Consider the following 57,671-nt stretch of genomic DNA (forward strand, 5'->3'; position numbering starts at 1 on the left):
AAGACAAAATAGGTGCGAAAAGCAGCACAGCAATTGCAAGCCGTGGAGACTGTACTTTCTTTGTCTCTGATGATGGTTTTTATCAAATCAACAGTGTGGGTGAAATGCTCCCTATTGGCTTTGGCAAGTACAATTGGAGATTATCTCTCGACAGCAATTCATATGGAACAACCGGATCTAGTATAGGATATGCTGGTGGAACAATTATAGGAGGGATAGCAGGAACTGCAGGAATAGGTGGAGTAGGTTTTTGGGGCGGGGGCGGATTAGGACAAACGATTGGTAGTACTGCTGGTTACGGTATAGGAGGAATTGCGGGGTTAGGTGCTCAGTATAACGTGTGCTATTATTAGTTTATAAATATATCTTTGATTTTATAATAATCTTATAGACGCATTTTTTATTAATGTGTCTATAAGTGTTGATAAAATTAACTCTTAGCTAATAATTATATATTTAATTTGGATTTTTTTATGAGTGATCTTATTCGTATTATTGCAGAATTATTATCTTCTACATCTGCTTTATTTATATTTTTCTATGCAGCGTTTTTACATTATAAATATAAAGGTTATAGTAACAAAGAAATTTGGAAAAAATTTTGTTAAGCACATTTTGGTTCATTATATTCGTTATATTATTATCTATTATAGTTTTTATTTGTATACGTTATTTATATGAACAATGATTATTTATTAATCTTTATATGATAATATTTTGATATGAGTTTTATAATAATTTTTGAAAAATAAGCTGTTTTCATGAAATAAAGTAGCTTATATCTTTTGGTTGTTATCCACCATTTTGTGAGAGAGGAAGTGAGGCGATTTCTGTATCCAGTGCATCCATGAAATCGATAATAAAAGCAGCATTGGATCCTAAATCTCTTGGCAAATAACGTGAAGCAGAACGCATATCAACAAAGGTGGTATCACCTTCATTAGTTAAGCGGATCATAATGTCTGAAATAAAGCCAAGGTAAAAAGTTTTTGCCATTGTTTCAATATACAGTTCATTCTCTTCACCTTTAAACGTTCTTTGGGCCATAATAGGCCAATCATAGGCTGCTAAAACATTGAGAACAGATTCGCGAATACGATGAGGTGGTTCGTCATAACGGCGCCCGGATATTTCTGGCCATTGTGACCTCTGTAATGTTGCTTGTTCAATCAATACACTTTTGAGGGGTAAAGCATCGCTAGGACGTATTGTGCGAAAAAAAACCGGTGGTCTTTGTGTATCGGTAGAAATATCGTAAAGAGCAGGTAAGGTAAACCAAAGTACAAAAAATAACATCAATGGTGTAGCAGTTATGAGTGAATAAATGATCCCTTTTAAAGCTTTCATTCCCCCTAGGGCTCCATAGACCCATAAGCTGTAAAGTGCTTTTAAAGCAAGAAAAAGAGAAATAATCACACAGCCAGTAGAGATACCTATCAAAATTATGAAGTCGGTTACGTTAATGACGGAAAAACGTTGTAAAATGACTGAAAATAATAAAATAAAGAACGCTAATCCACCAAATCGAGGAGACCATACTGCTGCTCTTGAAACGAACCGAACATATCTCTTCTTCATGAAGTTTTTTCCCCTCAATTGTAAACTATAAGCCAAGTTTTTTCAGAGTGTATATCTTACAAAAAGCTTATGCTTATAAGAGAAAAATAAAGCACTTATTTTTGAGGTCAAGGATGCGTAATGTCTTATAAGTTTCCAGCGCTTATTTTCGCACTTCATTGAAGGTAATCAGTATTTCTTCTATAGTTTATCATGTCATTGATGCGAATTTTATGGGAATGTTTGTAAATAAAAAGAAATAAACTCAAATAGCAAGCTTACAGTCGTTAGCAGCATATTTTTTAGAACTTTACTCCTGATTTTTCTTTGCTGATTACGGGGAGTTTTTTCTGTCAGATAATGCGTATCAAATATGATATGATTATGTGCAATAGAGATTTCATTCTACCTCAATAAAAAATTTAGGGATCTACAATCAGACAAATCTGAATTCGAATATTCGATTAATAGAGAAAAAAGATAACCATTTTGATAGGCTTCATTTATTTTGTATAGAAAGTAAGGTATTGTACAAATGAGAGGTTAGTCCATTTTTATTCATAAAATATGCGGCAGGTCGCAGATGCAAGAAAAGCTTCACTTTCTTTTTTTGCTAGTGAAGAAGGGAGAAAAATACGTAAAATGACAAAACCTTCATTTAAATTTTTAGCAACTAAAACTGAACTGGCATTTTTTTTAGGTTTTGATTTTTTGAGTTCTATTATTTGTATTGGTTTTCCAATAATAAGATCGAGTGTATTATCAGGGGCTGTTTGGTCATTTAGACTGTAAAAAATAATTCCGTCTTGTGTATAAGCTGCTAGTGACCAAAATTGTCGTGTTTTCAAAGCTCTTAAATGAACAGGGCCATTTTCGAGATCAAATCTGCAGACTTTAAGAAGAAAGAGTGGATCAGCAGATTGTTGAATAGGATTATCAGGAGTAAAAGCAACAAATTGATAAGGTGAACCGGATTTTTTAAGTGCTGTCCATATATTATTTTGTGCCCAATAGGGGATCAGAAAGAGAACGCAAATATGAACGATAATAGCGCCAATGATTGCAAGAAGTGCGGTGTGAATGAATCTAATCACAGTTCATTTGTCCTGATGGAATTTGTTCTACAGATGGCATTTTAAGCTTTTGTAATGCTGTTGCAGAGATGGTTGAGGTATCGTATAAGGTAAGAATAAGCCCAAATTCTTTTTGACCAACCGTTGCAAGCCAATTTCCGGTTTGGGGTGTTTGTGAGATATGGATGCGTAATGAACCATCACGTTCATAGGTAATATTGTTGGTATAGAGTTCGAAAGGTATATCCTTGGATGAAGTGTATGGTTTGAGTGATTTGTCAGCAGTATAAAGTGTAAAGAGGCGAGCGTCAGGGATATCGCCTTTAAGTAAGTAATGGCAGTAAGGGCGTAATGGACGCCCATAGTTATCTTTCCAAATTTGAAACACAAGTCCTTCTGTGCGTCCGAGTGAAACAATGCCTTGTTTAGCGGTGCGGGCGCGGGTATAAGGATCCATATTGGCGGTTCCCATTTGTGGATAAGCACTCCATTTTCCAATTCTAAAGAGTCCAAAATGATGAAAGGAATTGAGCACATAATCGACACTCAGCGTTCCACATAAAATGGCAAAAGCGAAGATAAAAAAGGAAATGGTGATATTAAAAAACATGATAGGATATCTTGAATTCAAAGTTTTGTAGCTCCGATAAATTTCCGTTTCAAAGAGATAGCAGGTGGCTTTTTCAGAGCATTGTTAATCAGACGTACAATATCCAATGTTTCAGAGGAGAGCATATAGGGTGTTGGGGGGACAAGTTCAGGCTCATTATTAGAAGGATGTGTTGATGGTTGATAAGGGAGGAGAGAGTGTTCAACACCATAGAGCTGTTTGAGCATGATATTTTGGTGTGCAGAAAGCATAATACGGTGCCATATCATGGCAGGAACACCGCCACCAAAAGCACGATTCATTGGTGAAAAATTATCATTGCCCATCCATACAGCTCCAGTATAATTACCGGTGAAGCCAACAAACCACGCGTCGCGATAGGATTGTGATGTTCCAGTTTTCCCAGCAACAAGCGTCATGGGGAGAGCAGCACGTTTACCTGATCCTCGTGTGGTAACACCAACCATCATTTGGTTCATATAAGCTGCTGATTGGCTAGTAAGGACTCGATGTGGTTTATTGCCGTTATGTTCAAAGTCCCATATCACCCGCCCATCTATTGTCCTGATTTGCGTGAAGCCGTGGCGATTTCCAGCCATTCCTCCATTAGCAAAGACATTAAAACCGGTAGCTTGATCCATGGGAGTCATATTGGATGTACCCAAAATCATTGTTTTATGGGATAAAATATGTGCCTCAATTCCCATATTTTTGATAAGTTCTATGATGGGTTTTGTATCGCGGTTAAGATATTGATAGGTAAGATAGACAGGAACTGTATTGATGGAAAAGGCTAAAGCCGTTGCCAAATCAATTTTACCAAGATAACGACCAGAGTTATTTTTAGGTGACCAGCCTCCCCAATTGATAGGAGCATCTAAGACGATTGTTGAGGGAGACAGACCATGTTCCATTGCGAGTGCATAAATATAAGGTTTGAATGAAGAGCCAGGTTGTCTGCCGCCTTGTGTTGCTCTGTTAAATTGGCTTTTATTATAATCTACTCCTCCAACCATTGCACGTACAGCGCCGTTATTGTCGAGTATGACAGTGGCGGCTTGTGTGACACGATATTGTTGACCATATTGCTGTAAATGATATGTGATTGATTCCTCTGCTGCTTTTTGAATATTCGGATCAAGAGTGGTTTGGATAATTAAATTGTGACTTGGCAGTTGATCACGCATTTTTTGGACTTCACCAAATACCCAATCAAGAAAATAATCAGGTTGAGTATTTTTTATTTTTGGAAGTGCCTTAGCAGGATGACGATGGGCGTTGATAATTTGGCTCTCAGTCATAAAACCACTATTCACAAGATTAGCGAGTACCACATTAGCACGTGTTTGGGCAGCAAAGAGGTGACTATGAGGAGCATATTTGGTCGGGGCTTTAAAAAGCCCAGCTAACATAGCGGATTCGCTAAGGGATATATTGCTGATGTTTTTTCCAAAATAAAATTTTGCAGCAGCAGCAATACCAAAATTATTTCCTCCCATATATGCGCGATCAAGATAAAATTGCAAAATCTGTTTTTTGCTAAAGTTTGCTTCTAGCCAAAGAGCAAGATAGGCTTCTTTGATTTTGCGTGTTATGGTTCGCTCATTGGTTAAGAACAAATTTTTAGCCAGTTGTTGTGTAAGAGTTGAGCCTCCCTGAACCACGCTTTTAGCTTGCATGTTTTGTAAGATTGCTCGCGTCAATCCTTGCAAGTCAATACCCCAGTGATCAAAAAAATGACGGTCTTCGGTTGCAAGAACAGCTTTAACAACATAATCAGGCATTTCTTCAACGGGGACAAACACAGTTGGTAAAGCACCACGCTGACCGATAGGGTTTCCATAACGATCTAGAAAAAGAATAGAAAAATTTTTCGGCAAAGACCAATCTTTTTTTGTTAATTCAAAAACGGAAATACCAACAGCAGTGAAAAGAGTAAAACCAATCAATCCCAATGTGAGTGTTTCATCAAGAATTTCTACTATAAAGCGTTTCCAGCCATGCATACGCAAAGATTGTGAGATGATTTTTGCCCTATTCCAGAAAAAACGATTAGCAGAGCGGAGTCGATAAAGGGTTGTATCAAAGAGTGCATCTAATTCAATGAGTGCAGGACTATGGAATGGTTTATGATGTTTTTTTTTCTTTTTTTTAAAAAAATAAAACATTTAAAAAGAGCCTATGGCAAAGCAATGCAACAAAATAAATTGAATAATAATTATATGGAGCAAAAGCCATTTTTTGCTATAGCGCTAATTAGAAAAGTATTTATTTTAGAATAATGATTATTTATTCTCTCGTAGAGAATGTATTAAGATTTTATGATTTGTTTAAAAGTTTTGTCTATTCACTATTTTACCATTATTTAAAAGATTTTAGTTTAAAATTTTTTAAATTGTGGATACCATAATCCTATATTCTGTTATACAGAGGATCAATCATGACTCCAGTGTAATTTTTTGAATACACAAAAAGCCATTATTCACCCTATATTCATCTAAAATAGATTATGAAATACTTATGATGAAAAAACATTTCTTATTCATGATCATAGCAATTTTTGGGGGGGCAGATTTTGTTCTGGCTTCTGAGTGTGCTGAGGTTGGCAAAAAGGTTTCCACCCAAGAAAAAGGGGTATTAGTACGTTCAAAACCGGTTGTTCAGGATGGAAAAGATATGTGTGACATTGTGGTTGTTGTACCTGCGCGAAATGGTGAAAAGTTGCGCCGTATTGAAGTTTTTGTTCCCGTCGATTAGTATTTTTTAGATGTTATCATGCGTATTTTAATTGCCGAAGATGATAAAAATCTTAACCATCAATTAGCAGAAGCGGTAAAAAATGCAGGATATGTTTCAGATAGTGCTTTTGATGGTGAAGAGGCTTATTTTTTAGGGAGCACAGAGTCTTATGATGCTGTAATACTTGATATAGGATTGCCCCATATAGATGGAATTCGTGTTGTTGAAAAGTGGCGCCACGAGGGATACGCCATGCCTATCTTAATACTAACGGCGCGAGATCGTTGGTCTGATAAGGTACGTGGCATTGATGCAGGCGCTGATGATTATGTTGTGAAGCCATTTCATTTGGAAGAGGTCATGGCACGGTTGCGGGCTTTAATTCGTCGTGCAACAGGGCATGCAACGAGCACGTTATGCTGTGGTAGTGTTGTGTTAGATACCAAGACTTCTCGTGTTTTTGTTGCTGGTCAATTGATGAAATTAACATCCTATGAATTCAGACTTCTTTCATATCTCATGCATCATGGTGATAGGGTGGTTTCAAGAACCGAGATTATCGAACATCTTTATGATCAGGATTTTGACAAGGATTCGAATACAATTGAAGTTTTTGTAGGCCGCTTACGTAAGAAGCTTGGAGTAGATTTGATTGAGACTATTCGAGGAATGGGCTATCGCGTGAGAACGCTAGGTGATCAATGAATGTGTTTAAAAAGAATAACCGGTTGAAAAGGCTCTTTTTTTTCATTAGTAGATCTCTCAGTTTACGCGTTATGGTCTTATCAACATTATGGGTTGTTATTTCACTTTCATCCATTTCTGCAGTGAGTATTTTATTTTATCAGCGTTCAAGTGAACAAAATCTAGAGCGTATTCTTTCTACTCAACTTTATAGCCTCATTGCAACGGTAACGGTTTCACCAGAGGGAAATTTGAGAGGCAGTGTTGGGATTGATGATATTCGTTATTCCGATCCAACAACAGGATGGTATTGGGAAGTTGTGGCGATATCAGATAATCTAAAAGGAAGATTGACATCTCCATCCTTAGGAACAGGGAGTATATTTTCACCAAGCGATATTGATATACCTTTTGACAATAAATTCTTTCGCTCTTATTGGATAAAAGGAGAGAGTGATCAGAATCTACAAGTCATTGAAAGCGATGTTGTTCTTGATGATCAAAATCATATTGCACGTTTTCGTCTCATAGGGAATATCGATGAAGCACATGCACAAGTACAAGAATTTAAACGGACTTTACAAATTTTTCTTTGGAGCTTTGGTATAGGAAGTGTTCTTATCAATATTGCTCTTATTTTCTTTAGTTTTCAACCGTTGAAGCTTATTCGACGCGCATTGAATAATATTCGCCAAGGTAGGGTTCATTATGTAAATACAGATTTAGTCAGTGAAGTGATGCCGTTAGCACAAGAGATGAATGCTCTCATCAATAATAATCAACGTATTATTGAACGGTTTCGCACACAGGTTGGAAATCTTGCACATTCATTAAAAACGCCATTATCAGTGATGATGAATGAAGTTGATAAGATGTGTGGAGAACAGGCTCTTTTATTGAGAGAACAAACGCAAATCATGCACTCCCAAATAAATCATTATCTTCAGCGCGCGCGGATTGCAGCACAACGCGATAGTATCATTTATCATACCTCTGTTCGCAGAGTGGTTGATCGTTTGGTACGGGTGATGGAAAAGCTTAATCCTGAAAAACAGTTTCAATTTATCATGGATGCTGCTGATATTATTTTTTCTGGTGAAAAAGAAGATTTAGAGGAAATTGTAGGGAATTTGATTGAGAATGCTGCGCAGTGGTCTCGTACAAAAGTTCTGGTTTCTTGTGGTTTAGAAGAAGATCTTGAAAAAACAGAATATTTTAATATCTTCGTAGAAGATGATGGCTCTGGTTTAACAGAAGATAAAATTGATGATGCTTTAAAAAGAGGGCACCGGTTTGATGAAAGTAAGCCAGGAACAGGACTAGGGTTAGCAATTGTTTCAGATATGGCCAATGAATATGGTGGAAAGCTTTTTTTATTGCGTTCTACCTTGGGAGGATTGTGTGCGAAAGTTGTATTACCAAGACGGAGATAAATATTTTTTGCTTAAGAGGCATGTATATTGGAGTTTATAAGTGTACAGCAGTGTTTTTATATAAAAGCAAAGAGTCTTTTCAGAATTTAAAGAGTATATCTGCTTATAATAGAAGAGCAAAAATAATTTTTTTTATGTTATTGATCTCTATGAGAAAAATGAATGATAAATTTGATAATATAGTTCATGGAAAAATGAGCTTTTATTATTTTACGTCAATGTCTTTGTGAATAAGAGGGAGAGTAAATTGGCTTGTTTTTTAATTTTTGTCTTGGGTGCACAATGATATGCTCTTCTTAATTTTGATAGCATTTTTTTTCATTTTTTTAGCGAGTATTCTTTTTCTTTCGCTCCCTTCCTATGGTGCAAAAAGAGGATTAAGCGTTCAAGGCAGTAAGAGTGAAAGAAACCGTATGTATTCGGTTAAGTCTGATAAAGCTTTCGCATATTATAAGAGTAAACATATTAAGGCCTTCAGTATTTTATTTGTCTTTCTTATCACTTGGAGTATTTATGGTCTTACAGGCAATCCAGAAGTTAAGAGTTATTTTTTTAGCGAACTCATGGATAAGGATCCCAAAACACTTAGCAAGCGTGAACAACTTGTTCGCCTACAAACCCTTTTTTTTCGTACACCTCATGATGGTAAGTTAGCAGATGCATTAGCAGTAGGGTATCTTGAGGAAGGTCAATTTCAGGATGCTGTGAATGCTTATTTAGATGCGCTGCACTTGAATGGAGAAACAGCTCCAAGACTAGTTGGGTATGGGGTGGCTTTGGTTGGTTATGAAGGTGGAATAATTACGCAAGAAGCACAAAATGCTTTTCAAAAAGCAGCAGATTTAGCACCAAAAGATTTTTATCCTCGTTTATTAATTGCTGAAGCGTTGCATCAGGCCGGTAAGTCTGTACAGGCAGTGCAATCTTTACAAAATTTTCTTGATACAATGCCTAAAGATTTTACAGGACGATCACGTGTTGAAGCCATGATTATGCAATTACGGAACGCATCCAATTAGAATCTTAAGAAAGGTAATTTGAGACAGTTTAGAGGATTAAATCAGAAGAGATATTTGAAAGTAGTAAAGATCTTGGATAAAAAGTTGCGCCCGTATACAAGATATGACAAGCTTATTTCGAAAGATAAGGCATGTTAATAATCAATGTTTATACACCGTATTTATAAAAGAATTTCCGTAGACAGTTTATGAACAGTTCTCCGTTCCATACTTCTTCATTAACAGTTATTTTAAAGCAGCGGAAAAAAAATCGATTGCTGATCATTTTATCATGTTGTTTGGTGATAACAATTGCAATAAGTTTTATTATTTATGCAATGCGTCATACGGTAAGTTTTTTTAGAACACCATCTGAAATTACAAGAGAAGATATTCTATCGGGACACCCTTTGCGTTTAGGCGGTTTTGTTGAAAAGGGGACTGTTCAATACGTTGGAGAGATGGGTGTTGTTTTTTTTGTAACGGATAACACAAAACATGAAAAAGTGATTTTTAATGGTATCTTGCCAGATCTTTTTCGTGAGGGGCAGGGGATTATTGTAGAAGGATATTTTGATAAACAGGGTGTTTTTATAGGCACGCGTATTTTAGCAAAACATGATGAGACTTATATGTCAAAAGAAACAGCTGATCGCTTGAACAAGCATCACAGTGTGGAGAAGTAATTCGATTGTGCTTGTCGAACTGGGTCATATTTTTTTATCTGCTGCCTTTGCAGTAAGTTTATTAGGGGCTTTTTTACCCGCTTTAGGTTTTTTGTGGAGGGAGCGTTCACTAATACAAGCAGCTGTTTCCCTAACATATATCACTTTTACATTATTATTCTTATCGTTTTTGATTATTGTTCATGCCTACATTGTCTCTGATTTTTCTGTTTTGAATGTGGTGGAGAATTCTCATTCAGAAAAACCAATACTATATAAAATTGCTGGTGTTTGGGGAAACCATGAAGGATCCATGTTGCTATGGGTTTTAAGTCTTTCTTTTTTTAGTACATTGGTGACATTGTTTAGCCAACATTTACCTGAGCATTTTAAGGCGCTTATTCTCATATGCCAAAGTTGGATTACAAGCGCTTTTCTTTTATTTATCCTTTTTATGTCCAACCCCTTTTTACGTGTTAATCCACCGGCATTACAGGGAAAAGATCTCAATCCTCTTTTACAGGATATCGCCTTAGCAATTCATCCACCACTTCTTTATTTAGGGTATGTTGGTTTTTCACTTTGTTTTTCTTTTGCAGTGGCTGCATTGATAATAGGATATGTTGATAGATTTTGGGCGCGTTGGCTTCGTCCTTGGCTTTTACTTTCTTGGTGTTTTTTGACATTGGGTATTATGGTTGGGTCCTATTGGGCGTATTATGAGTTAGGATGGGGTGGTTATTGGTTTTGGGATCCCGTTGAAAATGTTTCATTTATGCCTTGGCTTTCAGGAACGGCTCTTTTACATTCTGCTCTTGTTCTTGAAAAACGGGAAACATTGAAAAGTTGGACTTTATTTTTGGCTATTGTTACTTTTTCCCTTTCTCTTATAGGAATTTTTCTTGTTCGCTCTGGTCTTTTAACCTCTATTCATAGTTTTGCTGTCGATCCAGCACGAGGACGAGCAATTCTTGCACTTTTATTCTTCTTCACGGGAGGTGCTTTATTTCTTTTTGCTTTGCGCGTACCTGTTTTGACAGCAGGAAGATTCTTCCAACCAATTTCACGTGAAGGTTTTATTGTTTTAAATAATTTGTTGCTCACAACGATAACAGCGACAATATTGATTGGTACACTTTATCCTTATTTGATTGAAGCATTGACGGGACAAAGAATTTCTGTAGGAGCCGCTTTTTTCAACCTGACCTGTGGGCCTTTAATGATGTTATTGTTATTATTGGTTCCATTTGGATCCATGATGACATGGAAACGGAGTGATTTTTTCGCAGTTCTTGAACGGCTTTGGTTTGTTTTTGCATTAGTTTGTATAGCTTGTTTTATCGCATTTTACACAGTTTCTTTGCACGATATTTTTGTCATTTTAGGAATTGGGCTTTCAGCTTTTGTTTTCTTAGGCAGTTTAGCAGATCTTTGGGAAAAGAGTGGACATCACAAGATCACTTTGAAGGTGCGGGTTAAGAGATTTATTGGATTACCATGGTCGGTGTTTGGTGCGGCAATGGCGCATATGGGGTTAGGCGTTACATTATTTGGTATTGTTTGTGTATCAACTTTTGGGCAAGAGCGTATTCTAACCATGCAGATAGGAGATATGGTAACGATAGCGGGTAAAACTCTTCATTTAGATGAAGTGCGCGATGGCGTTGGTCCGAATTACTCAGCAATGGAATTTTATTTTACAATATATGAAAATAACAATGCTGTGCGTAATCTAACAGCATCAAAGCGGTTTTATTCAAGTCAAAATACATCGACAACGGAAGTTGGTATTCAAAGTTATGACTTATCTCAGCTCTATATTGTGCCAGGACGTATAGAGGGGCGGGGAGTCGTTGTGCATATATGGTGGAAGCCTTACGTAATATGTGTTTGGTTAGGAGGATTGATGATGGCTATAGGTGGATGCCTTTCTTTTCTGGGATATTGGTTTCGCATGAGGGTGCATAATAGGAAACTTACTTTCAATGTTCTGAAAAGACATTAAGATGAAAAATAGATTACTTTGGATTTTAGTTTTTTTAATCGTGATTTTCTCTTTACGATTAGTCATGGCAGTAGAACCGGATGAAATTTTGAACGATACAGTGCTTGAAGCACGTGCACGAGATATTTCATCACATTTGCGCTGTCCAGTTTGCCAAAATCAATCAATTGACGATTCAGATGCTCCCCTAGCACGTGATTTACGACTTTTGATTCGAGAAAGATTAAAAATGGGGGATACGAATCAACAAGTTATTGATTTTCTTGTTGAGCGATATGGTGCGTTTATTCTCTTGAAACCGCCATTTAATAAAACAACTTTGTTTTTATGGCTGTTTCCTTTGATAATGATAATCACCATTGCAAGTGCTCTATTTTTTCGGATAAAATATCACTCCTCCAAAAAATAATGATCTTAAAGACTGAGGCATAGAAACAGTTTAAAAGACTGTTGCGTTAAAAGAGATATTTTATGCAGAGAAATTTAAGTCGTTCCAATTGGTTCTTTATCCTTATTGATAAGGATAGGTAGTTATATACTGAAACCTTACAAAACTTTAACAATTTAGACAGAAAACGGTAAGGTCTGCTATTTTATAAGGGAGCGGAATTGGGATAAAAATATGATTGAATAGGAGCATATACCAAATGGTTAAAAAAACTTTCTTTAAAACATTAGCTGCAGTAAGTTTTTCTGCTGCGTTGGAAAGTGCGTTGTTTTTTAGTGGTTGTGGATCAAGTTTGTGGACAACGACGGCTCATGCAAATTCTGTCTTTAGTTCATTAATGCAACAGCAGGGATTTGCCGATATTGTCGCTCAAGTAAAACCTGCGGTTGTAGCAGTGCAAGTAAAAAGCAATAAAAAGAAAGAAGAATGGTTCTTTAATAACTTTTTTAGTGGTCCTGGTTTTGACCAATTACCAGATCAACATCCTTTGAAGAGGTTCTTTAAAGATTTTTTTGATAACGATAAACCTAAAAATAAGTTTTCACAACGTTCAAATAGACTGCGTCCTATAGCTTTTGGATCGGGTTTTTTTATCTCTTCTGATGGTTATATTGTGACCAATGATCATGTGATTTCTGAAGGTACAAGTTATTCTGTTATTCTTGATGATGGTACAGAATTAAATGCAAAACTCGTTGGGAAAGATCCGCGAACTGATCTTGCGGTTTTGAAAGTAAATGACACAAGAAAATTTGCTTATGTTGACTTTGGTGATGATTCAAAGCTTCGCGTTGGTGACTGGGTTATTGCCATTGGTAATCCATTTGGTCTTGGTGGAACTGTGACAGCAGGTATTGTTTCGTCACGTGGACGTGATATTGGTACGAGTGCTTATGATGATTTTCTTCAGATTGATGCTGCTGTTAATAGAGGAAACTCTGGCGGTCCAACTTTTGATCTTAATGGTAAAGTTGTGGGAGTTAATACCGCGATTTTCTCTCCTTCTGGAGGAAATGTTGGGATTGCTTTTGCTATTCCGGCAACAACAGCAAAACAAGTTGTACAACAACTGATCGAAAAAGGTTCTGTCCAGCGTGGTTGGCTTGGGGTTCAGATTCAGCCTGTGACGAAGGAAATTTCCGATTCGATAGGTTTGAAGGAAGCGAAGGGTGCTTTGGTTACTGATCCATTAAAAGGACCAGCAGCAAAGGCTGGCATCAAGGCAGGTGATGTCATTCTTTCCGTGAATGGTGAAAAAATTAATGATTCTCGTGATCTAGCGAAGCGTATTGCCAATATTAAACCTGGAGAAACCATAACCTTGGGAGTCTGGAGATCTGGTAAAGAAGATAATATCAAGGTTAAACTCGCTTCGATGCCTGAAGATGAAGATAAAAAAGAGAGTGCAAAATATTCAAATGAGCGAGCTGATAGTGATTCAGATGAGACATTGGAAGATTATGGTTTGATTGTTGCTCCTTCTGATGATGGTTTAGGGTTGGTTGTAACAGATGTGGATTCGGATTCAGATGCGGCAGATAAGGGAATACGTCCTGGTGATGTGATTGTAACAGTTAATAATAAATCTGTTAAAAAGGTTTCAGATATTACCAATGCAATCAAGAATGCTCAAAAGCTAGGACGAAAAGCCATATTGCTACAAGTACGAACAAATGAGCAAAATCGTTTTGTTGCTCTTCCAATTTTCAAAAAATAACCCTTTGTTGCTAGTAGGGCAGAGGTTTTGTAGACTTCTGTCCTATAAGGCGATTTTATAAAAATAACGGAGATGCGTTTTATGAAGATACTCGTTATCGAAGATGATCGTGAGACGGGGCGTTATCTCGAAAAAGCTTTTTTGGAAGCGGGGCATTCGGTTGATGTTGCCTATGATGGGGATACTGGATACGCCTTAGCTGAAACGGAAAACTACGATGTCATGGTTATTGATCGAATGCTTTTACATCGTGATGGTCTTTCTATTATTTCTGAATTGCGTGCTAAAGGCAATGAAACACCAGTGCTCATCCTTTCGGCCTTAGGGCAAGTGGATGATCGTGTGGCGGGTTTGCGTGCAGGTGGGGATGATTATTTGACAAAGCCTTATGCTTTTTCTGAACTTCTTGCCCGTGTTGAAGTATTGCAGCGTCGGAAAAATCCTAAAGAAGCAGAAACAGTGTATTGTGTAGGCAATCTTGAGCTTGATCGGTTAGCACATACAGTAAAACGGGGTGACAGAAATATCCTCCTGCAACCACGAGAGTTTCGTCTCCTTGAATATTTGATGCGATATGCTGGTCAAGTTGTGACACGTACTATGCTTTTGGAAAATGTCTGGGATTATCATTTTGATCCGCAAACAAATGTCATTGATGTTCATATATCTCGTTTGAGAGCAAAAATTGAAAAAGATTTTGATGTCCCCCTTCTCCACACTGTGCGGGGAGCTGGTTATATGCTGAAAGCACCAGATAAAAAAATATGAATCGTCTGCTCAATATTATGCGTACAACAGCGTTAAGGCTTTCAGCACTTTATATTTTATTGTTCGGGTTGGTTGCAACAGGACTTTCTCTTTATATGACGGATTTTTCCGCTTCGTTGTTAACAGAGCAAACAGAGCAAGCCTTACATGAAGAATTAAGATATATCGAAGATTCTTATAATTATGGTGGACTTCCTTTATTAATCCGCACGATTGATTATCGTTCTCGTCAACCAGGGGCTTTTCTTTATCTTGTTGCTGATCCTATGGGGCGTATTTTAGCAGGCAATGTTGCACGTATTGAATTAGGACTTTTGAATCATAATGGCTTGATTGCCAATTCCTTTTTATATTCACGTTTTGGAGAACATGGCAAAACAAGTGAACATCGCGCTTTGGCAATTGTTTTTGATTTACCCAATGGTATGAAGGTTCTTATAGGACGAGATTTAGACGAGCCAGAACGTTTTGCGGCGGTTATTCGTAAAGCAGTTATGATTGCTCTTGTTGCAATGGTTGGAGGGGCTTTACTCATATGGTTTTTTGTTGGGAGGCGAGCATTACAAAGGATTGATCATGTCACAGCTGCCTCACAGCGTTTGATGGAGGGAGATTTCAGTGGGCGGCTACCTGTTTCTGGAGTAGGGGATGAGTTTGATCGATTATCCGCTAACCTTAATGTTATGTTAGATCGCATTGAAGAATTGAATATTGGTTTGCGTCAAGTATCTGACAATATTGCTCATGATTTAAAAACACCACTAACGCGCCTTAGAAATCGGGCTGAAGAAGCGCTTTCTGGGCAAAAGACAAAGCTTGAATATCGTCAAGCACTTGATACTGTTATTGCTGAATCAGATCAACTTATTCGTACTTTTAATGCGATTTTGATGATCTCGCGTATTGAAGCCAGCAGTGCAATTGAACATCTTGAGGTTATGAATATGAAGCTGATCCTTGAAGATGCCGTTGAACTTTATGAACCTTTTGCTGAAGAATCAGGTGTTGTGCTTCGGTTAGGGGATACATTTGATAAAGAGCTGAAATTAAATCGTGAGCTTATTGCACAATCGATTTTTAATCTTATTGATAATGCGATTAAATATGCCCCTAAAGATGGAAGGGAGGCAAAGGTTTTCTTATCGATGGAATATCGTGGGGAGCGTTTGTTGGTTGTTGTAAGCGATAATGGTCCAGGAATTGCAGCGGATAAATGTGAAAAAGTAACAGAACGCTTTGTTCGCCTTGAAGAAAGTCGTACACAGCCTGGTTTTGGTATTGGTTTAAGTATCGCAAAAGCTGTTATGAAACTTCACGGAGGTGAATTGTTACTTGAAAATGCAAATCCAGGGTTGAGGGCTGTTTTATTATTTCCTTAAAAAATATTTCTGTTTCATAATTTGATATATCGATGACTATTTTCCCCTAGAGTATAAAGCAAGAGAAAGAAGCGAAGATGTTTTTCAAGGGAATAGATGAAAAATGCTTTTTTAAAAACACAGCTTCTCCCCTTATAGACTCTTGATAACAGAGGTTTGCGATGGATGAAAGAAATTGAAGAACAAGCAAGAAAAGAAAATTGAGAGTCACTTGTTTCCTTTATTGCAGATAAGGAAAAGCAGATTAAATTTATAAGTGCGGTGATGATCTTATCATCTTTGTTATGTGAAGTTTTAATGGCCAATCCACCTGATCTGAGGTCCTTATTGATAGAGAAACAAGGCTAAACGAAATTATAGATGACATTGTGCTTATTGATAAGAGTGAAACTATACACGAAACGTCACCAATGATTGCTTTAAGGCGCAAAAGACGGGAAGCACATGTTCTCATTTCTTTAGCTGATTTAAATGTGGTGTTTACTTAATATAACATATTGATTTATAATGATAATTTAGCGTTATTCATATTGAATTAGAAGCTTGGATACAATAAGATTCTCTCATTTCAAATCTGTTTATGTTGCATCAAACAAAATCATTCGCTTGCACGTCAAAAGCGGGATCAGTATGTGGATAAAATTTGTATAAGAAAGGACTAAAAATAGCCCTTATGAACCGTCTTAATGCAAGGGCTGTCGCAACATTGGGGGCTGGCAAATATAACGATGGTGCCGGCTTGTTACGAAGCCTCGTGCGTTTGGTTGACAGGTTTGGAAGAAGCTGCATTAGGTGTAGCTCTACGTTTTCTTTTAAGTAAAGTACATGAACATGGTAAAATAAATTTGTTAAGCCGTAAGAGTGTAGAAAAAGATTGTGGCTTAATCGTTTTAGGAATGGAAAAGTTAGGGGCAGAAGAATTTAATTATTCTTCTGAGATTGATCGTATTGTTTTCATTGATGAAATGTCATCTCGTATTGAGAATCTTTCTGAGAGCATAGATTTATTTTCTAAAATGCTACGTCTATTAATCCGTATCATTGAAGAATGTGCTGGAGAAGGATATGTTTTTCCTCTCGATTTTAGGCTTCGATCAGATCTAAATTGAACTCCTTTGGCTTTACCAGTAAGGACTGTATTGTGTTGTTATGAGGGGCGTAGTCGAAATTGGGAGCGAGCAGCTATGATGAAAGCACACCCAGTTGCTGGAGATAAGAGGGTAGGGTTAATTTTCTCAAGGAGCTTTTTTCTTATGTATGGCGGAAATATTTGGATTACGCTGCTATTGCTGATATCCATTCAATTAAACGCCAAATCCATGCGTATAAAATTACAGTCAAATTGCGGCTTATGGCCATCATATACAGTTAGAAAGAGATAGTATTCGTGAGATTGAGTTTTTTGTTCAAACACACAACTCATTACAGGTGAACGTTTTCTTCAATGCCGGAGACGTCAGACAGTTTCAATGTTAACAGAATTTTGCACGTTTGATTGAAACAGGGATAAAACGAGAAGTGGCCTTATAAAAAATTACAGTTTTTCATGAAATGTGGAACACCGTATTTAGATACTTACCAATCAATAATAGCATCTTCTCTCAAAAGACGTTTCTCAATTTACCAGTGTTGCCTAATGAAGAGGTAACCAAGAGAGGAACAGTTTTATCCGCAATTTATTAAAAGCGCTTTAGGTTGTTGAAAAACATTATGTGGTGTTGTTTGAGAACGAGCAAGAACTTGGTTTTAAAATTGGCAATAAGCCCTTTAGGTTTTGAAAGAGCGAGTGATATTTTTCGTATTATGCGCATACTCCGTTTTAGGTTTTATAAAGCAACACAATAGACGCAAGTGCGTGAGAAATTGACGTAATCAACATCTGCACTTTTGAAAGCTTTTAGCGCGACAAAACGGGCGAATGAAGTGATGTTATGTTTTGACAATTTTTTACAAGAATTGCCTTTAGAAATTCAGCTTTTTAGTCTTTTACAGTCTAATCCTTCTCTTTTAGATATGTTGGTAATTATCATGGGAGCTTCTCCACGTCTTGCAGAAATTATTATATGTACATCCCATGTTTTTGATGAAATGTTAGATACAATCATTTTTTCAGAATTGCCAATAAAAACTTACTTAGAAAAAACTTGAATGTTTTCTTGAAGATATTTTTTCTTATAAAGAAATTCTCGACCACTTAAGAGTTTTTTTCTGATAAGCAACATTTTTTGATGGGTATTCGAATGTTAAACGGTACAATGACAAAGCTGAAAGAGTTTCTATGGTAAATTCATTCTATGTTTTATAGTTTATTGAGAAAGGTGAAATGCGCTTTTTAAAATTTTGTGTAAATGATATTATTTATTAGCTTTTCCATTGAATGCGTATTGTGGCACGAGAGTGCTTATTCACCTAGAACGCATATTAAATCAAATACATTTCATGAATTTAAGCAGAATTTAAAGGAGACTACAAAGTTTTTTCAAAAGAGATTGAGCAAGTATTTTTACGACATAAATTGAGATAAAATATCATGAGGTTATAAGTATTGTTTTCTACCACACTGATAATGAAACTATACTGGGAAAAAGTAAGACAGAAAGCTTGATGAATGATCTAGCCAACTTCTTTATCAAATTTCAAAAATTGAGACGAAAACCTCTCACATAATATAGAAAATAAATCTAAATTATAATAATGGCTTAAAAAGAGCCATTACAACATAGTTTCCTAAAAAATGCTTGTTGTTTTCAAAAGAGATTTAATTTTTTCTATGACTGTATCATTTTTACTACAGATTTTTTGAAAAAAATATGAAAATATTTCATTATTACATGTCACATTAGCTTTTAGGGGAGCAATTATGACTACAAAATACTTAATCACAACTTCTCTTTTTTCTTTAACTTTAATTTCTGTAGTACAGGCAGCGGATATTAGGATACCAGAACAGCCGGCATCTGTTGTACCTATTATTGCAGCTCCATCTTTTTCTTGGACTGGTTTTTACCTTGGAGGTCAAATTGGTAATTTTTCAAGTAAAACCCGTGCAAATTATTTAAGAGATGAGAAGACAGGGCAATGGTTTCCGATTGACAAGGAATATTTACCTAAACTTTCCGGTTTTATAGGTGGTATTTATGCAGGTTCCAATATTGATGTCGACAATGGTTTTATTGTAGGTATTGATACGGATATCATGTGGGTTAATAAAAAGGATACAAAGGAGGTAGGTTCACCAAAAGGGAGTCAAACTGAGGAAGCAGCACAATCTTCAGAAAAATCAATGAGAGCGAAAGGTTCTCGAGAAGACCCTTCTCCTCCTCCTCCAGAGACATCTTCTGAAATTATCTATCATACTCTAAAACAAAAATGGACTGGTGCTACACGGGTGAGATTTGGTGTCTCTATTGATCGTTTTATGCCTTATGTGGCCGGAGGTATTGCTTATACGCAGCTTCGTAGTATTTTTTCCAAGGATTCTGATATAGAAAAGAGAGCAATTAACCTTTCTGACTGGTTGGAAGATGAGAAAAAGACCATGATTGGTTATACTCTTGGAGGCGGTGTTGATTTTGCAATGACCGATAATATTGTTATGCGTGCGGAATACCGTTACTCAGATTTCGGCAAGAAGAAGTTCGTACATGATAAAGTTGAAATGCGCTATAAAACGAATGATTTCCGTGTTGGCGTAGCATATAAATTTTAAACTGTTTCACAATGAAATGATTTTAAAGTCCCATTTTCGAATGGGGCTTTTATTTTTCAGATATATGCTGGAGAATATTTCTAAAAAGAAAAATATCATCTTATTTTGAGTAATAGTCTTTTCTCTTTTGTATGTCATAAATATTTTGTTTAGATAACGAAATATGTTACAAATATAGAGCATTTTGCAATAGCAAACTCGATGAATAGGATAGTAAATAGAGTTTGTAAAAACAAATGAATCGAAAAAATCTATATCAATATATTTTAAAATATTATCGAATACCTAACTTTTGAGTGTTTGATGATGAGTAATAGAAATCAGCTTCATTATAAAATCTGGAAAATGCTTCATCTGAAATATTATTATCAGCTGTTATAAGAAATAGCACTATGAGTATAAGAATAGCCAGATACGGTAGCAACAAACAGCGGCATTATTAAATACACAAAAGATTTATTACAGATGCGAACAGCGCCACTTATTTTTGCACTGTCATCGATAGGAGCATCATCAGTGATATGAGCACGTTCATTCACACAGGCATTATCATAAATTTGTGCATTATCTCCAATAATCACAGCATTGCTAACATATACATTGCCATAGATGTCAAAAAAAGCTTTTTACTTTTCCATACACCCGTGCATTTTGAAACACACGAATTTTATCACAAACTCAGCAATGACGTTTATATGATAGTTTTCTTTCCTTTTCGATAGAGTTATTAAGATCGCCTTTTAAACATTTTCAAATTCTTTTAAAGCGCGAAGGCGGTATAATAAATAACCGTCTCATGAAAGTTTCATTTATTCTTTTTTTGAGAGATTTTTTTATGTTTCTCATGCTGTGCGGAATAATGTTTTGCCAAAAGATAACAATTTTTTGCGTTTTAAATAAAAAGATCTACGGAATTCGTTCTCATATACTAGAATTCCACGCTTTAAGGTGATTATTTGGTTTCTTGCAGTCATAAGGACAAAGCCGTGAAGAGAATCCAGTTTTTTATTGTTTTATTTTATGATTTCATTTTTCAAATGATTAAAGTATAATTGAAAATGAATGATTGAGGAGACGAATTTCAGGTGGCTTCTCTTTTATCGCGTAAAGAGTGTGATAAGAAAATTCTCTTGCTTTATTTCATTGAATCTATTCAAATATTAAAAAATATCAAAAAAGTAAAATGTTAAAAATTCTGCAACAGAGAATATTTTGTCTGAAAAGCACATCAATAGGAGTGCTTTTGGTGGCAAAGTCTCATAAAGGAATTTGTAATATAGCATTAGGAGAGAGTAGAGAACAATTATTACGAGAATTTACGGCATGTTTTTCTGATGTACGAAAAGTGGATGATGATAGTACATTTGAGAGGGAAGTTACACGTATTGTCGCAATGATAGAAACACCGAAGTTAGCAAAGAAACCTGATTTTTCTTTAGATATAAATGGTACAGTTTTTCAAAAGAAAGTATGGTCGCTCATATGTGAAGTATCTTGTGGTGAAACAATTTCATATAAAGCATTAGCGCAACGCATTGGTATGCCAAATGCTTTTCGTGCAGTTGCGAATGCATGTGCAGCTAACGAGTTAGCATTAATCATTCCTTGCCATCGTGTGGTGTGTAAGAATGGATTTATTTCTGGATACCGCTGGGGTATTGAGCGGAAGAAGATTTTGCTACAACGAGAAAAAGGTGAAGGCCTTTAAAACACATTTAACTTTGTTGAATTGGCATTGTAATGATGACGGTTGTACCTTTCATTTCTTTAGAGATAATTTCAAGTTTCCCTTTATGTAGTTCTAGCAAGGAGCGTGAAATGGCTAACCCGAGACCTGATCCAGTATGGGTTTTTGTGAGTTGATTTTCAACTTGTTCAAAAGGTTGCCCAAGTTTTTTTATTGCTGATTGAGGAATACCAACACCTGTATCTTTAATCTTAAAGATAAGATTATTTTTTTTCTTGAAAGCACACACATCAATACGTCCACCAGCAGGTGTGAATTTAACCGCATTAGAGATAAGGTTAAGGAAGATCTGTTTCATGGCACGTCCATCGATTTCTGCGTGGAGTTCTGGGGCAATATTGGTTGTGATAGAAATATTTTTTTCTTGTGCTTGTGGTGCGAGTGTTCGTGTTGCTTCGCTAATAATTGGCTCTAGATCACTATTTTTACAATCAAGGGTAAATCTTCCAGCTTCAATTTTGGACATATCAAGGATATCATTGATAAGGGTTAGAAGATGGGCTCCTGAATTGTAAATATCATGCATATATTCTTTATAGCGTTGCGATCCAAGAGGACCAAAGGTGGATTGCAACATGATATCTGAAAAGCCGAGAATAGCGTTAAGTGGAGTGCGCAATTCATGGGACATATTTGCTAAAAATTCTGATTTAGCTTTATTAGCACTTTCAGCGCGCTCTTTTTCTGCTTTCAGACTTTTATTCAGTTTTTCCACTTCTGTTGCACGTTGTTGTGCACTGCCTCGAGCACGTTTGAGTTCTTGAATGAAAGAAAAAAGCCTTCTTTCACTGTCTTCAAATTTTTCTTGTTGTTGTTTAAGTTCAGAAATATCTGTACCAATGCAAACCAGTCCTCCATCTTGAGTACGCCGTTCATTAATTTTAAGCCAACAACCATCTGCAGTTTGGCGAATACTGGTTAGATTCCCAGCGCCATCATCTTTGAGAGGATATTCATTGATTGCTGGACGAGCCATGGCTTCAACGGTTGCACGTTGGATTCCTGATTGTAAAACCTGTTTAGGGATAGCGGCATATTCGCAAAATTTGCTATTTGACATAACTAAACGCTCTTCTGCATCCCATAATACAAAAGATTCTGAAATATTTTCAATAGCATCACGGATACGGAGATCAGCTTGCGCTGTTTCTTCTGCCAGTTGACGCTGTTCACTAATATCAAAAGCAATACCAACCAAATGGGGTTCTTCTTCATCTGTTACTTCCGCACGAATACGCATCCATACATAGTGACCATCGGCATGTCGCATGGGGACATTAATATCGATATGCTTTTTCTGACCACTCATCAATTCTTGCGCAAGATCGAAAAAATTAGCATCATTTGGGTTGATAATGGCGGTAATTTGCGAAATTGACAGCAGTGCATCTTGAGGCACATAGCCTAGCATTTCATATATTGCCTGTGACCAATAAACGCGCCCGCTCGCCATATTCCAATCCCACAGCCCACAGCGTCCACGCATCATTGCCATATCAATGCGATTTTGAATTTTTTCTGAAATTAAATCTGTCTTGCGTGCTCGCACAATTTGATTGTAATAAGTATAGAGGAGCGCTAGAATAACACTGCTAGTTCCTATAAAAAGAGTTATATTTAAAGAGAAAACTTTGCGCCATTCCATATAGGTATGTTGCTTCTTTTCGCTGATAAAGACGCCATATTGTCCATTTTCTGTTTGGTGAAATGAAGCAAGGGCAGGAACATCTTTTCCTATGGTAATTTCCATAATTCCAGCATGTTGTCCAAGAGATTGTAAAGCAATACTTTCAGAGGTAAAATCCTGTAAGGGTTTTTCTAAAATGATCTCTGAACTAGATGAAGCTAAAACAGTGCCTTTTTGATCCATTATAGCAATAATAGTATTGGGGCTAACAAGACCTTGATTGTATAAATTGGTAAGGATATTTTGCAAATGATTGTGAGAAAGAGGGGAGTTTTTTCTTTTCTCAGGAGTTGCAAGCAGGTCACGATCAATTGTATTGCTGATATGAGAGGCTAACAAAGTAAGGGTAGAGCGTGTGTTGTTCTCAAGAGCATGACGCCAATCATAGATTGATACAAAACGAATTGTTGCCAGCACAACAAGAAATGCCATAATAACAAAGAGAACTGAACGTCGCAGCCACGGTTCAATCAAGAGCAGTTTTTGATAGGCTAAACTCAAAAGTAGAGGGATACGCTTTGTTCGTGCTTTATGATTTTGAGCACTTGACTTTGAATCAGCACACACCTGTGTTGGTGCACTATATGCATCCAGTTCAGCCATTGCTCGTTCCTTTAATTATGGAATAATGCGTTTTAAAAACTGTTTCAATATTCATAGTAAAACCCCATAGGGTGCAATGAATCAAAACAGGAGTCCTCTGTCCAGTCTTTTTTTAAAAAAAGCTATTTTACTTTTATGGAATGTGGATTATGAAAAAAAAGAACTTCAAAATAGCCTATAAACAGGTGGAAGTAACCTGTTTATAGGCTAATTATTTTCGCGTAATGCGTTGATATTATATTATCAATTATATTATAACATACTGATTATAAAATATTTTTATACTTTAAGCGAGCAGACGAGAGATAATCTCAGCCACATCACTTGATAATTGGGGGGCTTCTGCAATTTTTTTTAATGCGGTCTCAAATTTTTGTTGCCGAATGGGTTCTAATTGTCGCCAAGAACGCATCATGGTGAGTAATCGTGAAGCAAGCTGTGGATTTTTTCTGTCAATTTCCAAAATGATTTGGCAAAGAAAACGATAGGAGGCACCATCAACTCTATGAAAACCCGTGAGATTGTAAGAGGCAAAGACACCAATCAAAGCTCGTACCCGATTAGGATTATCTTGTGAAAAAAGCGGATGCTGCATGAGTTTTTGAACATGGTCAAGTGTTGATGCTCCTGCAACCATTGCTTGAATAGAAAACCATTTATCCATAACCAAAGGGTCATGTTGATATCGGGTTTCAAAATCATTTAAGGCGCTTTGCGCTTGCTCACTTTCGTTAAAGCGCCGTACTAAAATGGTTATACTAGCCATGCGGTCAGTCATATTATCAGCTGTTGCATATTGTGTGGCAGCACGGTGTGGCTTGGCTTCTGCTATGGAAAGATAGTCGAGTATTATATTGCGTAATGCTCGTTTTCCAGCTTGTGCAGTATTAGGTGAATAGGGTTCATTGTTCTCCATTTGCATATAAACTTTTGTGAAAAGCACTTGATGTGTATGTGCAAGGGAAGCTAAAAACTGATTGCGTACATGGTGAATATGCTCTGGATCAACATTTTTACCAATTATATGGGCAAGCTCAACTTCGCTTGGTAAACTTAAGCAAAATGCACGAAATTCTGGCTCAAGGCTTTCATCTGTAAGGATGTTTTCGATCAATTTTAGCAAAGCAGGAGGCATATCCTGTTTTCCTTGTGTTTTATCTTGAAGAGCTTGAATCAGAGCTTGCGTCATCAAATGGTTCAGCGATTGCCAACGATTCAGCTGATTGTCATCTTTTTGTGCAAGAAAGATGAGTTCGCTTTCATTGAATGGAGTTTGTAGATTGATAGGTGCAGAAAAATCTCTTAGCAGTGATAAAACAGGTTTTTCGCGCAGTCCCCTTAATATAAAGGTTTGCTTTTCCTGGGATAGAAGCATAATGCCTGATTGAATATCCGCATCAGCTTCATAGCTGAGAGATTGTCCATGATGTCCTAACAAACCAAATGCAATAGGGATAAGCATTGGCTTTTTTGTGTTTTGTTGTGGTGTTGCTGGAATATGCTGTTTTGCATGAATTGTTAAAATGCCATCGTTATAATGGTGATCAATTTCTACATGAGGTGTTCCCGCTTGTTCATACCACAACATAAATTGTGAGAAGTCTTGATGAGAAACTTCAGCAAAACAGGCAATAAAATCTTCAATTGTACAAGCCTGTCCATCATGACGTTGAAAATAGAGATCCATTCCTTTACGAAAGAGAGTAGGGCCTAAAAGAGTATGCACCATGCGAACAACTTCTGCACCTTTTTCATAAACGGTCGTGGTATAAAAATTATTGATTTGGCTGTATTGACGAGGACGTACAGGATGGGCAAGAGGACCAGAATCTTCAGTAAATTGCATAGCTTTCAATGTTTTTATATTTTCAATGCGCTGTAAGCTACGAACATTTTGATCCGAGGAAAATTCTTGATCACGATAGACAGTTAAGCCTTCTTTTAAACAGAGCTGAAACCAATCACGGCAAGTAATACGATTACCAGTCCAATTATGGAAATATTCATGCGCAATAACGCGTTCAACATTTCTATAATCCTGATCAGTTGCTGTTTCAGGATCGGCAAGAACATATTTGTCATTAAAGATGTTAAGCCCTTTGTTTTCCATTGCACCCATATTAAAGTCGGAAACAGCAACGATATTGAAAACATCAAGATCATATTCGCGTCCAAAACGTTGTTCATCCCAACGCATGGAACGTTTAAGAGCATCCATTGCATAGGCTGCACGTTTGGTTTTTCCTTTTTCAACATAGATACCAAGTTCGATACGTCGACCAGATACAGTTATAAAATGGTCTTCTAACTTATCAAGATTACCACCAACAAGAGCAAAGAGATAAGATGGTTTGGGATAAGGATCTTCCCAAATGGCAAAATGATAATTATCTTCAAGAGTACCTATTTCGACGAGGTTTCCATTGGAAAGTAAAATAGGGATAGTGTGAGAATTTGCTTCAATTTTTACCCTGTAGGTAGAAAGAATATCTGGACGATCATAAAAGTAAGTAATGCGACGAAAACCTTCCGCTTCACATTGTGTACAATAAACACCATTTGAAAGATAAAGCCCCATAAGTTGGCGATTGCTTTCAGGATTCAGTTCGGTAACCAATTGCAATGTAAAAGGAACAGCTGGTGGGGTGGTAATTTCTAAACGTGAAGGAGTAGCTTTATAAGCATTCTCAGATAATTCCTCACCATTAAGAGCGACAGAAATTAAGGTAAGATCATCACCAGAAAGGATAAGAGGTGTGAATTCTTTTGTATTTTGACGAGGTTCAATAGACAATATCGCTGTAACAGAAGTTTTTGTTGGTGCTAAACGGAAATGCAATTGTATTTTGGGAATAGTATAAGGGGTTTGTTGATAATCTTCTAAACGATAAATGGGGACGGCTGATTGTGGCATAATTTTTCCTGACGAGTATTTTAAAAATTAAAGAACTGAAAAAATGTTAATATTTTAAGAAAAGGTAAAGCTTAAGGGCTTACAAAAGGCTATCTAAACGGTTTTTTACTTCTAAAAAGTCTATCCATGTAAGTTTTTTTTGACTAGGCGTTCGGAGAAGATAAGCAGGATGAAAGGTTGGCATAACAGGGATTTTTATGTTGTCTTCGCTCTCATAGGTGTGCCATTTCCCTCGAGTACGGATAATTCCATTTTGCGCGCCTGTCAAAAATTGTGTGGCAATACCGCCAAGTGCGACAAGAATGCGAGGTTTAGCTAAATGAATTTGCCGTTCAATAAAAGGGCGACATAACGTGACTTCTCTTGGCGTTGGTGTGCGATTTCCTGGTGGACGCCAGGGGATAGTGTTGGCTATGTAAACATTATTTCTTGTTAAGCCAATTGATGCGAGGATTTTATTGAGTAACATTCCTGCTTTTCCTACAAAAGGAAGTCCTTGTATATCTTCCTCTCGTCCTGGTGCTTCTCCTATGAGCATAAGCGGGCTTCCCGCTGTTCCATCTGAAAAACAGGTATTTTTTGCTGTTAATTTTAATGAGCAGCCGTTAAATGCGAGAAGAGCGGATTTTAGTTCGTCAAGTGTATTTGCACTTTTGGCACTTTCTATAGCGGAAAGTTCACCTTGCATAATAGTGGGGTGAAGCCATGTCTGTTTCTCTAACTTGATCGTTGGTGATGTTTGTTGATTATGAGAAACATTTACTGCTTGTGTTGCTTTTTTTTCTAAGCAAGCAGCTTGATTAAAGCGATCAATAGGTACATCTGTTAGAACAGCATCCGCACCACTTTCTTTATAAAAGTTTAAAAGTTCTTCATATGAGATTGAATATGATGTTTGATTTAGCATTTTACCTTTTCTAATGATCTATAAACAATAGACCAGACAACCTTATTCTTCAAGCTTTTGATGTGTCCTTTGGTAAATTTATATCTGAAACAATGATAGCCTTTTTTTGACAAAAAAGAAAAACTCTAAAATAGGGAAACTCGCAGTTTTGTGTATTCTTAATGGGTTATCTTATCAGTTAAGACAACTGGAATACTCTGTACTATTTCTTTACTTAATGCAAGGGGTATAAATTCAGACAATAGCATTATAACTCTGTAAGCTCATAAAAGAATTCTTACATTGTTATATTTCTCAGACTTTAATCAAAAATGAAATATTCTTTTATCTTAACAGAAATAATTCAGTATCTCTACAGACATATTTATAAAAAACAATCTATATAAAATGTAAAAGTGAGCAACAGATTATGACATCATACTGAATTTTTAAGAATATTTCTGATGATGATTTAACAGTAATGTGTGAATATATGCTTTTGCATTTTTTATGGCTTGAATCATAGATTCATTTAATGCTAATTGCGCTGTAATAGCACTTGAAAGGATACAACCTGTTCCACGCATTGTGACTGTTAGGCGCGGAGTAGAAATATTGATGATTGCATTTTTATCAATGAAGCTATCCGTTGCAAGGGGACCATCTGCATGTCCACCTTTTATCAAAAGAGAGTGTGGTCCAAACGACAGAATTTTTTTCGCTTGTTGTATTGCTTGCTTATCATGAGATGCCAATGGGCTTTGGCTGAGAAGAGCAAGTTCTTCTCTATTGGGTGTTAAAAGATCAACATGAGGGAGAAGTCTATTGATCATAACGTCTATAATTTTTTCTGTTGTTAATTGTCCCCCTGATGAGGCAACAAGTACAGGATCAAAAATAACTGGAATATGGGGATAGTCTTCGAGCACATTACAGATTGCTACTATAATTGCTTTTGTACCTGTCATGCCGATTTTTATTGCACTGATTGGATAGGCTTCTAGAGCACTGCGCATTTGTGCGGCAACGAGTTTTTCACTCATTGGAACAATTTCAGCAACGTGATTATCATCTTGGACGTTAACACAGGTAATGGCTAAATTGGCTTTTACTTGAAAATGTGCTGCTGTTTCTATATCACGGACAATACCGGCCCCTCCCGTTGGATCGGTGCCTGCCACAATAAGAATAGAAGGCTTTAACGCCATGCTTGCGTCACCTTTATCCATTGCTTTACACGCTGTTCAGGTTTTTTATGGAGGATAATATCGGTGACAACAGCAGCACTATTGGCACCTGCTTTCAAAACACCAACAGCACGTTCTGGTGTTAAACCACCAATGCCCACTAAAGGTAAGGTACCAATCCGTTGTTTCCATTGTTTGATTTTTTCTAGCCCTTGAGGATTCCATTTCATTTCTTTTAAGATTGTTGGATAAATAGGACCAAGAGCGATATAATCAGGATGAACAGAAAGTGCGATGTTCAATTCTCGGTTATCATGGGTACTAAGACCAAACTTTATACCATTTTTACGAATTGCGGCAAGGTCAGCATTGCTTAAGTCTTCTTGCCCAAGATGAATAAAATGGCATTTTTCATCAATAGCTATTGTCCAATAATCATTAATAATGAGTTGTGCTCCCCATTTATCGCATATGTTTTTTGCACGCCTAATATGTTGAGTGATTGTTTCAAGATTTTCATTTTTCATACGCAACTGTACGAGTTTTATGCCAAGAGGAACCAAACGTTCGACCCAATCCGCACTGTCAACAATGAGATAAAAAGGATCCAGTTTCATGAAAAGACGGCTTTTCCAATAACGGGTGTTGAAGGAACTGCGACATTGCGTGCTTCGAGAAGTCCTGCTTTATATCCCATACGTCCTGCCTGAATCGCTTTAGAAAATGCTTCAGCCATTAAGACAGGATCACCTGCTTTAGCAACCGCGGTGTTAAGAAGCACTGCATCATATCCAAGTTCCATAGCAATAGTAGCATGTGATGGACGCCCAATGCCGGCATCAATAACAAGTGTAACATCAGGAAGGTAGGCACGAATAGAACATAGTCCATCAGTATTGTGAGGACCTTTGGCAGATCCAATAGGAGCACACCAAGGCATAATAACTTGGCATCCAACGTCGAGAAGTTTTTCAGCAACAATGAGATCATCGGTTGTATAGGCAAAAATTTTGAAACCTTCACTGTTTAAAATTTGCGCTGCTTCGATGAGGGAAAAGACATTTGGCTGTAGGGTATCGGGATTGCCGATAATTTCGAGTTTAATCCAAGAGGTTTTAAAGAGATCTCGTGCAAGTTTTGCCGTTGTAACAGCTTCTTTAACAGTGTAACAACCAGCAGTATTGGGAAGCACTGTTATATCCAGTTCTGTCAGAAATTGCCAAAATTGTCCACCTTGTTTGCCACCGGCTGTTTCTCGGCGCAATGAAACTGTTACAATTTCTGTACCCGATTTACAAATAGCATCACGAAGGATTGCGGGTGAGGGATATTGTGCTGTACCTAACATAAGACGAGAAGAGAATTTACGTCCATAAAGATTCAGCATCGTTTTAGCCTCCTTGCATTGGGCTTAAAATTTCAATTTTATCACCTTCATGCAAGATAAATTTGCTTCGCTCACTTACAGGAACAACTTCTGCATTAACAGCGGTAGCGAGCCAATTTCCCTTATAACCCAATTCTTCAAGTAAAAGATTGAGAGTGATAACTTCTGTTTGAATTGTTTCACCATTGACAAATATTTGCATGTTTTATTCCAATGCCAATTTCACCGTGCGTTTTGCCATTTCTGGAGACAAAAGAAAACCATGTCTATAAAATCCATTAATAAAAATACGATTACCATGTTTGCATACTGAAGGGAAGTTATCAGGATAACATGGTCGTACACCAACACCAGTTTCAATAATTTCAGCTTCAGCAAAAGCAGGATGCAAGGTATAAGCTGCATTGAGCAATTCCATCATTGATCTTACCGAAATGGCACCATCAAAGTTACTTTCAATCATTGTTGCACCAATCATAAAAATGTTTTCTTGCCGTGGGACAATGTAGAGAGGAAACCGTGGATGAAGAAGACGAATTGGACGAGAAATTTTAATATCTCTGCTACGTACGAGAAGCATTTCACCACGTACGCCGCGTAACTTTTTGTCTTTTCCTAAACGTGCTATTCCAGTTGCATCAATGATAAGATCAAAATCTGTTTCAGATATTTCCACATCAACAAAACATGTTCCATTTTTTATAAGATCTTCTTTTAAAGTGATAAGTGCTTTACGAGGATCAAGATGTGCTTCATTTTCATAAAAAAGTGCGTTATTAAAACGTTCTGCAAGATCTGGTTCAAGATGTGCTATTTCTTCACCATTTAGAATTTTATGGCTATGTGTACGCGCTGAAAATCGTTCAAGTTCTCCCTTATCTCGTGCGGGTGCAACCACTAAAGTACCCTTTTGTATAACAAGATGAGGAAGCATTTTATGCCACCATTCTATAGCTTGTATGCCGATGTCTTCGACAATTTGTGCAGCGTTTTCTCTTTCACAGTAAGGCGCTAGCATTCCTCCGGCATACCAACTGGCAGTCCCTATAGGAGAATGAGGGGGTGCTGAGACAGTAACAGAAAAACCCCTTTGTTGTAACATACAGGCAGCTGTTAACCCTCCTACACCTGCACCTTTGATAAGAATATTTTTCAACTGTTTACTCTCTTTTTTTGAAGAGGCGCGACTTCCATATAAAGGTCACCATTCTTTTGATATTTCTCTGCCATAGCAATCATACCTTCATCTTTTGTTTTTCTCACGACTGTATCGCGAATATCATGGGAAATACGCATAGAACAGAACTTTGGTCCACACATGGAACAAAAATGTACCAATTTATGAGCTTCTTTAGGCATGGTTTCATCATGAAAGGTACAGGCTGTATCTGGATCAAGAGAAAGGTTAAATTGATCATGCCATCTAAAATCAAATCGTGCACGTGAAAGAGCATTATCGCGCAATTGTGCTCTAGGTAATCCTTTGGCAAGATCTGCGGCATGGGCAGCAATTTTATAAGTGATCACGCCAGTTTTAACATCATTTTTATCGGGGAGTCCTAGATGTTCTTTAGGTGTTACATAACAGAGCATAGCTGTTCCAAACCATCCGATCATAGCTGCTCCAATTGCTGATGTAATATGGTCATAACCAGGAGCAATATCAGTGGTAAGTGGGCCTAAAGTATAAAAAGGTGCTTCATGACAGAGTTCTAATTGTTGCTCCATATTTTCTTTGATTTTATGCATGGGAACATGTCCAGGTCCTTCAATCATAACCTGTACGTCTTTTTCCCAAGCAATTTTTGTCAATTCTCCCAAAGTCTTCAGTTCAGCAAATTGAGCTTCATCATTGGCATCGGCAATGGAACCAGGGCGCAATCCATCTCCTAAGGAAAGAGAGATATCATAGGTGCGTGCAATATCACAAATCTCATCAAAATGTTCATAGAGAAAACTTTCTTTATGATGATGGAGACACCATTTTGCCATAATAGAACCACCCCGTGAAACAATACCTGTTACGCGGTTAATGGTGAGAGGAATAAATGCTAATCTTAAGCCCGCATGAATAGTAAAATAATCAACACCCTGTTCTGCTTGCTCGATAAGGGTATCACGAAAAATATCCCATGTTAAATTTTCAGCAATACCTTGTACTTTTTCGAGTGCTTGATAAAGAGGAACTGTCCCAATTGGAACAGGTGAATTTCTAATAATCCACTCACGAATATTGTGAATATTTCGCCCTGTTGAGAGATCCATTACTGTATCAGCTCCCCAACGAGTGGCCCAAACCATTTTATCAACTTCTTCTGCCATAGAGGATGTCACGGCTGAATTACCAATATTGGCATTAATTTTAACACGAAAATTGCGTCCAATAATCATTGGTTCGCACTCTGGATGATTAATGTTTTTAGGAATAATAGCACGCCCATGGGCAATTTCATTGCGAATAAATTCGGCAGTATAAAATTGGGGTATTGATCCATTAAATTTTTCATTTGAGAGCATGTTTTTCTGATCTTTTATTATGCTTCCTTCATTTTCTCGTATAGTGACATATTCCATTTCTTCGGTAATAATACCAGCACGTGCATATGCCATTTGTGTAATTGCTTTGCCATTTTGGGCTCGCAAGATAGGACGCTTTTGTTCAAAGCTTGGTGTGGAAGGCGTATCATAGGTTAATCCGTTATCTTCAGGTTTGATGGATCGTGCAGGATAAGATTCAGTATCAGCGCGTTTAGCAAGCCAAGGTGAGCCAATTGCGGGCAAGCCTTTTGTAATATCAATGATGATATTTTGATCGGTGTATGGGCCGGAAGTATCGTAGATGTTTAAAGGTTCTTCACCGCTGTCATTGGTCAGGGAAATCTGTCGTAATGGAACACGCACATCAGGAAAAAGAGGGCTTTGTTGATACATTTTACGTGAAGCTGGAAAGGGGCTGCAACTAATTGATGGAATCTTTTTCTGCATAATTTTTTTCCTTATAGACACAAAGTTCAAAAAAGGTTGCAGTATTAAGGGTGATATATGCAAATTATTAGCACGCACATTTGAATAAAGGAGAGATATAATACTGCTTTTATATCGAGATGCTGCAAATAAAAATGAAGAAACTTGATTGAAGAAATTGATTACAATTATAACATTTGCGTTCCCCCCATTTAAAGAATTTTTATTCGCAAGGATATGGTTGGCTTAATTGTTTGTGTTGTCAATCGCAAAGATATGTTTTTAACGATTTTTCTATATTTGTTAGAAATGAAAGCAGCTACTATGAAGTAGAAAAAAATATTAAAGGCTTGTATAAACAAAAAGTCAATTCAATAATTTATTATAAAATAATAAATGCTTTATTATTAGTAATTATAGAAAAATTATTTTTTCTTCTTAAGATTTATGAATAATTACCAAGACAGTAGATATTATTTTTAAATTAGTATTATTTTTATAAAAATATATAATACTAATTTCTTATTATCTATGATCAGTAATAAAAATTTTATTAATAACTATATTTTTGAGTTTTATTGTTTATATCAATATGTAGTACATTTTTCTTATATACACTAATTATGAGACGTTTTAATATAAAAACACAATATATAGATTTTGTGTTGACAATTAATAACTACATTTTTTTGAAATATTCTTATAAAGCATAAAATTTTTAATTGAATTCTCAAAGTGATGTATTATCTTTCAAATTTCAAATCATGATCATAATACTGTCAGTTCACTTGATGGAAGGTATGTTTCTATATTGGTTTGTTAAAATATGATTAGTTATTAAAACAGTTTGGTGAAATATTTCTATGAGGAGGGAGAATGCTTACAATTGTAAGGTTCTGTCCAGATGGATTTATTGCTCTTGCAAAAAAAAACTATATATAATAGAATAATACAAATAGGTAATCGTACTAAGTATGGGGAGCGAGTAGGCGGTTACAGCGGGGTGTTTTCAAAAGTCAGTGATGCGCGTTTTACAAAGGGTGAGGCGCAGATTTGGCGCTTTCCAATTTATGTAAAGATATTTATCCTTCAGGTTTGATGAAGGTATTTGATACATCATGAGTATATTGAATATATATTTTTCCAAGTTAAGTTGAAACATGGAGAATTTACAATATTGAATGCCATATACATCTATGAGGTGTTAGACTATGAACAGGAGGCGCTCAAAAGAGTGCTGATGTTTATTTCACAAACATTTTTAGGAACAAACTTAATGGAACAAAGTGTTTAAAAGAGGTATTTGCATGTCAATACAAAATGATGAGGTATGCAAAGAGTCCAAAGCAGAATTTTAAGTTTTCTTGATATAGATAACAATACAGTTGCGATGAGAATGAAGAAAAACAAACTTTGAAAGTTTTACAACTACAGATAAAAAACAGAGGTTGTTTGTTCAAAGCATAGCGAGGAAACATAACGAGAGATAGTATAAAATATTTTTTTATGAAAAAACATAAAGCTACTAAAAACAATAAAAATTGAATGTATTTTCAAATACGTCAGTATTTTATATAAATTTAACAAACCATGACATTTTTAAGATGATCGTATGAAATCCACGATAAGGGATTTTGTGAACAATATTTACACATTTTACAAACACGCAAGACTGACAAATGAAGCTGTATAACCACAGTGCAACAACAGTGGTGATGCCTAAGATGTCATCACGTTGCAAGTGAATGTATTGGTATTAGTGTTATAAAAAACTGTGGTTGATTTGATTTTTGAATTGGAGGGCAGAAAGACAAATAAATGAATAAACACGGATAGAGCAGCAATATGTGATGTATCAACGAATGGTAGCAGGAGAGCTGCATTCTGATGCAAAAGACGAGAAAGGTTATTAAAATAATGGGGGGATATAATGTCTAATATTTATGACTGGTCGCTAAAGGCTGATGAAAATGCGCATTCAGATAGCATTATTAATTGGGCGGAAGGTCAACCACCTAGTTCTGTCAATGATAGTGCACGGGCGATGATGCAGCGTATACGTGAATATCTTGCGGATAATGGTGGCTCTATTGATTCAAATTTTATGATTAATGCAGAAGACAAAACAACATTAATCACGTTGAAGACAGTTTCACCTATAGAGAAATACAAGAATGATATCATCATACGTTTTAAAGCCCGTGGTGTAAACATTGGCATGACGAAAATAATCGTTAATAATATAGGAGAAAAGCACATCTATAAAGCTAGCGATACAGGTATTATACCATTAGAAGGTGGAGAACTACAAACGAATGGTATTTATGAAATGGTATATAATGGCAACATTTCCATAAAAGATCATGATGGCTGGTATCTCCTAAACCCTACACCTCTTCCGCCACCAAAGGTAGAAACTTTTCCCTCAGGATTTATTGCGACATTTGCTATGCAAGAGGTACCAAAGGGTTGGCTTTTATGCGATGGTGCAACCTATGAGCGTAAAGATTATCCGCAATTGTTTAAGGCAATAGGCGATAAATGGGGAAAAGACAGCAATACAACCTTTAAAGTTCCAGACTTTAGAGGGTTGTTTTTACGTGGTTTTGATGATGGTCGTGGTCTAGATACAGATCGACAGTTTGCAGATGAGCAACAAGATAGCATAAAATCACATACGCATATTTGCACCATTGAGGAAGCAGGTGGGCATACGCATAACTTTCAATATAATGGAGTTGGATGGAGTGCCAATGACATTGGTAGAAGGAATCCCTTTTATCACTATGAAGTCATGACAGGCAGGACGCAGTCGGCTGGTGCGCACACACATAAGGTAACCATTTCTTCGACCGGTGAAACAGAAACGCGACCTGTTAATGCAACAGTTGTTTATGCTATAAAATCATGAGGTTTTTGGATAATTAATAAACTATCCGCTATTGATGATAGCAAATGATGCGGAGCAAATCGGCGTCATTTGCTATGCAAGCCCTAAATGATTCATATGTCATTCATTGAAATATTTGAGAATGCTAAAAACGATATTTAACGATTTTTAGGTTGGTCATTTTAGAGGTTACGTGGTGAGATGTGGAACCTATTACAAGAAAAAACACTTAAAATTACGTTTTTTTGTCAATACGAGCGTACGAAAAAGTTCATAAAAGCCCTTGGAATTTATGGCAAAGGGAATGATCCGTATAAAAGCGCATTTTTCATTATGGTATTTTCATAAACTAAAACATTATTACCAATTTAGCTATTATTATAATAACTTTAGTTATTATTTTTCTTGACCAACCCACTACGATTATCTCTATTTACATATCAGAAATAGCCTCAGTAGTTTATCATCTGATAAAGCACGTAACTAGCAAATACAATTGTTTTATTTGTTAATACAAATTGCTTTTATAAAAAGATACAGATTTAAATGAAATATTTTAGAAAGGAGAGCTCTCTGCGTTCAAGAATTTAATTAGCAATATGTTTTAATTTTAAAATTCAAGGTTCAGATCATGATAAAGGAATATTATCAGATGATAAAGATGCGTTAATGATGTGAGACTCCATGGACTTCTTATTACCATAATGTGGATATCATTATAAAGGATAGCATTACCATATATGAGCTTGATTAATTTATCCGCACACCATCATAAGTTTGTGTAGCGTTTTCAGTTAAGTTTTTAATTTTTATATTGTCAAATATATGGAGTTTTTTCAAATGCGCAGTTTATCATGAATCGGCAATTATTCTTATGTGATAGATTATTTTCTTTTTTCAATTTCTAGATGCGTCTTAAAGACGGTTCATAAGAGGGTAATATTAAGTACTTTCTCAAAAGTTTTTTCGCACACATTCTTTTCTTGTATGATGTGTGAAGTGATGTCTTTTAATTATGAACAAGGATAAAAACAAAGAAACATGCTGATATTTGATGCTCTCATTCAATACAAAAAGCAATCATTTTATAAATCAAAGTATTAATGAAAAGTAGTTGCTAATTTAAAACAAAATGACTTCTTAACGGATCTGTATATTTCAACTTGTCATATTGTCATATGGCTTAATTTTTTAATTAAAAAAATTGAACATTTTGTCATAGGCAGGATGCAGTTTGAGGGAGTATGAATGGTACATCTGCTTTAGGTAATTCAGAAACATTTAAAGCACAGTGATAAACCTCACGGAGGTTTTGTGTTGTCAAAACAGTAGAGACACTTCCCTCGCAATGAATTTCTCCTTGCTTTAGCAATATCATTTTATCTGCATAATGTGCGGCAAGATTGAGATCGTGGAGAACAGCAAGAACGCCACCACCACAACGGGCAAAATTCTTGGCAATATCCATAACGACAATTTGATGTTGAATATCGAGGCTTGCAATAGGCTCATCTAAGATCATCCAACGAGGAATTCCACGATAAACCGGTTCCCATATTTGGCAAAGGACACGAGCCAATTGCACTCTAGCCTGTTCTCCTCCCGATAGTTGGTGATAATATCGGGTGCTATAGTCAGTAAGACCAACACGGTCTAAAGCTTTTTGGGTAAGATTTTGCAATTCAACTTTGGAAATAGTACATTGGTTTACAGAGAGACCAAGCGCAACCACTTCATGGACTAAGAATGGAAAGGCAAGCACTGTTGATTGTGGTAACACGGCACGCATCTTTGCCATTTCAGACGTTTTTGTTTGGCTAACATCATGATCATTTAAAGTCATTTTTCCACTGTAGGGAATCTCTCCACTCAATGCTTTAATGAAAGTACTTTTGCCAGAGCCATTGGGACCGATAATAACAGTGAGAGCACCATTTTTTGCTTGAAAATTGATGTGGTTGAGTATTTGTTTTTTTCCGCGTTGAACGCAAATATGTGTTGCTTCAATCATGAAAAATTTGCTCCTCGTTTGCGTATAAGGATCCACAAGAAGAAAGGAGCGCCAACAAGTGCTGTAACGATTCCAATTGGCAATTCTGCTGGAGCAACAATTAAACGCGCAAAGGTATCAGCAAAAATAAGCAATGCTGCTCCCAAAAGAGCAGAGCAGGGGATGAGGTAGCGGTGATCTGGACCAATAAGTTGACGTAAAATATGTGGAACAACAATACCAATAAAACCAATACCACCACTGACAGCAACAGCGCTACCACACATGAGAGCAACAAGGAAAATGGCAATGTTTTTAACGCGCTGGATATGGAAACCAATATGACCAGCAACGGCTTCTCCAAGTGCAAGAGCATTAAGTGCGCGTGATAAAAGGGGAGAAAAAAGCAGACCAACACAGATAAAAGGGAGAATAAGCCAAACTTTTAGCCATGTTGCACCCGCAAGAGAACCAAGATTCCAAAAAGTAATATCACGTAATTGTTGGTCATTTGCGATAAAGAGCAATGTTCCAACAACAGCACTGCTTAAAGCACCAAGAGCGATACCGGCAAGAAGCATGGTCGCAATAGAGGTACAACTGTGATGTGTTGCTATTGTATAAAGAACAATTGTTGAGAGAAGTCCGCCACAAAAGGCACCTATGATAACTTTATAAGGCTCTAAAAAAGATGCTAATGAAACTGGGAAGGCGATACCGATAACAATTGCCAAAACAGCACCAAGACCAGCACCTGCTGATACACCTATAATTCCAGGATCTGCGAGAGGGTTGCGGAAAAGTCCCTGCATGAGAACGCCAGAAACAGCTAGAGATGCTCCAATCAATAACCCTAAGATAACACGGGGAAGCCTAATATCAACAAATATGAGATAATCACGCGTTTTACTACTTACTGAAAAATCTTGTGTAAGCATAATATGAAAGAAATTAAAGAGAGAAACCTTTGAAGCACCATTCAAAAGTCCACCCAAAATACTTAAAAGAAGGAATATAATGAGACCTAGTAAGACAATCGCTCTCAAATTTGTATAGTTGATTTTTTTACTCTGTTTTGTCTCAGGTGCATACATTATGGATGTATCATCTAACATTTCTATCAGCTCTTACCATTTTGTTTTGCACCATAAAATATATTAATAAGTTCTCTTGATGCATCTGCAGTACGCGGACCAAATCCTAAAAGATACATAACATCCATCTGTGCGATGGCATGATTTTTCGCAGCAGTTGTTGCTTGAACTGCTGGTATAGCTAAAATCTTTTCAATGTTAGTGGATTTTCCACCGTGCTTTACAAGTAAGATAACGTCAGGGTTTGCTTTCAATAACGCTTCACTATTGAGCAGTTTGTATCCTTTATAATCGGAGATGGCATTGATACCACCTGAAAGCTTTATCATACCATCGGCTGCTGTATCTGTTCCAGATGCCATAACGCGGTCATTTTGTACAGATAGAACAAAAAGGACACGCTTTGGTTTTGTTACTTTTGCTAAAAGTGCATCATTATTTACAAAATCACGGCTTATTTTTTCAATTAATGCAGTTGCTTGTTCTTCACGATGAATGGCTTTTCCAACAATGCGAACCTTTTCTATAACACTTTCACGAGAGTAGTTTTCTGGTACAATCACTATAGGGATAGAAGTTTTTTTAAGAATATCAATTGTTGAAGCAGGACCACTTCCTTCAATGAGCAATATGCCTTCTGGAGCAAGCGAGAGAACCCCTTCAGGTGATAAGGCACGCATATATCCAAGGACAGGAAGTTTGAGTGCTTCTTGCGGATAAACGCTTGTACTATCACGAGCTACAAGTTGATTTTGAGCTCCTAACGCGTAAACGATTTCTGTAAGAGAACCACCGATAGAAACGATTTTTGCATTTTCAGAAAAGTGCGTTGTAGGCTCAGCGATTACTGTTTGAGAAAAAACAGAAAAAGAAAGCAGTATCAAAATACTGAAGAATCTCTGTAAGAAAAGTATAGCCATCTTTGATTTTACCTTCCTACGCGATTATTGCTTCTTGACATGAGGGCAAACTATTCAATAATGAGCGCCAATCCTCACGTTCTTTCTGTCCCTCCTTGCGCATACCAAAGAATTGAACAATCATTTCACCATTTTTATCGAAAACTTCAAGTGAACTGACAGAACCATCACTGGTAGGTTTGCGAACACACCATACGTTTTCAATACCGGAAACAAGTAAATGCAGGTCAAATTTATGATCGAGAATATTAAGCCACGGTCCCACCTGCTTAATGTTTTTCACTTGCCCAGTGAAAATCTGAATACATCCCCTGTTACCAACAAAGCACATAATAGGTATTTCCTGCTCTGCAACTTTTTCGAGCATCATCTCAACAGCTTCTACCTTTAATTCATAAGCAAACTCACGACCTGCATATTTTACAGCATCATGTCGATTAATTTTAAACTCAGAAATAATCTTGTGAAGTTGGTGCACATCGGTCATATTCCTCCAACGATCTTGGAACTTCTCAACATCCAACTCTGTTGTGTTATATTGGATTGGAGTAGAAGCAGGAAGGACATCAAGAACAGATGATTGGTCCTCATGAAGCAACTGTTCAATAAGTCTACCCCATTCTTTCATATTCGTTGTGTCTTTAGCATAGAGTTTTAAAATAGCGACACCATATTGATCAAAAAATTGCAAACTCTTTGTAGGTTTTCCAAGAACAATCACTTCATACTCGAAACCGAATTTCCATTGTTTTGAAAAAATACGCAAATCGATTTCACCAAGTGTGATAGGGACGTGTTCATGTTGAACAACTTTTTCAAAACATCCTGTAATTTCGTGAACAGCATGTTCATTACGTGTCAAAGCCATAATCGTTCCAAGCTGAGGAGCGTTTTCTAAGAAAGTTGCAATATCAGCTTTGAGTCTTTTTGCTTTTCCAATTGTACAATAAGCAGCAACAAGTTCTGCTTCAGATATGCCAATAGAAACCGCAAAATCGCGGTTTCGCATTTCTTTTTTTTCTTCACGCAAACGAATAATCATTTCAGCTGTATATGACATAGACTTTCCTTAATATTACTTGTACAGAGTTAACTTTTTAAATTTCACAATTCTAAGGCAATGGAGTGAACCATTCTCAACGAATGGTTCACTCCATTGCAAATAAGCCCTTATTATCAACAGCAGAACAACCCCAAATTAATAAACCGAGAGGAGTGAAAGCGCTCCTTCCAAGTCTTTGTAATTTAAAGAACAATGAGAATAGAAACACAATAATTCATCCCTTTACTGATACAATTTCCCATTGATCTCATGGTCAACAGAAGCGACTAAAACTTTTGCATAAACGACACTTTAAAATTACGACCAGGCTGGCTATAATAGTCTTTTGGTGTCGAACTATCACCCGAGGGAAGATCCGATATATTCCAATATTTTTTATTGAAAAGATTATAAACACCCGCTCTTATAATTGGCCCCTTTTCACCAAAAGGTTTCCACCAACTTGATACATCAACAACTTCATAGCCAGGAACTTTCTGATAGTCAGATTTTCCAGAAACTTTGTCACGTTTGGCTACTACAGTAAGTACAGCATCCGTTCCCCAAGTTTCTTGCCCATATCCTAAATTGATAACCGCTTTCAAAGGCGAAATTGAGTTAAGGTACTCATTTTTATCAAGATCTTTTCCTTGCGAATAAGAAAGAGAGAAGTTGCTATGGAAACCACTATAAAGAGCCAAATGTACCTTTGCTTCAGCACCCAAAATACGTACACGTGAACGATTCATATAATGTCGACGTGCAAACATAAAATCTTCTGATGGACCTATATCGATAGCATCTATAAAGTCCTTATATTGATTAACAAAAGCACTGAGTGAACCACCAAAATTCGCATCTCCATACCGTAGTCCGACATCATACCCATTGCTTGTTTCCGCTTTAAGATCAGGATTTCCTTTTACATAATAAGCAGAAGGTTTGATATAAGAGACGTAAAGTTCTGAAACACGTGGTGCACGGAAAGCTTGTGCCCATTGAGCATACAATGTTACTTGATTACGAACATCCCATTCTACGCGTAACTTAGGAGAAAAATGTGCCCCATTTCTTTCAGGAGGAAAAGGATCTGAAATGAGAGCTTTCTCATAAGAAGAAGTTTTTTGAGGGATATATTTATACCAATCGTAACGAACTCCAGGTGTTACACGGAAATGATTATCCGCAAAACCAATTTCATTTTCAAAAGCTAAACCAAAATTATAGCTATGCGTATCTGGTGAATCTGATCGGTTAGCAGGAACAAAGAGACATCCGCGTTCATTTTCTTTCAAATGACAATTATCTTTGCCTAGCAAATAATGATGCCATTTTGATGACAAAGCATTTGTGGCAAGCTTTAATGTGTGGCTTACAGTACCAATATTGACTTGTTTGTGGGCATCAACATTTAAACCATAATTAGTATTATTGACAAGATTATCCCTTAAATAGTCTCCTTTTGGAGCTCTAACACGAACGCCAGTCGTAATATCATTATTTGATTGTTTTAGCCAATAAAGTTTCCCATGAAATGCATCAAAAAACGTATCCCCATTGCCATTGTAATTATAAGACAAAGAAAGACGTTCACGATGTTTATTGTCTTGTTCATAAGCAGAACCTGGAACATACCTTTTGCCTATATTTAATAAATGGGTGTTTCTATTATAATGAAAGCGTTCGGCTGTAAAACCAAGTCTATGATTGTCATTAAAGTATTGATGAACTTTAAAAAGGAAATTATTTTGGTCAAAATCAGTGGGATTTTTACGTGTGCGCTCATCATATCCCCCGACGGTCCCCATATTTTTGCGTTCATGACCTTTTGTATAAGAACCTTGGAAAAGCAAAAATGTTTGATAATTACGTACAGCAAAAGCTTGATTCACACGCCAACTATTATTAACAGAATCATAACCGCCCTTTACAAGACTACCCCAATTCTTTTCTTCAGTAATAAGATCTTCAGGATTAAGGGTACGCAAAGCGACAACCCCTCCCAGAGCACCAGATCCATAAAGACTAGAATCTGATCCTTGAATAATATCAAATGCGGAAAGAGCGCTAAAATCAAACGTTGTATTTCCACTACTTCCACGATTTTTACGCAATATATCATCAAGCCATGGAACAACAATACCATCCATTGTGGTAAGCACACGCTGTGCATCTAAACCACGAAGCACAAAACTATTCTTATCTGTGTTGTAAGTGATAGACGGATCAAGACGACTAATATCATGAACATCACTTATTTGTTTTCCATTAATATCCTTAGCGGTGTTACGACTGGTCAGAATACTTACTGAATCCGAAGCGTCTTTTTTCCCTTTAATAACAATTGGTTTAAGCTCAATCAGATCATTTTTATTGCTGTTTTGTGCAAAAACAAATGAAGGGATACAGACCGACAATGCACTTAAAATTATGCAGCTCTTATGGATATTTTTTCGTCTTATTCGCATAACACATCATAACCTTTTCTTAAAACGACCCCTCTCTGGTTTGAAACTTCACATACAAAAACGCTTGACTTACCGATAACAAATTAGCCTGTCAAGCAAGAGTGATTTGACTTCAGCACAAAACCACGGTGAAACCATATTAAACATGACAAAATCAGTCAAGAAAAAAAGTTGCAATTTCAAAAGAGCCTGTTTTAATGAAGGTAATACCGATATTAAGTTTAAATTATCAGCGGAAGAAACAATGATTTTTACAAATACAAGGCAGTTATTAACTCTTTGGATTGGTGGGTTTATTTGCGCCTTTTCTTTGCATATGGCATTGGGAGCACAGTTTTACTTTTGCGATACTGGTGTGGGGAAGGGTATGCTCTCACTCCCGATTATGCTGACGTTTGTTCAAGAGCCTCTTTATTCCGATATTGAAACGGATTCGCTAGATATTGATACAGATCTATCGAATGTTAGCACAGAGCCAGAAGAGTTGTCGTCTGATTTGTCAGAGCAGGAGTTAGAAATATTACAGGAGTCAGAAACATTAGAAGAAGTAGATGAGGTTCAACCGGAAGAGCTTCAGCATACTCTAGAAAAGGATGATTTTACGGTTCTCAAATCTTTGGAGGAGCCTTTACCTCAAAAAGGTGAGCATAAAGCGCATGATAAAAAAGCAATACCACAAAAGGCGGTGGTAAAACAGCCCGCTGTGAAGGCTATCAGCGCGTCTATCGCTGCTCAGGGCGGTGATACAACAGCGCGTGCAGATGCATTGTTAAGAGAGTGGTTGACAAAGGTACAGGCACAATTAGAAAAGCAAAAAAGTTACGTTGTAGGACAGCGTATCAGTCGTACAAAAGGGACAGTGACATTAGAATTTAGAGTGCATGAACAGGGAAGTGTTTTTTCGAGTCGTGTTGTCGCTTCTGCAGGTGATCCAGAACTTGATCGATTAGCGATGAAAGCACTTCAGCGTGTAGGCTCTTTTCCTCCTCCCCCTCCATCAAAAGTGAACAAAATTATAAGAGTGTCATTGATATTTAACTGATTTTCAAGGAAAGTGGGTTAATTCTCTTCATACCTTATGTTATAATTGCTACAATATTGTAACATATATGATGAAAAACGAGAGTAAGCAGTTTTGGGGCAAATTGGAGTTATTTCATTTCATCGGCCGGAAAGAAGATAGGCTTTTATGTCTGTTTTTCCCGTCAGCCTGGCTTTGTAAACCCCATAATTTTCCATGACACGCATGACGTAATTACGTGTTTCTGTATAGGGAATGCGTTCAATCCAGTCGATAACTTTATCAAGGGATTGCCCCCGAGGATCACCATAACGTTTTATCCATTCATCAACACGACGGGAGCCTGCATTATAACCGATAAGAGTGAGTATATAGGATCCATTAAAACGTTCCAATTGTTCATTGAGAAAATAGCCCCCTAATATAGCGTTATAACTGGCATCACTGCTCAATTTTTTGGGTGACCATATAATTGAATACTTCTTTGCAAGTGTTTTTGCTGTGGTCGGCAGCAATTGAAGTATACCTTGTGCGCCTGCTTTTGATATGGCAGTTGGATTAAATTCACTTTCTTGACGTGCAATGGCATAAACAAGCGCTTGTTCTGCACCAGAAACCTTAGCAGAGGTTGGTATAGCACCTATAGGATGGGAAAGTGCACCAACATTTTTCCCTTGATAAACAGCCGTTTTCCCGATTTTGAGGCTGGTATAATAGTCACCATTTTTTTCAGCCATCACAGCCAGAAGAGCTAACTCTCCAGGACTTTCTATTTTTTTACCAAGTTCTCTATAAAAGAATTTAGCTAAATGAGCATAGCCTGCTTCTTCAAGACGTTGAATTGCTTTAATAGCTTCTCGTGCACTAAAACGTTGTCGTTCAGTAGCTGTTGGCTTGGGAAAAGAAATGTCAAGCTTTTTTTGATTAAGCCATGAGGCTGCTAATTGACCATAATAAGTTGCCCCAAAATGTGCAGCACGATGAAAATAACTCTGGGCATTTTTATGTTCACCTAGGGTTTCTGCTGCTCGTCCCATCCAATAGTAGCCACGGGATACTGAAAGAGGTGCAGAAGATAATTGAGGAATACGTGAAAAATGGTGCATTGCCAATTTAGGATTGTGAAGAAACCTTAGTGCATACCACCCTGCATGAAATTCAGCATCCACTGTCAATAAAGATGTCATACCATGATGCATAGTAACGAGTTGATAAGCGATTTGAGGTTTGTTTAAATCAAGCATTTCTCGAGAAAGGGCGCGTTGCTCTTTCCATAATGCTTGAGAGTTCATCAGGTTTAATGCATTCTTTGATATTCTCATCATAAGTGTTGCAGCTATATCATATTGTCCAGTTCGTCTAAGATGGCGAATTTGAGCAAATTGTAAAAGAGGGTCTTTTTGCCATGCTCTCTCCACAGCGCGTAATTTTTGCGTGGCTTTAGGATCATTTTTTTCAACGGCTACAAAAGCATTAAAAAGAGATTGAGCACGAGCTAATTTTGCAACACGCTCTGCTGAATCAAAGCGATGAGCATAAAGCATAAATTGCATACGTTTTAAATGATCGATAGGTTTTAGCACAACACTGGCATTTTTAAGAATCAGCTCTTCTTCTTTTGCATTGAGTTTTGTGTTATGCCACCATGGGGCAATAATTTGTCGCGCACGAGTGCTTTGTCCAGTTGCAATAAGCGCTTTAGCAAACCGAGCCATGCCTTGTGCTGTTAAGGGGGGATGATGAGCAAATTTTTGAAGGATGGCGTGGGTGAAATTATTTTCATTAATAAAAGCACGTTCAGCATTACGTTGCATAATATCTATACTAGGCCATCCTTTTAGCTCTTTTATTGCATTGAATATTTCAGAGCTTGGTATATTGGCTTGACCTGATATAGCGATCGCCCATGTCATAATATGACGATCAAGGCTATTCTTTACCAGTGAATTACGCAGATTTATTGTTTTTGCAATATTATTGTTTAAAAGTGCATCTAAACCAGCTTTAAGTTGTTGAAGATTAGAATTATTATTAGGCGCAGGAAAATTATGGGGTGCCGTGTGTAATTGTCTAAGAGGTTTTGCATTTTCTTTTTTGGAAACAAAGGGGGTGGGGCGCCCCAAAGGGATTGGTACTTTTCTATGCAAAAGGGGTGTTTGTGCCCATACACTTGAAAATGAAACAGTGGTTGCCAGTATAAGTACAGTAAAGGTCTGTAAAAAAAAGAGGGCAAAAAGGGTACGCATAAAGAAAAAACCTTGAAACCTTGTTTTTGAGAAACGCTCAAGATTTTTAGAAGAGAAGCGTGAAAAACGAGTTAACATAGGCTGATCTTTTATAGAGGTATCAGAATTGAAGAAGATACATATTAAACCGAGTGAGCGCTATTGTGAAATTCATCTTGCTTCAATAACAGAGCCAGATTATGTTCTATCATGGGATAATTTAAAAAGGCTATTCAAAAAATAACAAGAGAACATGAGAGGGAGTTTATCATGCTCAAGGGAGCCGTAACTGCGCTTATCACACCGTTTGATGATAACGGCGCTATTGATGAGAAAGCATTTTGCAATTTTGTTGAGTGGCAGATTGTACAAGGTATTAATGGTGTAAGTCCTGTTGGAACAACCGGTGAATCGCCGACTTTAAGTCATGAAGAACACAAAAGGGTTATAGAATTATGTGTTGAACAGGTTGCTAAGCGTGTTCCTGTTGTAGCGGGAGCAGGATCAAACAGTACCAGTGAAGCTGTAGAGCTTGCGCAACATGCTGAGAAAGCGGGTGCAGATGCTGTTTTGGTTGTCACTCCTTATTATAACCGGCCTAATCAGGTTGGTTTGTACACGCATTTTTCTTCCATTGCGAAGGCTATTTCTATACCTATTATAATTTATAATATTCCTGGTCGTTCTGTTATCGATATGAGCGTGGAAACGATGAGAGATCTGTGCCAAGATTTTAAAAATATCATTGGTGTCAAAGATGCGACGAGCAAAATTGAACGTGTGAGTGAACAACGAGAAAAATGTGGTAAAGACTTTATACAGCTTTCTGGTGATGATTGTACAGCATTAGGTTTTAATGCACATGGGGGGGTAGGGTGTATTTCGGTTTCTTCCAATGTTGCTCCAAAGCTGTGTGCAGAGCTTCATGCGGCTTGTTTGCGTGGTGATTATGAGACAGCACGCGAATTAAATGATCGGCTCATGCCTCTCAATCGTGCAGTATTTATTGAACCAAGTCCTGCCGGTATTAAATATGCTGCTGCAAAATTAGGGATTTGTGGTAGCATAGTTCGTTCACCGATTGTTCCACTTGCCGATACCACAAAGAAGATTATTGATGCAGCTTTACAACATGCAGGTTTGCTTAAAGAATAAAGTGTAGCCATGAACAAAAAAAAGAACGCGCCAGTACGAAAAATAATTGCTGATAATCGTAAAGCTCGTTTTCATTATGAAATTCTCGATAATCTTGAGGCTGGTCTGGTATTACAGGGAGCAGAGGTAAAGTCTTTGCGTTCTAACCATGCCAATATTGCTGAAAGTTATGCGAGCTTTGAAAATGGAGAATTATGGTTAGTAAACAGCTATATTCCTGAATATACGCAAGCTAATCGTTTTAATCATGAGCCTCGTCGTTTGCGTAAATTATTAATTTCAAGACGTGAAATGGCACGTTTTTTTAACGCAACTTCTCGTGAAGGAATGACACTTGTTCCTCTCAAACTCTATTTTAATGAAAAAGGACGTGCTAAGTTAGAAATTGCTCTGGCACGTGGAAAAAAACTTCATGATAAACGCGAGACAGAGAAAAAACGGGATTGGGGACGTGAAAAAGCAAGACTTTTAAAAAGCTATGGATAACAGATTTGTTTGTATATTCTTTTTGTAGCATGACGAAAGAGATTTCAGCATTGATCCAGATATGTTCTTACTGCTTCGAAAACCTGATGGAACATAGCATCCGTTAAGCGACCAGTGTTGGTATTATAGCGTGAACAATGATAGCTTGAAAAAATGCGCAATCTACCAATGTTGTTTATTTCTCCATGTCCAAAGGGATGAGCTAGAATTTTTGCATTAAGGGCACGAAGTGTTGAGTGGTGTGCAATGGTACCAAGGGTGATAACAGCTTTAAGCTTGGGAAGATTTGTTAAAAGAGGTGAAAAGAAATATCGGCACGTATTAATTTCTTCACCAGTAGGTTTGTTTTCTGGTGGAACACAACGAACTGAGTTAACAATTGCTGCATCAATTAATTCAAGACTGTCATCGGCTCTTTCTTCAAAGTCTCCTTGGGCAAAACCAAATTTTTTCAAAGTGGAATAAAGCAAATGTCCAGCATAATCGCCAGTAAACGGGCGTCCAGTTCGATTTGCTCCACGTAATCCAGGAGCAAGACCAACAATGAGAAGGCGCGTTGTAGCAGCACCTTTATAAGGAAAGAATGGACGCACCGGTGCATTATGCCAGCTTGGTTCTTTTATGCGCCAGTCAGAGATGAATTTATGCAAGCGTGGGCATAAATTGCAATTTTGTGGCGGTTCTGGGCACAGCAATGTTGATTGACAATTCATAGGGAGCTATTCATCACTTTTTATAAAAATTCTTTTGAGTTATTTATAAGGTATATGACGGATCTTATCTTTGTGAACAACTATAATGAATACAAATGCATGATTTAATAACAAACTTGAATATGAAATCTTGCTTCTAGCTTTCAAAGAGTCATAATCATTTAAGTGATTTATCCGATAAATAAGAGAGGGATAAATACGACGCGAATGGAATAAAAGTTCAGTTTTTAATGAATACATTATTATGATGTATAAAGACAACTATCATGAGAGCAAAAGACTTTTAATAATTTGAATGGCTCGTATAATTCTAAAAGATGTACTCCCAAAAGGAGAGAATCATTTGAACAAACAAGTATAGTTTTTGTTTGAAACCAGCATTCTTTAAGTTTCTTATTCTAAAATGATACTTATAACAAAGTTAGAGAGGTTGTGCATTTTTATAAAGCTTTCAAGAAGTTTTAAATGAGCTCTTTGAGCAAAAAATATGAAAACCTGCATTGTTTTTCTTGTGTTTTATTTTGTTTATTGTATATACTGTATACACATTATGAAGTTTTTTAATATTAAGAAAGAAGCATAAATGGCCCGCGTAACAGTAGAAGATTGTGTTGATAAAGTCGATAATCGCTTTGAGCTGGTGCTTTTAGCTGGGCATAGGGCACGTCAGATTTCACAGGGTGCACAAATTACGGTTGATCGTGATAATGATAAAAATCCAGTGGTTGCTTTACGTGAAATAGCAGACGAGACATTATCGCCTGCCGATTTGAAAGAAGATCTTATTCATTCATTGCAAAAGCATGTGGAAGTGGATGAGCCAGAAATGGCGAGTGAGTTTATTACGCATTCGGGTGAAGCTGAGAGTATTTTTGGAGCCTCAATGGAGGAAGAGGGGAATTCATTCGACCATATGTCTGAAGAAGAGCTTCTAGCGGGCATTGAAGGTTTGGTTGTTCCAGAGAAGAGTGACGATTATTAATTGCGGCAGTTTGTATTACAAAAGCAAATATACTTGTGTCATGCGGTAGCGGTTATTTTTCTTGTCTTTTATTGACAGAATATTCATATTCAATAAGGATTAAATTGTGAAAATATAAAGGATATACTCGTATGATGCGTCAGTGTGAGCTTGTTGGGCGTGTTCAACGTTACAAGGCTGACGTGGATGAAGCTCTGTTAAAGAGAGCCTATGATTATGCAATGCGAAAGCATGGTCATCAAAAACGTGCTTCGGGTGATCTTTATTTTTCTCATCCTTTAGAAGTTGCTACTATTTTAACAGATATGCGGTTGGATGAAGCGACAATTGCTGTTGCTCTTTTGCATGATACTATTGAAGATACAAGTGCTACCCGAGCAGAAATTGACCAACTTTTTGGATCTGAAATTGGTAAGTTGGTTGAAGGGCTTACAAAACTTAATAAGCTTGACCTTGTATCGAAGAAAGCCGTACAAGCAGAGAATTTGCGTAAACTTCTTATTGCTATTTCTGATGATGTCCGTGTTCTTTTAGTAAAACTTGCTGATCGTCTTCATAATATGCGTACCCTTGGTGTTATGCGTGACGATAAGCGCCGACGTATTGCTGAAGAGACGATGGATATTTATGCGCCCCTTGCAGGTCGTATGGGTATGCAGGATATGCGCGAAGAGTTAGAAGATCTCTCTTTCTTTTATTTGAATCCAGAAGGTTATCGTACGATAACCAATCGACTTTCTGAATTATCAAAGCGTAATCGTGATTTGCTTTCTAGGATTGAAAATGAACTAGCAAAGCTCTTTTTCGAGAATGGCATTAAAGCAGATGTTAAAAGCCGTCAGAAAAAATCTTATTCCGTTTTTCGTAAAATGGAAAGTAAGGCATTATCTTTTGAACAATTATCCGATATTTTTGGCTTTCGCGTTATTGTTGACACAGTAAATGATTGTTATCGTGCTCTTGGTGTTATCCATACGACATGGCCCATGGTACCTGGTCGTTTTAAAGATTATATTTCTATACCAAAGCAGAATGATTATCGTTCTATTCATACAACAATTGTAGGTCCCTCAAGGCAACGCGTTGAACTACAGATTAGAACTGCTGCTATGGATGAAATTGCTGAATATGGCGTTGCAGCACATTCCATTTATAAAGATCATGGTTCCAATTATTCAACTGCGAAGTTATCGAACGAAACCAATGCCTATGCTTGGTTGCGCCAAACGATTCAATCTTTGTCAGATGGAGATAATCCAGAAGAATTTTTAGAACATACCAAGCTTGAGCTTTTTCAAGATCAAGTTTTTTGTTTTACGCCGAAAGGTCGATTGATTGCCTTTCCCAAAGGCGCTACCCCTATTGATTTTGCTTATGCAGTCCATACTGATATTGGTGATTCTTGTGTTGGGGTAAAAATCAATGGTCGCATTATGCCTTTAATGACAAAATTAAAAAATGGTGATGAAGTTGATATTATACGTTCACAAGCTCAAATTCCACCAGCAGCGTGGGAATTTCTTGTGGTAACTGGCAAAGCACGCTCAGCCATTCGCCGCGCAACCCGTGCGGCTGTACGGAAGCAATATTCAGGTTTGGGATATCGTATACTTGAGCGTTCATTTGAGTATATGGGAAAACAATTTTCAAAAGATATTCTTAAACAAGTTTTGCCACGTTTGGCACGCAAAGATGTGGAAGACGTATTGGCTGCTGTTGGACGTGGTGAGTTGCCGTCAACAGATGTGTTTAAAGCAGTTTATCCTGATTATCAAGATCACCGTGTCGTACAAAAGTCATCTTTTAAGCCTGGGGAAGAAGGTTGGTTTAACATTGAAAACGCTCAAGGTATGATTTTTAAGGTTCCGGAAAATGAAAAGGATGCAACTGCAGAAAATCGTCAATCTAAGGCATTACCTATTCGAGGAACCCGTGGTGATATTCCTGTACGTTTTTCTCCTGAAGGAGCTGTTCCAGGAGATCGGATTGTTGGCATCATGCAACCAGGGGCGGGGATTGTCATTTATCCAATACAGTCTTCGGCTTTGATGGCCTATGATGATCAGCCAGAACGATGGATTGATGTTCGCTGGGATATTGATGCCCAAATGAGCGAACGTTTTCCAGCTCGAATTAATATTTTGGCTGTTAATAGCCCTGGTTCATTAGCAGAAATTACCCAAGTAATTTCTGCTAATGATGCTAATATTCAAAATTTATCTCTTATTCATACAGCACCAGATTTCACAGAAATTATGATGGATCTGGAAGTTTGGGATTTAAAACATTTAAATCGTATTTTTTCTCAGTTAAAAGAGGCAGGTTCGGTGAGTGCAGTACGGCGGGTTCATGGATGAAAAAGAGAGATTTTGCGATGAATACACAAGATGTGATTACTATTTTTAAACAAGCAGATGCTATTTTGGAAGGACATTTTATTTTAACTTCAGGCCGTCATAGTGCTATTTATATGCAGAAGGCAAAAGTATTTATGCATGCTGATTTGACAGAGAAGTTATGTCGTGGATTGGCCGCAAAAATCAGAGAATCGATTGAGGGGCATATTGATTATGTTGTTGGTCCTGCGATTGGTGGTCTTATTCCCTCCTATGAGACTTCACGTCATCTTGGTATTCCTTCTCTATGGGTAGAGCGTGTAAATGGCGTATTTGAGTTGCGTCGTTTTGAAATAAAAAAGGGAGCACGGGTTGTGATTGTTGAAGATATTGTTACAACGGGTCTCTCTATTTGTGAGACGGTTGAGGCTTTGGTTGCTGCGGGAGCAGATGTTTTGGCGAGTGCGTGTATTCTTGATCGTTCTGGTGGTAAAGTTGATGTTGGAGTTCCCTTGATTGCACTTGCTGAATATGAGATAGCTTCTTACGCTCATGATGCGCTTCCTGCTGAACTTGCAGCACTCCCAGCGATCAAACCAGGAAGTCGAAATATTTAATTGTCTTTCTATTGTTTTTTAGGCAAAAAAACTAAAAGAAATCCGTTTGAATTGTACAAATTGTTTCATTGTCATAGGATGTATATTGAGAATCATATGCTTTTTCGTCGTCGAGAACCAATAGATTTTATAAAGCGTATTCGACTCTGGTTATGGCCACGTCGTTCATTTTCTCGCTCATTTAGCTACATACGTAAACGTATTTTGCGTATATCAGCAACGCCACATAAGGTTGCCTTAGGATTTGCTATAGGGATTTTTTTAGCTTGTTCGCCTTTCTTTGGTATGCATATTGTTTTAGCAATATTTTTTTCTTGGGTTTTACGGGCAAATTTTGCAGCAGCAATCACTGGAACGGTTTTTTCTAATCCCCTTACATTTTTGCTTATTGTTATGGCCGATTATAAGATCGGCTATTTCTGTTTATCATTTTTTAGCAATGTAGATGAGATTTCTCTTTCGCAAATTCGCGCTCTGTTTGATGGTTTGACACTGTCAAATGTATCTTTGCTTTTCAAGGGTGCATGGGTTTCAATCATGAGACCGATGATTTTAGGTGGTACTCTTTTAGGTGTTATTTTTAGTAGCTTATCTTATATAGGTGTTTATAGAGCCATTGCCCGCTTTCAACAAAAGCGATACAAAAAAATTATCAAAAAAAGCATTTATAGCAAAAAAAAGTCGAGCAATCTTTTATGATCATTGGTCTTGGAAATGATCTGGTTGATATAAGACGCATTGAGAAAATGTTGATCCGTTATGGTGATCGTTTTGTTCAACGTATTTTTACCGACATTGAACAGATCAGATCTGAAAATCTTCAAAAAAGATCTTCTTCTTACGCCAAAAGATTTGCGGCCAAAGAAGCATGTGCTAAGGCTTTAGGGACGGGAATCGCTTGTGGTGTGGGGTGGAAAGATATGGGGGTTATTAATTTGCCATCCGGCAAACCGATTATGAAATTAACGGATCGTGCGCAACTGCAATTACAAAAATTATTGCCTCCTTCTTATGAAGCTGTCATTCATCTAAGTATAACAGATGATTTTCCTTGGGCTCAGGCATTTGTTATTATCGAAGCACTTCCGCGTGGATAGATAGTATGAGAGATTGTGCTTTTTTTATTTGAACATTATGATAGAGAATGAATTATATTTGTGATGGGAAGGTGATCTGTAATGATCCAGAAAGAGAAAATGTATACAAAGGAAGAAAAAGGCGGGCTTCTTGAATTTATTTGGGTTTTGATACAGGCTCTGTTTTTAGCAGCGCTTATTCGGACACTTTTTTTTCAGCCTTTCAGTATTCCTTCCGGTTCCATGCGTCCTACGTTGCTTGTGGGAGATTATCTATTTGTTTCTAAATATGCATATGGATATTCTCATTTTTCCATACCTTTTTCTCCCCCTCTTTTCTCGGGGCGTATTTGGTCCTCTCAGCCTCAGCGTGGGGATGTTGTGGTTTTTCGTTTACCGAGTAATCCGAATATTGATTATATAAAACGTGTTGTTGGACTACCAGGTGATCGTGTACAAGTTCGTCAAGGTGTTCTTTATATTAATGATGAGGCTGTTTCTCGTCGTTTTATGGGGAAGATTGATAATTCTGATATAACAGAGGTGAATCACCCTGTTGACGTCTATCGTGAGACACTATCGAATGGTGTCAGCTACGATACACTTGATTTAGCTTTTATTCCGCAAGTTGATGACACGAAAGTTTTTGAAGTGCCACAGGGGCATTATTTTATGATGGGTGATAACCGTGATAATTCCGACGATAGTCGTTTAGATGTGGGCTATGTGCCAGAGGAGAATCTTATTGGGCGAGCAAGTGTGATTTTTTTCTCTATCAGGAATGGTTCAAGTGCTTGGCAGATTTGGCGTTGGCCATTTGATATACGTTGGAATCGTTTATTTTCTTTTATCAATAAGGTTCGTGATTTACCGCTTGTACAGCAAGGAATCAATAATGAAGCGTCCAATGATTGATCAGCTGGAGAAGCTGACGGGGCATCGCTTTAGAGATGAAGAGAGATTAAAAAGAGCATTAACACATTCTAGTGTCCAAGATTCGGAACAGGGAAATTATGAGCGGCTGGAATTTCTAGGAGATAGGGTTCTGGGGCTTTTGATTGCAGAAATGCTGTATCAATTTTTCCCACAGGCAAGTGAAGGTGAATTATCGGTACGTTTAAACGGTTTGGTGAATGCACATACATGTGCCGATATTGCACGAGAAATGGGTTTGCCTGAAATGATTTACGTGGGTTTCGAGATGAGAAACTTCGAGGGGCGTCGACTCATCAATATGCATGCTGATGTGGTAGAAGCTTTGATTGCTGTGATGTACCTAGATGGAGGATTGGAGAGCGTTCGCCCTTTTATTCAAAGATATTGGCAAAGTCGGGCAAAACAGATGAATGCTGGTCGACGTGATGCCAAGACAGAGTTACAGGAATGGGCTCATATGCAGGGCAATGCACAACCACATTATCAAATTATCAAACGTTCGGGTCCAGATCATGATCCTGTTTTTATGGTAGAGGTAAATGTTGCTGGTTTTGCTCCAGAAATTGGGCAGGGTAGTTCTAAGAGATATGCCGAAAGAATGGCAGCGGAGAAGATTTTACGCCGTGAAGGTGTATGGAAAACAATAGGAAAAAATGATCATGGGTGACGCTATGAAAACGCGTTCTGGTTTTGTGGTACTTATTGGGATGCCTAATGCTGGCAAATCGACATTAGTAAATCAATTAGTTGGGACAAAGGTTTCAATTGTAACGCATAAGGTACAAACAACACGGGCTTTGGTCCGTGGTATTGTCATTCATGAGAATACGCAAATTGTTTTGGTTGACACACCAGGTGTTTTTCGTCCTCACAAGCCATTAGAGCGTGCGATGGTATCGACTGCTTGGGGAAGTGTTAAAAGTGCTGATGTTCTTTTAGTTTTGATTGATGTTCAAAATGGTCTATCAGATGATGTTTATACAATGTTAGATATTATAAAAGACATTAAACAGGATAAAATCCTCGTTCTTAATAAAATTGATACAGTTGCTAAAGAATCTCTTTTATCGTTAACTGCCAAAATTAATGAGCGTGTTGCGTTTTTGCAAACATTTATGATTTCCGCTCTCAATGGTTCTGGTTGCAAGGATTTGCTTCACGCGTTGAGTAACATGATGCAGGAGGGGCCATGGTATTATCCAGAGGATCAAATTTCAGATATGCCCATGCGCCATCTTGCTGCTGAAATAACGCGCGAAAAGCTTTTTCTTCGCCTTCATGATGAACTTCCATATTCTTCAACAGTTGAAACAGAAAACTGGGAGGAACGTTCAGATGGTTCCGTTAAAATTAATCAAGTCATCTATGTAGAGCGTGATAGTCAGAAAAAAATTGTTTTAGGAGCAAAAGGCGATACAATTAAAGCAATTGGTCAAGCAGCACGTAAGGAATTAATGGAAATCATGGATCAAAAAGTTCACCTTTTTCTCTTTGTGAAAGTGCGTGATAATTGGGACAGCGATCCAGAACGTTATCGTGAAATGGGATTGGATTTTCTAAAATAAAATGAAATGGAAAGAACAAGCCATTATACTTGGCACACGCCAATATGGTGAGACAAGTGTTATCCTTGAAATTATGACACGTCAGCATGGCCGTTATATGGGGGTGGTAAAAGGTGGACGTTCGCGTCGTATGGCAGCTGTACTTCAACCTGGGAATTTTGTTGAGGCTGAATGGTGGGCACGTTTAGATGAACATTTGGGACTTTTCCGACTTGAAGCGCTTGACTTACATGCGGCACGATTAATAGTTTTACCAGAAGCACTTTATGCTTTGCAGTTGATGGCGTTTCATTTGCGTCTTCTTCCTGAGCGTGATCCACATCCCAGCTTATATGATCTTTTACATCTTTTTATGCAAAATTTTGAGGAATCATCTATCATTGCAGAATTGCTTGTACGTTTTGAAATGCGTCTTCTTGAGGAACTTGGCTTTGGTCTTGATTTATCTCGTTGTGCTGCAACAGGAAGTCTAGAAAAGCTCTGTTATGTATCACCAAAATCAGGACGAGCTGTTTGTGAGCAAGCAGGGCACCCTTGGAGAGAAAAACTTCTCATTCTTCCCCAATTTCTTGTACAAAGAATGACTCGTCCAGTAGATTTTAGTGACATAATAAATGGTTTTATTCTAACGGGCTTTTTTTTAATGCGTCATGTTTGGGAACCACGAGCTGTAAAACAGCCGTCGGTGCGTATAAATTTGATACAATTGTTTGAACGTCGGTTTCATACGCAAGCATTAATTTGTTAATTGAATCAATATGAAGAGAATATGAAGATGCAGATTCTAACAACAATTACTGAAATGCGTCAATATATCGCTAAAGAACGACGTTTAGGCTCTTCAATTGGTTTGGTTCCCACTATGGGAGCATTACATGAAGGTCACCTTGCATTAGTAGAGAAGGCAAGAGCAATGTGTGATCGAAGTGTAGTTTCTATTTTTGTCAATCCCAAGCAATTTGCTCTCCATGAGGATTTTGATCAATATCCAAGAG

At 37.3% G+C, this 57,671-nt stretch carries 47 protein-coding genes and 3 pseudogenes (1 of these 50 running past the window's edge); 29 read left to right on the top strand and 21 right to left on the bottom strand.

Going from position 1 to position 57,671, the window contains the following annotated elements; all coding sequences use genetic code 11:
• Positions 1 to 353, top strand: a pseudogene (locus PVV68_RS03165) (hypothetical protein); the annotation flags it as partial.
• 439 nt (positions 354 to 792) lie between these two features.
• Here the strand turns inward: PVV68_RS03165 and PVV68_RS03170 are convergent.
• The 4 genes from PVV68_RS03170 to PVV68_RS03185 all read right to left on the bottom strand — a co-directional run bounded on the left by PVV68_RS03170 (position 793) and on the right by PVV68_RS03185 (position 5,408).
• The gene (locus tag PVV68_RS03170; protein ID WP_273720459.1) at positions 793 to 1,578 is read right to left on the bottom strand and encodes a DUF1499 domain-containing protein; all 786 of its coding nucleotides are present in this window, start codon (positions 1,576 to 1,578) and stop codon (positions 793 to 795) included.
• 533 nt (positions 1,579 to 2,111) lie between these two features.
• Positions 2,112 to 2,651, bottom strand: a complete 540-nt coding sequence (locus tag PVV68_RS03175; protein WP_273720461.1) for a hypothetical protein — start codon at positions 2,649 to 2,651, stop codon at positions 2,112 to 2,114.
• A complete protein-coding gene (locus tag PVV68_RS03180; protein ID WP_273720462.1) occupies positions 2,644 to 3,240 on the bottom strand; it encodes a DUF1214 domain-containing protein in 597 nt (198 codons plus the stop codon). Before PVV68_RS03180 ends, PVV68_RS03175 begins: the two co-directional genes overlap by 8 nt.
• Positions 3,241 to 3,257: 17 nt before the next feature.
• Positions 3,258 to 5,408, bottom strand: coding sequence for a transglycosylase domain-containing protein (locus PVV68_RS03185; RefSeq protein ID WP_273720464.1), 2,151 nt, complete (start codon positions 5,406 to 5,408; stop codon positions 3,258 to 3,260).
• 352 nt (positions 5,409 to 5,760) lie between these two features.
• On the opposite strand from PVV68_RS03185, the gene PVV68_RS03190 reads away from it, so the two are divergent.
• The 13 genes and pseudogenes from PVV68_RS03190 to PVV68_RS03250 all read left to right on the top strand — a co-directional run bounded on the left by PVV68_RS03190 (position 5,761) and on the right by PVV68_RS03250 (position 19,785).
• Positions 5,761 to 5,997: a hypothetical protein gene (locus PVV68_RS03190; protein ID WP_273720467.1), complete on the top strand. Its 237-nt coding sequence runs from the start codon at positions 5,761 to 5,763 to the stop codon at positions 5,995 to 5,997.
• 18 nt (positions 5,998 to 6,015) lie between these two features.
• Positions 6,016 to 6,684, top strand: coding sequence for a response regulator transcription factor (locus tag PVV68_RS03195; protein ID WP_273720468.1), 669 nt, complete (start codon positions 6,016 to 6,018; stop codon positions 6,682 to 6,684).
• On the top strand, positions 6,681 to 8,096 hold the full coding sequence (locus tag PVV68_RS03200) for a HAMP domain-containing sensor histidine kinase (RefSeq protein ID WP_273720470.1): 1,416 nt from the start codon (positions 6,681 to 6,683) through the stop codon (positions 8,094 to 8,096). Before PVV68_RS03195 ends, PVV68_RS03200 begins: the two co-directional genes overlap by 4 nt.
• A 287-nt stretch (positions 8,097 to 8,383) precedes the next feature.
• On the top strand, positions 8,384 to 9,115 hold the full coding sequence (locus tag PVV68_RS03205; RefSeq protein ID WP_273720471.1) for a cytochrome C biogenesis protein CycH: 732 nt from the start codon (positions 8,384 to 8,386) through the stop codon (positions 9,113 to 9,115).
• Between the two features lie 188 nt (positions 9,116 to 9,303).
• Positions 9,304 to 9,780, top strand: coding sequence for a cytochrome c maturation protein CcmE (gene ccmE, locus PVV68_RS03210; RefSeq protein WP_273720473.1), 477 nt, complete (start codon positions 9,304 to 9,306; stop codon positions 9,778 to 9,780).
• 7 nt (positions 9,781 to 9,787) lie between these two features.
• Complete coding sequence (locus PVV68_RS03215) at positions 9,788 to 11,764, top strand: heme lyase CcmF/NrfE family subunit (protein WP_273782666.1); 1,977 nt, start codon at positions 9,788 to 9,790, stop codon at positions 11,762 to 11,764.
• 1 nt (position 11,765) lies between these two features.
• A complete protein-coding gene (locus PVV68_RS03220) occupies positions 11,766 to 12,173 on the top strand; it encodes a cytochrome c-type biogenesis protein (RefSeq protein ID WP_273720477.1) in 408 nt (135 codons plus the stop codon).
• A gap of 238 nt (positions 12,174 to 12,411) precedes the next feature.
• Positions 12,412 to 13,929: a Do family serine endopeptidase gene (locus PVV68_RS03225; RefSeq protein WP_273720479.1), complete on the top strand. Its 1,518-nt coding sequence runs from the start codon at positions 12,412 to 12,414 to the stop codon at positions 13,927 to 13,929.
• An 81-nt stretch (positions 13,930 to 14,010) separates the two neighbouring features.
• On the top strand, positions 14,011 to 14,697 hold the full coding sequence (locus PVV68_RS03230; RefSeq protein WP_273720481.1) for a response regulator transcription factor: 687 nt from the start codon (positions 14,011 to 14,013) through the stop codon (positions 14,695 to 14,697).
• Positions 14,694 to 16,076 (top strand): HAMP domain-containing sensor histidine kinase, encoded by a 1,383-nt coding sequence (locus PVV68_RS03235; protein WP_273720482.1) that lies wholly within the window; start codon positions 14,694 to 14,696, stop codon positions 16,074 to 16,076. Before PVV68_RS03230 ends, PVV68_RS03235 begins: the two co-directional genes overlap by 4 nt.
• Positions 16,077 to 16,740: 664 nt before the next feature.
• Positions 16,741 to 16,821, top strand: a pseudogene (locus tag PVV68_RS10695) (DUF4102 domain-containing protein); the annotation flags it as partial.
• Positions 16,820 to 18,337 (top strand): annotated as a pseudogene (locus PVV68_RS03245) (bifunctional [glutamine synthetase] adenylyltransferase/[glutamine synthetase]-adenylyl-L-tyrosine phosphorylase); the annotation flags it as partial. The pseudogenes PVV68_RS10695 and PVV68_RS03245, both read left to right, overlap by 2 nt.
• Before the next feature lie 599 nt (positions 18,338 to 18,936).
• A complete protein-coding gene (locus PVV68_RS03250; RefSeq protein ID WP_273720484.1) occupies positions 18,937 to 19,785 on the top strand; it encodes an outer membrane protein in 849 nt (282 codons plus the stop codon).
• A gap of 368 nt (positions 19,786 to 20,153) precedes the next feature.
• Here the strand turns inward: PVV68_RS03250 and PVV68_RS03255 are convergent, their stop codons facing one another.
• Positions 20,154 to 20,366 (bottom strand): hypothetical protein, encoded by a 213-nt coding sequence (locus PVV68_RS03255; protein ID WP_273720486.1) that lies wholly within the window; start codon positions 20,364 to 20,366, stop codon positions 20,154 to 20,156.
• 602 nt (positions 20,367 to 20,968) lie between these two features.
• Between PVV68_RS03255 and PVV68_RS03260 the strand changes: the two genes are divergently transcribed.
• Complete coding sequence (locus PVV68_RS03260) at positions 20,969 to 21,493, top strand: methylated-DNA--[protein]-cysteine S-methyltransferase (RefSeq protein WP_273720488.1); 525 nt, start codon at positions 20,969 to 20,971, stop codon at positions 21,491 to 21,493.
• Between the two features lie 7 nt (positions 21,494 to 21,500).
• Here PVV68_RS03260 and PVV68_RS03265 read toward each other — a convergent pair whose 3' ends face one another.
• The 9 genes from PVV68_RS03265 to thiC form a co-directional block, all read right to left on the bottom strand.
• Positions 21,501 to 23,822 carry an ATP-binding protein gene (locus PVV68_RS03265; RefSeq protein WP_273720489.1) on the bottom strand — a complete coding sequence of 774 codons (2,322 nt, stop codon included), beginning with the start codon at positions 23,820 to 23,822 and terminating at the stop codon, positions 21,501 to 21,503.
• Positions 23,823 to 24,108: 286 nt separating this feature from the next.
• The gene (gene pepN, locus PVV68_RS03270; protein ID WP_273720491.1) at positions 24,109 to 26,736 is read right to left on the bottom strand and encodes an aminopeptidase N; all 2,628 of its coding nucleotides are present in this window, start codon (positions 26,734 to 26,736) and stop codon (positions 24,109 to 24,111) included.
• 79 nt (positions 26,737 to 26,815) lie between these two features.
• Positions 26,816 to 27,643 carry a uracil-DNA glycosylase family protein gene (locus tag PVV68_RS03275; protein WP_273720492.1) on the bottom strand — a complete coding sequence of 276 codons (828 nt, stop codon included), beginning with the start codon at positions 27,641 to 27,643 and terminating at the stop codon, positions 26,816 to 26,818.
• Between the two features lie 428 nt (positions 27,644 to 28,071).
• Positions 28,072 to 28,830 (bottom strand): hydroxymethylpyrimidine/phosphomethylpyrimidine kinase, encoded by a 759-nt coding sequence (locus PVV68_RS03280; protein ID WP_273720494.1) that lies wholly within the window; start codon positions 28,828 to 28,830, stop codon positions 28,072 to 28,074.
• Complete coding sequence (locus PVV68_RS03285; RefSeq protein ID WP_273720495.1) at positions 28,821 to 29,426, bottom strand: thiamine phosphate synthase; 606 nt, start codon at positions 29,424 to 29,426, stop codon at positions 28,821 to 28,823. The genes PVV68_RS03280 and PVV68_RS03285 overlap by 10 nt, the downstream gene beginning before the upstream one ends.
• Positions 29,423 to 30,196 carry a thiazole synthase gene (locus PVV68_RS03290; RefSeq protein WP_273720496.1) on the bottom strand — a complete coding sequence of 258 codons (774 nt, stop codon included), beginning with the start codon at positions 30,194 to 30,196 and terminating at the stop codon, positions 29,423 to 29,425. Before PVV68_RS03290 ends, PVV68_RS03285 begins: the two co-directional genes overlap by 4 nt.
• A gap of 4 nt (positions 30,197 to 30,200) precedes the next feature.
• Positions 30,201 to 30,398 (bottom strand): sulfur carrier protein ThiS, encoded by a 198-nt coding sequence (thiS, locus tag PVV68_RS03295; protein ID WP_273720497.1) that lies wholly within the window; start codon positions 30,396 to 30,398, stop codon positions 30,201 to 30,203.
• 3 nt (positions 30,399 to 30,401) lie between these two features.
• Positions 30,402 to 31,352 carry an FAD-dependent oxidoreductase gene (locus tag PVV68_RS03300; RefSeq protein WP_273720498.1) on the bottom strand — a complete coding sequence of 317 codons (951 nt, stop codon included), beginning with the start codon at positions 31,350 to 31,352 and terminating at the stop codon, positions 30,402 to 30,404.
• The gene (gene thiC, locus PVV68_RS03305) at positions 31,349 to 33,181 is read right to left on the bottom strand and encodes a phosphomethylpyrimidine synthase ThiC (RefSeq protein WP_273720500.1); all 1,833 of its coding nucleotides are present in this window, start codon (positions 33,179 to 33,181) and stop codon (positions 31,349 to 31,351) included. Before thiC ends, PVV68_RS03300 begins: the two co-directional genes overlap by 4 nt.
• A 1,909-nt stretch (positions 33,182 to 35,090) precedes the next feature.
• On the opposite strand from thiC, the gene PVV68_RS03310 reads away from it, so the two are divergent.
• Positions 35,091 to 36,071, top strand: a complete 981-nt coding sequence (locus tag PVV68_RS03310) for a phage tail protein (protein WP_273720502.1) — start codon at positions 35,091 to 35,093, stop codon at positions 36,069 to 36,071.
• A 1,195-nt stretch (positions 36,072 to 37,266) separates the two neighbouring features.
• Here the strand turns inward: PVV68_RS03310 and PVV68_RS03315 are convergent.
• From PVV68_RS03315 to PVV68_RS03335, 5 genes are all read right to left on the bottom strand, one after another.
• Positions 37,267 to 38,061: a heme ABC transporter ATP-binding protein gene (locus tag PVV68_RS03315; RefSeq protein ID WP_273720503.1), complete on the bottom strand. Its 795-nt coding sequence runs from the start codon at positions 38,059 to 38,061 to the stop codon at positions 37,267 to 37,269.
• Complete coding sequence (locus PVV68_RS03320) at positions 38,058 to 39,155, bottom strand: iron ABC transporter permease (protein ID WP_273720505.1); 1,098 nt, start codon at positions 39,153 to 39,155, stop codon at positions 38,058 to 38,060. Before PVV68_RS03320 ends, PVV68_RS03315 begins: the two co-directional genes overlap by 4 nt.
• A 5-nt stretch (positions 39,156 to 39,160) precedes the next feature.
• On the bottom strand, positions 39,161 to 40,054 hold the full coding sequence (locus tag PVV68_RS03325; protein ID WP_273720507.1) for a hemin ABC transporter substrate-binding protein: 894 nt from the start codon (positions 40,052 to 40,054) through the stop codon (positions 39,161 to 39,163).
• A gap of 16 nt (positions 40,055 to 40,070) precedes the next feature.
• Positions 40,071 to 41,114: a hemin-degrading factor gene (locus PVV68_RS03330; protein ID WP_273720509.1), complete on the bottom strand. Its 1,044-nt coding sequence runs from the start codon at positions 41,112 to 41,114 to the stop codon at positions 40,071 to 40,073.
• A 269-nt stretch (positions 41,115 to 41,383) separates the two neighbouring features.
• The gene (locus PVV68_RS03335) at positions 41,384 to 43,564 is read right to left on the bottom strand and encodes a TonB-dependent hemoglobin/transferrin/lactoferrin family receptor (protein WP_273720512.1); all 2,181 of its coding nucleotides are present in this window, start codon (positions 43,562 to 43,564) and stop codon (positions 41,384 to 41,386) included.
• Positions 43,565 to 43,808: 244 nt separating this feature from the next.
• Here PVV68_RS03335 and PVV68_RS03340 point away from each other — a divergent pair, with 244 nt between their 5' ends.
• Positions 43,809 to 44,606, top strand: a complete 798-nt coding sequence (locus tag PVV68_RS03340) for an energy transducer TonB (RefSeq protein ID WP_273720582.1) — start codon at positions 43,809 to 43,811, stop codon at positions 44,604 to 44,606.
• A 119-nt stretch (positions 44,607 to 44,725) separates the two neighbouring features.
• Here the strand turns inward: PVV68_RS03340 and PVV68_RS03345 are convergent, their stop codons facing one another.
• The gene (locus tag PVV68_RS03345) at positions 44,726 to 46,831 is read right to left on the bottom strand and encodes a lytic transglycosylase domain-containing protein (RefSeq protein ID WP_273720513.1); all 2,106 of its coding nucleotides are present in this window, start codon (positions 46,829 to 46,831) and stop codon (positions 44,726 to 44,728) included.
• A gap of 249 nt (positions 46,832 to 47,080) precedes the next feature.
• Here PVV68_RS03345 and dapA point away from each other — a divergent pair, with 249 nt between their 5' ends.
• Together dapA and smpB are read left to right on the top strand one after the other, a co-directional pair.
• On the top strand, positions 47,081 to 47,965 hold the full coding sequence (gene dapA / locus PVV68_RS03350; protein ID WP_273720514.1) for a 4-hydroxy-tetrahydrodipicolinate synthase: 885 nt from the start codon (positions 47,081 to 47,083) through the stop codon (positions 47,963 to 47,965).
• Between the two features lie 9 nt (positions 47,966 to 47,974).
• Positions 47,975 to 48,451: an SsrA-binding protein SmpB gene (gene smpB / locus PVV68_RS03355; RefSeq protein ID WP_273720516.1), complete on the top strand. Its 477-nt coding sequence runs from the start codon at positions 47,975 to 47,977 to the stop codon at positions 48,449 to 48,451.
• A 44-nt stretch (positions 48,452 to 48,495) separates the two neighbouring features.
• Here smpB and PVV68_RS03360 read toward each other — a convergent pair whose 3' ends face one another.
• On the bottom strand, positions 48,496 to 49,164 hold the full coding sequence (locus tag PVV68_RS03360; protein WP_273720517.1) for a uracil-DNA glycosylase: 669 nt from the start codon (positions 49,162 to 49,164) through the stop codon (positions 48,496 to 48,498).
• 583 nt (positions 49,165 to 49,747) lie between these two features.
• Here PVV68_RS03360 and rpoZ point away from each other — a divergent pair.
• The 10 genes from rpoZ to panC form a co-directional block, all read left to right on the top strand.
• Positions 49,748 to 50,146, top strand: coding sequence for a DNA-directed RNA polymerase subunit omega (gene rpoZ / locus PVV68_RS03365; protein WP_273720518.1), 399 nt, complete (start codon positions 49,748 to 49,750; stop codon positions 50,144 to 50,146).
• A 131-nt stretch (positions 50,147 to 50,277) separates the two neighbouring features.
• Positions 50,278 to 52,503: a bifunctional (p)ppGpp synthetase/guanosine-3',5'-bis(diphosphate) 3'-pyrophosphohydrolase gene (locus PVV68_RS03370; protein ID WP_273720519.1), complete on the top strand. Its 2,226-nt coding sequence runs from the start codon at positions 50,278 to 50,280 to the stop codon at positions 52,501 to 52,503.
• Positions 52,504 to 52,520: 17 nt separating this feature from the next.
• Complete coding sequence (gene pyrE / locus PVV68_RS03375; protein WP_273720521.1) at positions 52,521 to 53,099, top strand: orotate phosphoribosyltransferase; 579 nt, start codon at positions 52,521 to 52,523, stop codon at positions 53,097 to 53,099.
• Between the two features lie 96 nt (positions 53,100 to 53,195).
• On the top strand, positions 53,196 to 53,798 hold the full coding sequence (locus PVV68_RS03380) for a DUF2062 domain-containing protein (RefSeq protein WP_273720522.1): 603 nt from the start codon (positions 53,196 to 53,198) through the stop codon (positions 53,796 to 53,798).
• Positions 53,795 to 54,196, top strand: coding sequence for a holo-ACP synthase (gene acpS, locus PVV68_RS03385; RefSeq protein WP_273720524.1), 402 nt, complete (start codon positions 53,795 to 53,797; stop codon positions 54,194 to 54,196). The genes PVV68_RS03380 and acpS overlap by 4 nt, the downstream gene beginning before the upstream one ends.
• Positions 54,197 to 54,277: 81 nt before the next feature.
• On the top strand, positions 54,278 to 55,090 hold the full coding sequence (lepB, locus tag PVV68_RS03390; protein ID WP_273720526.1) for a signal peptidase I: 813 nt from the start codon (positions 54,278 to 54,280) through the stop codon (positions 55,088 to 55,090).
• Entirely contained in the window at positions 55,071 to 55,778 is a 708-nt protein-coding gene (gene rnc / locus PVV68_RS03395) for a ribonuclease III (RefSeq protein WP_273720528.1), read from the top strand. The genes lepB and rnc overlap by 20 nt, the downstream gene beginning before the upstream one ends.
• Positions 55,771 to 56,676: a GTPase Era gene (gene era, locus PVV68_RS03400; protein ID WP_273720529.1), complete on the top strand. Its 906-nt coding sequence runs from the start codon at positions 55,771 to 55,773 to the stop codon at positions 56,674 to 56,676. The genes rnc and era overlap by 8 nt, the downstream gene beginning before the upstream one ends.
• A 1-nt stretch (position 56,677) precedes the next feature.
• Entirely contained in the window at positions 56,678 to 57,424 is a 747-nt protein-coding gene (recO, locus tag PVV68_RS03405) for a DNA repair protein RecO (RefSeq protein ID WP_273720531.1), read from the top strand.
• Positions 57,425 to 57,445: 21 nt separating this feature from the next.
• Positions 57,446 to 57,671 carry the start of a pantoate--beta-alanine ligase gene (gene panC, locus PVV68_RS03410; protein ID WP_273720533.1) on the top strand. Its footprint extends 641 nt past the window's final position, so the window shows 226 of its 867 coding nt (coding positions 1–226); the start codon lies at positions 57,446 to 57,448; the stop codon falls past the right edge of the window.

Origin of the sequence: Bartonella sp. ML69XJBT (genome assembly GCF_028618515.1) — a bacterium.
GTDB lineage: Bacteria > Pseudomonadota > Alphaproteobacteria > Rhizobiales > Rhizobiaceae > Bartonella.

What these genes read in the sequence shown, in the direction of transcription:
- PVV68_RS03235 (WP_273720482.1), top strand. Translation starts at nt 14,694, where the DNA reads ATGAATCGTCTGCTCAATATTATGCGTACAACAGCGTTAAGGCTTTCA.
- PVV68_RS03170 (WP_273720459.1), bottom strand. Translation starts at nt 1,578, where the DNA reads ATGAAGAAGAGATATGTTCGGTTCGTTTCAAGAGCAGCAGTATGGTCT.
- PVV68_RS03265 (WP_273720489.1), bottom strand. Translation starts at nt 23,822, where the DNA reads ATGGCTGAACTGGATGCATATAGTGCACCAACACAGGTGTGTGCTGAT.
- smpB (WP_273720516.1), top strand. Translation starts at nt 47,975, where the DNA reads ATGAACAAAAAAAAGAACGCGCCAGTACGAAAAATAATTGCTGATAAT.
- PVV68_RS03290 (WP_273720496.1), bottom strand. Translation starts at nt 30,196, where the DNA reads ATGCTGAATCTTTATGGACGTAAATTCTCTTCTCGTCTTATGTTAGGT.
- PVV68_RS03285 (WP_273720495.1), bottom strand. Translation starts at nt 29,426, where the DNA reads ATGAAACTGGATCCTTTTTATCTCATTGTTGACAGTGCGGATTGGGTC.
- PVV68_RS03310 (WP_273720502.1), top strand. Translation starts at nt 35,091, where the DNA reads ATGTCTAATATTTATGACTGGTCGCTAAAGGCTGATGAAAATGCGCAT.
- PVV68_RS03250 (WP_273720484.1), top strand. Translation starts at nt 18,937, where the DNA reads ATGACTACAAAATACTTAATCACAACTTCTCTTTTTTCTTTAACTTTA.
- pyrE (WP_273720521.1), top strand. Translation starts at nt 52,521, where the DNA reads ATGAATACACAAGATGTGATTACTATTTTTAAACAAGCAGATGCTATT.
- PVV68_RS03195 (WP_273720468.1), top strand. Translation starts at nt 6,016, where the DNA reads ATGCGTATTTTAATTGCCGAAGATGATAAAAATCTTAACCATCAATTA.
- PVV68_RS03325 (WP_273720507.1), bottom strand. Translation starts at nt 40,054, where the DNA reads ATGGCTATACTTTTCTTACAGAGATTCTTCAGTATTTTGATACTGCTT.
- PVV68_RS03190 (WP_273720467.1), top strand. Translation starts at nt 5,761, where the DNA reads ATGATGAAAAAACATTTCTTATTCATGATCATAGCAATTTTTGGGGGG.
- PVV68_RS03330 (WP_273720509.1), bottom strand. Translation starts at nt 41,114, where the DNA reads ATGTCATATACAGCTGAAATGATTATTCGTTTGCGTGAAGAAAAAAAA.
- rnc (WP_273720528.1), top strand. Translation starts at nt 55,071, where the DNA reads ATGAAGCGTCCAATGATTGATCAGCTGGAGAAGCTGACGGGGCATCGC.
- PVV68_RS03380 (WP_273720522.1), top strand. Translation starts at nt 53,196, where the DNA reads ATGCTTTTTCGTCGTCGAGAACCAATAGATTTTATAAAGCGTATTCGA.
- acpS (WP_273720524.1), top strand. Translation starts at nt 53,795, where the DNA reads ATGATCATTGGTCTTGGAAATGATCTGGTTGATATAAGACGCATTGAG.
- pepN (WP_273720491.1), bottom strand. Translation starts at nt 26,736, where the DNA reads ATGCCACAATCAGCCGTCCCCATTTATCGTTTAGAAGATTATCAACAA.
- ccmE (WP_273720473.1), top strand. Translation starts at nt 9,304, where the DNA reads ATGAACAGTTCTCCGTTCCATACTTCTTCATTAACAGTTATTTTAAAG.
- PVV68_RS03205 (WP_273720471.1), top strand. Translation starts at nt 8,384, where the DNA reads ATGCTCTTCTTAATTTTGATAGCATTTTTTTTCATTTTTTTAGCGAGT.
- PVV68_RS03370 (WP_273720519.1), top strand. Translation starts at nt 50,278, where the DNA reads ATGATGCGTCAGTGTGAGCTTGTTGGGCGTGTTCAACGTTACAAGGCT.
- lepB (WP_273720526.1), top strand. Translation starts at nt 54,278, where the DNA reads ATGATCCAGAAAGAGAAAATGTATACAAAGGAAGAAAAAGGCGGGCTT.
- thiC (WP_273720500.1), bottom strand. Translation starts at nt 33,181, where the DNA reads ATGCAGAAAAAGATTCCATCAATTAGTTGCAGCCCCTTTCCAGCTTCA.
- rpoZ (WP_273720518.1), top strand. Translation starts at nt 49,748, where the DNA reads ATGGCCCGCGTAACAGTAGAAGATTGTGTTGATAAAGTCGATAATCGC.
- PVV68_RS03360 (WP_273720517.1), bottom strand. Translation starts at nt 49,164, where the DNA reads ATGAATTGTCAATCAACATTGCTGTGCCCAGAACCGCCACAAAATTGC.
- PVV68_RS03225 (WP_273720479.1), top strand. Translation starts at nt 12,412, where the DNA reads ATGGTTAAAAAAACTTTCTTTAAAACATTAGCTGCAGTAAGTTTTTCT.
- recO (WP_273720531.1), top strand. Translation starts at nt 56,678, where the DNA reads ATGAAATGGAAAGAACAAGCCATTATACTTGGCACACGCCAATATGGT.
- PVV68_RS03315 (WP_273720503.1), bottom strand. Translation starts at nt 38,061, where the DNA reads ATGATTGAAGCAACACATATTTGCGTTCAACGCGGAAAAAAACAAATA.
- PVV68_RS03260 (WP_273720488.1), top strand. Translation starts at nt 20,969, where the DNA reads ATGTTAAAAATTCTGCAACAGAGAATATTTTGTCTGAAAAGCACATCA.
- PVV68_RS03345 (WP_273720513.1), bottom strand. Translation starts at nt 46,831, where the DNA reads ATGCGTACCCTTTTTGCCCTCTTTTTTTTACAGACCTTTACTGTACTT.
- thiS (WP_273720497.1), bottom strand. Translation starts at nt 30,398, where the DNA reads ATGCAAATATTTGTCAATGGTGAAACAATTCAAACAGAAGTTATCACT.
- PVV68_RS03180 (WP_273720462.1), bottom strand. Translation starts at nt 3,240, where the DNA reads ATGTTTTTTAATATCACCATTTCCTTTTTTATCTTCGCTTTTGCCATT.
- PVV68_RS03280 (WP_273720494.1), bottom strand. Translation starts at nt 28,830, where the DNA reads ATGGCGTTAAAGCCTTCTATTCTTATTGTGGCAGGCACCGATCCAACG.
- PVV68_RS03230 (WP_273720481.1), top strand. Translation starts at nt 14,011, where the DNA reads ATGAAGATACTCGTTATCGAAGATGATCGTGAGACGGGGCGTTATCTC.
- PVV68_RS03220 (WP_273720477.1), top strand. Translation starts at nt 11,766, where the DNA reads ATGAAAAATAGATTACTTTGGATTTTAGTTTTTTTAATCGTGATTTTC.
- PVV68_RS03275 (WP_273720492.1), bottom strand. Translation starts at nt 27,643, where the DNA reads ATGCTAAATCAAACATCATATTCAATCTCATATGAAGAACTTTTAAAC.
- PVV68_RS03335 (WP_273720512.1), bottom strand. Translation starts at nt 43,564, where the DNA reads ATGCGAATAAGACGAAAAAATATCCATAAGAGCTGCATAATTTTAAGT.
- PVV68_RS03200 (WP_273720470.1), top strand. Translation starts at nt 6,681, where the DNA reads ATGAATGTGTTTAAAAAGAATAACCGGTTGAAAAGGCTCTTTTTTTTC.
- dapA (WP_273720514.1), top strand. Translation starts at nt 47,081, where the DNA reads ATGCTCAAGGGAGCCGTAACTGCGCTTATCACACCGTTTGATGATAAC.
- PVV68_RS03185 (WP_273720464.1), bottom strand. Translation starts at nt 5,408, where the DNA reads ATGTTTTATTTTTTTAAAAAAAAGAAAAAAAAACATCATAAACCATTC.
- era (WP_273720529.1), top strand. Translation starts at nt 55,771, where the DNA reads ATGGGTGACGCTATGAAAACGCGTTCTGGTTTTGTGGTACTTATTGGG.
- PVV68_RS03340 (WP_273720582.1), top strand. Translation starts at nt 43,809, where the DNA reads ATGATTTTTACAAATACAAGGCAGTTATTAACTCTTTGGATTGGTGGG.
- PVV68_RS03320 (WP_273720505.1), bottom strand. Translation starts at nt 39,155, where the DNA reads ATGTTAGATGATACATCCATAATGTATGCACCTGAGACAAAACAGAGT.